Here is a 57,671-nt window from a genome sequence, read left to right as displayed (position 1 = left end):
CACTTGCAGATGGCCCGGCATGCCAAGAACAAAGTCACTCAAGGGTCTCTTTACGGAGGCGGCCGTCTTGAAGAACAGTGTGGAGGGCGATCTCTTTCCCGATACAGTGAAAGCTGATCTGCTCCGGGCTGTGACGGTCCTTAACTACAAGACTTATATGCTGCTAATAAACATTGATGATGAACAATGCCGGGCCGAGCTGTCCTTGCCGTCAGACTACGACGACCAAATGGTGACCGATTGGGCTGAACGCATTTTCATCCCCATACCTGGTGTGGACGGCGGCGTGCCGCAGAAGATAGATAACACGCCCGATATCGACGTGCCGGTGAAGCGCAAGGCCGCATAAAATGTTCAACAAATCGCGGCTGAAAGTAGCTCGTCAGCGCGCCGGGCTGACGATGCGAGAACTTGCGTCCAGAGTTGGTATCGAACCTCGTACTGTGACCGGTTATGAGGCTGGGGAATACCTGCCTAGCGATGACGTAGCTCGGAAATTCGCGCGGGTACTCGGCTTCGCTCTCGAATTCTTCATGGCTGACGACCTGGACATTCCACTGGTGGAAGGTGTGAGCTTTCGCTCTATGAGCAAGATGACGGCTCGGCAGCGAGATGGTGCGATCGCCGCTGGCGCTGTAGCCTTCCTTCTTTCGGACTGGCTGGACGGAGAGTTTGACCTGCCGGACGCTGACCTACCGGACATGCGAGAAGAGTTACCTCAGACTGCGGCAGCCGGGCTGCGAGACTATTGGGGCTTGGGCAACAGACCCATTAAGAACACGGTTCATTTGCTAGAGCTGAAAGGTGTTAGAGTCTTCTCCCTTGGGGAAGATGGCAAAGAGGTCGATGCGTACTCGCTGTGGCGGGGGGCGCGGCCTTATGTGTTTTTAAACACCCAAAAATCGGCAGAACGAAGCCGATTCGACGCGGCGCATGAGCTCGGGCACCTCGTGTTGCACAAGCATGCTTCGCCAAATGGCCTGGAGGCTGAGAAGCAGGCTAATGAGTTTGCCGCAGCCTTCTTGATGCCAGAGGCGCCGCTCCGGGCTGTGGGGCGAGTTTCCGGGCTTCCAAAAGTCGTGCAATTGAAGCAAGAGTGGTCGGTATCGGTTGCTGCTATGGCTTACCGACTGCACGAGATCGGCCTCCTTACCAAATGGAATTACCAGCAGATTTTCGTCGAGATCTCTAGGCGGGGCTGGCGGACTGCAGAGCCTTCGCCAATTCGACGCGAGCAATCCCAGATCTGGCAGAAGGTGCTAAGCGAGGTTCGCCGGGATGAACAGTTGGGATTAGTCGGGTTGTCCCAGCTTCTTTCGTTGCCTGAGGCGGAGCTGGCGAAACTGTTGTTTGGTCTCGTGACCGTTGGTGTGCCGTCGGCCCCGCGGAGAGAACCAATTACGCCTCCTCGTGGCCAGCTAAGGCTGGTGAAGTAATCCAAGGTGGACCACGATTATTTTGGTGCACCATCTACTGTGCGGAACGCAAATCGTACGCGCCCGGCGCGATGGAAGTTAACTTCCAGCCGCAGTTCGAACGGAAGCTTTGAGTATTGCGAAATTTGTCCCCAGACGTTCGACATTGAGGTCGGATGCTGAACGGTAGCTAGTCCCGAATAGACACTTCAAACCTGCCAGTCCGTTTCCGGCCAATACAAGTCATTCGCTGGTCACCTTCGCGATGACATTTCTTGGCGAACCCAACCGTCCAAGCCTGCAACGTTCGCTGGATCGCACGGGCGCGTATATTGGGTATCTTCGATACTCTGAAACGTCACGCCATGCTGCTTCCGTTTAACAATACCTCGGAGGCTGCGCCCATGACACCGACGAAGCTCCTTGTCGGTCAGATCGTAGTTGTATTCGCCATCGTCATCCTCGGCGTATGGACAGCGACTCAATGGTGCGCCCACATGCTGGATAATCAGCTGCAGCTTGGCGCGCCATGGTTTGTCGCGGCGGCCTGGCCGATCTACAAGCCGTGGAAACTGTTCGAATGGTGGTTTCAATTCGACGCCTACGCCCCTGAGGTCTTCGACAAGGCCGGCATGCTTGCCGGAGCCAGCGGATTCCTGGGGTGTGCGGCCGCAATAGCTGGCTCCCTCTGGCGCGCGCGGCAGAGGGGGTTGGTCACCACCTACGGTTCCTCACGATGGGCCGCGGCTCGGGAAATCGAGAAGGCAGGCCTGTTTGAGCCGGCCGGCGTTTTCCTTGGCAAACTGAAGGATCACTATCTGCGCCATGACGGGCCGGAACACGTCATGGCCTTTGCGCCGACACGTTCGGGCAAGGGCGTCGGATTGGTCGTTCCAACGCTTCTTTCCTGGACCGGCTCGGCCGTCATTCACGACATCAAAGGCGAGAACTGGCAGCTGACCTCCGGCTGGCGGTCGAAGTTCTCGTACTCCCTTTTGTTCAACCCGACCGATCCAAGGTCGGCGCGGTACAACCCGCTGCTGGAAGTGCGCAGGGGCTCAGATGAGGTCCGCGACGTTCAGAACATCGCCGACATTCTCGTCGATCCGGAAGGCGCGCTGGAGCGGCGGAATCATTGGGAGAAGACTAGTCATTCACTCTTGGTCGGGGCCATCTTGCACGTGCTCTACGCCGAAGAAGAAAAGACGCTCGCCCGCGTCGCCAGTTTCCTGTCGGATCCGCAACGCTCGTTTGCCACGACACTGCTGCGGATGATGACCACCAACCACCTCGGCACGGCGGACAAACCTCGGGTCCATCCCGTCGTGGCCTCGGCGGCTCGCGAGGTGCTTAACAAATCAGAGAACGAGCGCTCAGGCGTTCTCTCGACCGCCATGTCGTTTCTCGGTCTCTATCGTGACCCGACCGTGGCCGCGGCAACATCGGCCTGCGACTGGCGCATTGCCGACCTCATGGATGCGGAACGACCGATGTCGCTCTATCTCGTGGTGCCGCCATCGGATATCTCGCGCACCAAGCCACTGGTGCGACTGGTGCTCAATCAGATCGGCAGGCGACTGACGGAGCGGCTGGAAGGTGACCCGAAGAAGAGCCGCAAGTACCAACTGCTCATGATGCTGGACGAATTTCCGGCTCTTGGCCGCCTCGACTTCTTCGAGACCGCGCTCGCCTTCATGGCGGGTTACGGCATCCGCGCCTATCTGATCGCGCAATCCTTGAACCAGATCTCCAAAGCCTATGGCGAGAACAACGCCATTCTCGACAATTGCCATGTGCGCATTGCCTTTTCCTCCAACGACGAGCGCACGGCCAAACGCATCTCGGATGCGCTCGGTACGGCGACGGAACTCAGGTCCATGCGCAACTACGCCGGCCACCGGCTGGCGCCCTGGCTCTCGCACGTCATGGTCAGTCGCCAGGAGACCGCTCGCCCGCTGCTGACGCCTGGCGAGGTGATGCAGTTGCCGCAAGCTGACGAATTAATCCTTGTTTCGGGGTTGCCGCCGATCCGCGCCCAGAAGTTGCGCTACTACCAGGATCCCAATTTCACCGAACGGGTGCTGCCGGCGCCGGTGTTGCGGGAGGGTGTGTACGCGGACTGTCCTGCGTCGCGCCCCGACGATTGGAGCGGACAAGTCCGCAATGTTGACCGCCGTCTCGCTGCCGATGACGAAAACGCCGGCGCGGCAATCGAAGAAGAGGGCGGCGTGCAACAGCAGCGTCATCCCGGCCTGCCTGAAGAACACGTCGTCGTCTCTCAGGAGCCTGATCAAGACGACCTCTTCAATCTGGCGGACGATGACGCCGAGGCACTCGCAGACAAGCGTGTCATGGACCGGGTTTCTACCGCGGCGAGCGCCTACGGTATCAACGAGGGAAGGGGCGACGACAAGGACATCATCCCCGGCTTCTAAGTGCTTCCGCGGCTCAGGCGTATCTCGGCGTAGATAACGCCCATAAGCGATTTTGCCGATCTCGACGATGTTCGTTCCCGCCGCCGGCGCATCAGCGCCGGCCAGTCGGAACGAGACATATGAAGTCCCACCGCATCCGCCACCAGTTTCTGCTCGAACCCGCGTTAAGCGAGAAGCTGGAAACCCTCAGCCGCAACCCGTCGACCACAAAATCGGCGATCGTCGCAAAAGCGGTCGAGGCCTTCATCGAGCGGCGTGGCCAGAACGAGCTCGACAATCGTTATGGCAGGCGGCTCGACCGTCTTTCCCGCGACCTCGACCATATCCGAGCCGATATCGAGGTGATCCTAGAGAGCCTGGCGCGCTTCATACGCTTTTCGATCACGCTTCATGCCCACACGCCAGTCCCGGATCGGGCAACACAGGCGATTGCCCAAGAGCGCTTTGACAAATTCATCGAGCAGGTCGGTCGCCAGATCGCCTCCGGGAAGCGCTCGCTTGGCAACGGCAATGGCAACGGAGGCGAAGGATGAGCTCTCATCCAGAGGCCGACCATCGCCGCCGCGCCATGCTGCGCACAGCCATGGGCTCCGCGATCACCGAGGCCCTTGCCGATCCGACCGTCATCGAGGTGATGGTTAATCCCGACGGCGCGCTGCGGCTCGACAGGTTGGGAGACGGCCGGGTCGACACAGGTGTGCATATGCACCCTTCCGAGGCGGAACGCATCATCCGCCTCGTTGCCTCCCACGTGCGCGCCGAGGCACATGCTGACAATCCGATTATCAGCGCTGAACTGCCATCGGGCGAGCGGTTTGAGGGGCTGCTACCGCCTGTCGTTCTGGCGCCGTGTTTCGCAATCCGCAAGCCGGCGGCAAAACTCTACACGCTGGCCAACTATGTCGCCGACGGCATCATGCTGCCGCTTCAGGCCGAGGCGCTGAAGAAGGCAGTCCGCGAGCGGAGCAACATCCTGGTCGTCGGCGGCACGTCGTCGGGCAAAACCACACTTGCCAATGCGCTGCTGGCGGAAGTCGCCGAAGGTGATGAGCGGGTGATCCTGATCGAGGACACGCGCGAACTGCAATGCGCAGCCAAAGACTGCGTTGCGTTGAGGACGAGGCGAGGCTCGGTCACGCTCGCCGATCTTGTGCGCTCGACCCTGCGGCTGAGGCCCGACCGCATCATCGTCGGCGAAGTCAGAGGCGCGGAAGCCCTCGACATGTTGAAGGCGTGGAACACAGGTCACCCCGGTGGCATCGCCACGGTACACGCCAATTCGGCGCGCTCGGGCCTCTACCGCATCGAGCAGCTCGCCCAGGAAGCTGTTGTCACCGTCCCCCGCCGACTCATCGCCGAGGCGATAGATCTGATTGTCTTCATCGCTGGCCGGGGATCCTCGCGCCGAATCGACGCGATTGCCGAGGTCACGGGCCTCGACGGCAGTGGCGATTACGCCGTTATCCAGCTCACCCTTCCGCAACTCCAGCAGCTTTGAAAGGTTCACCTCATGCGCAAAAAACTTCGATTTCTTTCGTCTGCCGCCTTGGCGTTTCTTCTCACCACCCCAGCTCACGCTGCCGGCTCCGGAATGCCGTGGGAACAGCCGCTACAGCAGATCCTGGAATCGGTGCAGGGGCCGGTCGCTAAGATCGTCGCGGTGATCATCATCATCACCACTGGCCTCACCCTTGCCTTCGGCGACACGGCGGGCGGTTTCCGCCGGCTGATCCAGATCGTCTTCGGTCTGTCGATCGCCTTCGCGGCGTCGAGTTTCTTCCTCTCCTTTTTCTCCTTTGGTGGCGGGGCACTCGTCGGATGACCACTGGAGAGCAGCATATCGAAGGGTTCGAGGTTCCCGTTCACCGGGCGTTGACCGAGCCCATTCTGCTGGGCGGTGCGCCACGGGCGGTAGCGATTCTCAACGGCACGGTGGCAGCGGCCATCGGGCTTGGCCTGCAGCAGTGGATCGCTGGTCTCGGGCTCTGGATCGCTGGACACACGCTCGCGGTTTTTGCCGCGAGGCGCGATCCGGACTTTGCCAGCGTGCTTGTCCGCCATCTTCGCCAGAAGGGCTGGCTCGCATGCTGAAGCTCTCGGAATATCGCGGCAAAGCCGACCGGCTTGCCGACCATCTGCCTTGGGCAGCACTCGTTGCGCCTGGCATCGTGCTCAACAAGGACGGCAGCTTCCAGCGGACGTTGCGGTTTCGTGGCCCCGACCTTGAAAGCGCGACCGAAGCTGAGCTCATCGGCGTTTGCGCGCGAGCGAACAATGCGCTGAGGAGGCTTGGCTCTGGCTGGGCATTGTTCTTCGAGGCCGAGCGCGTTGAGGCGCTGGGCTATCCGACCTCGCGTTTTCCCGATGCCGCGTCATGGTTGGTTGAAGAAGAACGCGGCGCTGCCTTCGAGGGCAAGGTCGCGCATTTCGAGAGTTCTCACCATCTGACCCTGCTGTTCATGCCGCCACCAGATGGTCAGGCGCGGGCTGAAAGCGCCCTCGTCGAGTCGCATCATTCAGGAGCCGCGAGAGACTGGCGCGAGGAACTGGCGTGGTTTGGCGATGAGACTGACCGGGTTGTGGATCTTCTGTCGGGCTTCATGCCTGAAGTACGTGCGCTGGATGACGCCGAGACGCTGACTTATCTGCACGGCACGATCTCGACCCGCCGTCATCCGGTCGCCGTGCCTGAAACGCCAATGTATCTCGACGGCGTCCTGGTTGACGCGCCCCTGACCGGCGGCCTAGAGCCGATGCTGGGCGACCAGCATCTGCGCACGCTCACCGTTCTCGGCTTTCCGAACGTCACCCGGCCAGGAATCCTTGATGCGCTCAATCACCAGGATTTCGCCTATCGGTGGGTGACGCGCTTCATTCCACTCGACAAGACGGAAGCCACGAAGACGCTGACGCGCTTGCGCCGGCAGTGGTTTGCTAAGCGCAAATCGATCGCGGCTATTCTGCGCGAGGTGGTGACCAACGAGCCGGTGCCTCTCGTCGACAGCGATGCCGACAACAAGGCGCTCGATGCCGACGCAGCACTGCAGTCGTTGGGCGGCGATCATGTCGGCTTCGGCTATCTCACCACAACGGTGACGGTGTGGGACCAGAACCGTGAAGCCGCCGCGGAAAAGCTTCGCGCCGTCGAGCGCATCGTCAACGGGCTCGGCTTCACCACCATTCGCGAAAGCATCAATGCCGTCGAAGCGTGGCTTGGTTCATTGCCGGGTCATGTCTACGCCAACGTTCGCCAGCCGCTCGTTCACACGCTTAACCTTGCCCATCTCATGCCGCTGTCGTCTGTGTGGGCAGGTCCGGCGGACAACGAGCATCTTGCCGAGGTCACCGGCGATCACGCTCCGCCGCTTCTTTTCGCTGAGACCAGCGGGTCGACGCCGTTTCGGCTTTCCACCCACATCGGCGATGTCGGCCACATGCTGATTGTCGGGCCGACCGGCGCGGGCAAGTCGGTTCTGCTTGCCCTGATCGCCTTGCAGTTCCGGCGCTACGCTGGCGCGCAAATCTATGTCTTCGACAAAGGCAATTCGGCCCGCGCCGCCACGCTTGCCATGGGCGGCGACCACCATCCGCTGGGTGCGGATGGTGCGCTTGCCTTTCAGCCGCTGCGCAACATCGACGACCAGGCAACCCGTGGCTGGGCAGCCGAATGGATCGCCGGCCTTATTGCTCACGAGAATGTCACCGTCACCCCGGAGGTGAAGGAGGCAATCTGGTCGGCGCTCACCAGCCTCGCCACCGCGCCAACGCAGGAACGCACGCTCACTGGCCTGTCGGTCCTGCTTCAGTCCAATGCGCTCAAATCGGCGTTGATGCCCTACACGCTCGACGGCCCCTTCGGCCGGCTGCTCGACGCCGATGATGATCGGCTGGCCATCTCGGATGTGCAGTGCTTCGAGACCGAGGAGCTGATGCACAGCCAAGGCGCTGTGCTGCCCGTGCTCACTTATCTGTTCCACCGCCTCGAGGAGAGGTTCGACGGGCGGCCGACGCTGCTGATGCTCGACGAGGCCTGGGTTTATCTCGACAATCCGCTGTTTGCCGCCCGCGTCCGGGAATGGCTGAAGGTGCTGCGAAAGAAGAATGTGTCGGTGATCTTCGCTACGCAGTCGCTTGCCGACATCGCCGGCTCTTCTATTGCACCCGCAATCATCGAGAGCTGCCCGCAGCGCATCTTTCTTCCCAATGATCGTGCCGTCGAACCGCAGGCGAGGACGGCTTACGAGCGCTTCGGTTTGAACGAGCGACAGGTCGAATTGGTCGCCCGCGCCACGCCGAAGCGCCACTACTATCTTCAGTCGCGCCGCGGCAACCGGCTTTTCGAGCTCGGACTCGGCCCGATCGCTCTTGCGCTTTGCGGCGCCTCCGACCCGGCCGCGCAGACCCTGATCGACAATGTTCTTTCCGAAGAAGGGCAGGGCAGCTTTGCCGCCCGTTTCTTCAATGCGCGCGGCCTTCAGTGGGCTGCCGAGCTTCTCCAGCAATTTCCTCAACCTAACAAGGAGCAATCGTCATGATCGGACGCCGCCTTTTTACTAGCCTGGTCACCGTTTCCCTGATCGCCAAACCGATGGCTGACTACGTCCAGCCGGCCTATGCGCTCATCGTGTTTGACCCGTCCAACTATACGCAAAATGTGCTGTCGGCAGCACGCGCATTGGAGCAGATCAACAACCAAATCCAGTCGCTTCAGAATCAGGCGACCATGCTGCAGAACATGGCGCGCAACCTTCAGCGCCTGGATTTCTCTTCCGTGGGCCAGCTTACCGGCTCGCTCCAACGGATTGACGGTCTGATGACCCAGGCGAGCGGCCTGAGCTTCGATCTCGACAAGCTGCAGGACCAGTGGCGCCAGCAATATCCGGAAAGCTACGACGCCACCATCAAGGTCAGCGATGTGGCGAGCGCCGCGCGCGATCGCTGGCAGAGCGCCATGCAGGCGTTCCGCCAGACCATGAGCGCGCAGTCGCAGATCGTCGAGAACGTGCAGGCCGATGGCGACCTGCTTACCGATCTCGTCAATCGCAGTCAGGGCGCTGCAGGTGCCCTCGAGGCAAGCCAGGCTACCAATCAGCTGATCGCGCTTTCGACCAAGCAGCAGATGCAGATCCAGACGCTGCTTGCGACCCAGTTCCGGGCCGAGGCCGAGGATGCGGCGCGCAAGGCGCAGTCTGAGGAAGCCGCTCGCGAGACGACGAAGCGTTTCCTGGGCACCGGCACGGCTTATCCCGGCAACTGATCGGCAGTTCTTTAAGACAACGAGGAAGGCGGCTACATGAACGACCTCGGAGTCATCGATCGCTTCATGGAGACCTTTACCCGCTATATCGATAGCGGGTTCGGTCTGCTTTCGGGCGACGTCGCCTTTCTCACCACAATTCTGATCGGCATTGACATCACGCTCGCGGGCTTGGTCTGGGCTTTCGGCGGCGAACCCAACGTTTTTGGCCGGCTTGTCCGCAAAGTGCTCTATGTCGGCGCCTTCGCCTTCATGCTCAACAACTTCAAGAACCTCGCCGACATCATCTACCGTTCCTTTGCCGGGCTCGGCATCAATGCGTCCGCCGGCAATCTGTCCGCCGAAAGTCTCCTGCGGCCAGGCCGGATTGCCGCAGCCGGCTTCGAGGGCGCCTGGCCGCTCCTCAATCAAGCGAGCCAGCTAGTAGGCTTCCCCGAGATTTTCGGTAACGCGCTCACCATCTTCGTGCTGCTTCTGGCCTGGTTCTTGGTCCTCATCGCCTTCTTCATTCTTTCCATCCAGCTCTTCATCACCATCCTCGAGTTCAAGCTCACCACGCTGGCCGGCTTCGTCCTGGTGCCCTTCGCGCTCTGGAACCGCTCGGCGTTCCTGGCCGAGCGCGTGCTCGGCAATGTGATTTCGTCGGGCATCAAGGTGATGGTGCTTGCCGTCATCGTCGGCATCGGCTCCACGCTCTTTGGCGAGTTCGCTTCCGCCCTGCAGGGCCAGGAGCCGGACCTGGCCGCGGCGATGTCGCAGGTGTTGGGTGCACTTGCGCTGCTTGGGCTCGGCATTTTCGGCCCCGGGATTGCGTCGGGTCTTGTTTCCGGCGCGCCGCAGCTCGGTGCTGGCGCAGCACTTGGAACAACGGGGGCCGCAGCCGGATCAACGCTCGTTGCCGGAGGCGCCGCGTTTGCCGGCACGCGCATGGCGGCCGGCGGTAGTCTTGGTGCAATCCGTGCCGGCACAGCTATGGGATCGGCTGCTTCCACGGCCTGGCATATGGGCCGTGCAACAGCGCCTGACTCCGTCCTCTCCGGGGTAGCTGCTGGGCTGCAGGGTGTTGCGAATGCCGCTGGCGGCGCCGCGATGCAGGGAATGCGATCTGCTTCAGAGCCTTTCCGACGCAGCGCCGACGCCGGCCGCGATGCCGGCTGGACAGCGACCGGTGGCACGCCGATCAGCTCGATGAGCGGAAGTTCGCCCGCTGCGGATCCAACCGCGGCGCCTCCATGGGCAAGGCGTCTGCGCTCCGAACAGGCCGCGCGCGCCCATCGCCATGCTGCCACGCAGGTGGTGCGCGATGGCGATCGGGGCGGAAGCGGCGCCAACCCCTCTCTCAACGACAAGGAAGATTAGATGCTCTTCAAGCGACCCGTTCAGCGTTACGGAAAGACGTCCGAGCCTGAAACACCTTATCAAAAGGCCGGTCAGCTCTGGGACGAACGCATCGGCACAGCGCGCGTGCAGGCGAGGAACTGGCGCCTGATGGCCTTTGGCTGCCTGGCCTTGGCCGCGGGGCTTTCTGGCGGGCTTCTATGGCAGTCGGCGCAGGGCCGCTTTGTGCCTTACGTCGTTGAGGTCGACCGTTTTGGTGAGGCGCGCGCCGTCGCGCCGGCAATTCAGGACTACCAGCCTGACGATGCCCAGATCGCCTGGCATCTCGGCCGCTTCATCCAGAATGTCCGCTCCATCTCCACCGATCCGGTGCTGGTGCGGCAGAACTGGCTGTCGGCCTACGATTTCGCCACCGACCGCGCGGCGCTTTTCCTCAACGAGCATGCCAAGGCGAACGACCCGTTCAGTCAGATCGGCACGCGCAGCGTGTCGGTGCAGGTGACCAGCGTCGTCAGGGCTTCCGACAGTTCATTCCAGGTCAAATGGACCGAGCAGATTTTTGAGCGTGGTAGCCTTGCGAGCACGACGCGCTGGACAGGTATCCTCACCATAGTGATCCGCTCGCCGACGAACACTGACCAGCTGCGCAAGAACCCGCTCGGCGTATTCATCAACGCCATCGACTGGTCGCGCGAGCTCGACAGCGCCGCGCCAACCCCCGTTTCCCCTAAGGAGCCCGCCAATGACAAATAGAGCCCCATCGTTTCGTGCTGCCTTCATGCTGTCGGCGTCTGCTGCGGTTCTTTCGGCCTGTGCCTCGAAGCCAGTGCCGCCGCCTCAGATTTCCTATGACCACGAGGACTTCAAACCAGCCGCGATCGAGAAGGCGCCGGAGAAGCCGGTCAAGGTCGTGGAAGTGCCGAAGCCGTTGCCGTTGCCTGGTCAGTTGATGCCCGCACCCGGCAAGCCCGCCTCAGATAAGCGCTCGCCGGAAGAACAGGTCGCCGATGCCAACAAGGCGGCGACGCAACAACCCACCAAGTTTGGCTATGTCAATGCGGTGCAGGTTTACCCCTTTGCCGACGGCGCGCTCTACCAGCTCTACGCCGCGCCGGAGCGCGTCACCGATATCTCATTGCAGCGGGGCGAGAAGCTGACCTCGGTCTCAGCCGGGGACACGGTCCGTTGGGTGATCGGTGACACCGTTAGTGGCTCAGGCGATGACCAGCGCACTCATGTGCTGGTGAAGCCATTCGCGCCGGGGCTTGCCACCAATCTGGTCATCACGACGGACAGGCGATCCTATCACCTGCAGCTTCAAAGCACTGAGAAAACTGCCATGGCGGCGCTCTCCTGGATTTACAGCGAAGACCAACTCGTGGCGCTTCGGCGGCGCAACGGTCAGGCCGAGGCTGAAATGCCCGCGGCCTCGAACGTAGCACTCGAAAACATCCGCTTCCGCTATTCGATCGCCGGCGACACGCCACCGTGGAGACCGACGCGCGCCTTTGATGATGGCAGCAGGGTCTATATCGAATTCCCGCGCCGTATCGACCAAGGTGAGGCGCCGCCGCTCTTCATCGTCGGAGCCGACGGGGACAACCAGCTCGTCAACTATCGCATGCGCGGCAACTACTACATCGTCGATCGCCTCTTTGCTGCGGCCGAGCTAAGGCTGGGCACCAAACAGCAGCAGGTGGTGCGCATTACGAGAACCGACGGTCGGCAACCGCCGCGGCGGGTTTCGCTGTTTTCGCGTTTTGGCAGGTAAGGGGAGGCTCATGACCGATACTTCCCATCCGAATGCTCTGCCGAAGCTCAATCCCGAACAGCTGCAGCTGCGAGCCTCGCCCCGCCGAGCGGTGCGGTTCAGGCGCGGCATAATCGTCGCGATCGCTGCTGTTGGTTCCGGCGCTGTTTTTGGCGTCACGATGATGGCGCTGCGGGGACCCGCATTGCGCCTGAAACAGCAGACCGAAGAGCTCTACAGCACGGACCGCAAGCCGACCGCCGAGGGACTTGAAACGCTGCCCAAGGACTATTCCGGGAGCAAGCCGAAGGCTCCGGTGCTTGGACCGCCGCTGCCTGGGGATCTCGGCCGTCCTATTGTCGAGCACCAGCGCCAGCTTGGCATCGCACCAGGGCAAGACGTTTCCGCCGAGGCCCAGCGGCTTGCACAACAAGCGATTGAGGCGCGCGAGTCGCAAGTCCTCTTCCGCATCGAAAACCGGCCCCAGCAGACGGAAGCTTTTAGCAATGGGCAGGGCGGACGTTCACCTTTCGAGACGGCGTCTCCGCAGCCAGACACCGAAGGCCAGCGAGCTTCCGTCGCGCCGGCCGAGGGCGACCAGAACAATCAACAGCGCAAGCTCGATTTCATCGGTCAACGGAACACCGGCGGGATCTACAACCCGCATGCATTGCAGACGCCGGCTTCGCCCTATCAGATCATGGCCGGCAGCGTGATCGCTGCAAGCCTGATCACCGGCATCAATTCCGATCTGCCCGGCCTTGTCGTCGCCCAGATCACCGAGAATGTGCACGACAGCGTCACCGGCAGCATCCTGCTCATCCCGCAGGGCTCACGGCTGATCGGCACCTACGACAGCGTTGTAGCCTTTGGGCAAAGGCGCGCTCTGTTGGTGTGGCAACGCATCGTGATGCCGGATGGCTCATCTACCGAAATCGACAATCTGCCCGTGACCGACGCGTCCGGCTATGCCGGGCTCGAGGACAAGGTGGATTTCCATACTTGGCAGTTGATCAAGGGCGTCGCGGTGGCCACATTGCTGGGGGTTGGTACCGAGTTGAGGTTTGGGGAAAATGAAAGCGACTTGGTCAAGGCAATTCGTGAATCCACCCAGCAGAACGTCAGTCAAGCGGGCCAACGGATCACTGAAAAGAACCTGAACGTCCAACCCACGATCACCGTCCGCCCTGGTTGGCCGTTGCGCGTCATCGTGCACAAGGACCTCGTGTTGCGGCCATACACGGGGTGAACAGGAGGACTTCATGGCTAACCTGAAACTCGGAAAACTTCCGGACCGGACACCTTCGAAGATCACCATCACCGTTGGCGCCGACTTGAGCCAAGCACTCAACGACTATGCCGCACTTTACCGTCAGATCTATGGCGAGTCCGAAACCGTGGCTGAACTGATCCCCTTTATGCTGGTCGGGTTCCTGGAAGGCGACCGGGCGTTTGCCAAGGCCAGAAAGGAAGGTCTGCCGGCCGTCGACATGCCAGAGAAAAAGCGGTAGCACCCAGGTTCACAATCCAAGTAAAGCACACCGATTGTTCAAGTTCGGTTGCTCTGCCGACACGGCACTCAGGAGGCAATCTCAAGTTCTGCGTGAGTTGACATTTTAGCGCTGCCACAGACACGGCTTGCAAGCGGGATCCGCTCTGCAGGATCTCGGTGACGAGCAACCGTTGCCATGTCTGGTTGAGGAATGGTCAATCTGCACCCAACACATCATTCATTTTGCTTAGTAGCTGGCGAGCGCGTTGCGCACTAGCGACTACCACGCCTATGTGCAATTAAGGATTCGGTTCAGGAAAGCTCACATGCGAACGGTCGTTTTGAGCATTCAGCCCAAATGGGCTGCACTAATTCGCTCTGGCGAAAAAACGATCGAGCTAAGGCGGCGCTTCCCTCGCTACCTTGCCGGTTCTGACGCGTACCTCTACGAATCCTCGCCGAATTGCAGGCTTACCGCAATCCTACAAATGGGCGCGATTCATGAACTTCCGGTCGAGGAACTTTGGCGCGTGCATGGCAAGGCATCATGCGTTGATGAGCGCCACTTCGCAACATACTTCCAAGACCGAGACGCCGGTTTTGGTATCGAAATTCTTCGACACCTGCCTCTAGTCAAAGATTGGCGCCTGGACCGTTTACGCCACGACTTCAGCTTCACGGCCCCCCAGTCTTGGGGCTATGCATCACCTCGATTGGTCAATGCGATTGGAACACGCCCATGAGAGTTTTCGTCGCGGGGCTTTCAAAATCGGGTAAGACGACCCGCTCTCTGCACGCTGCCGAGCATATCCCGGAGCTAGAGTATGCCAGCATCAGTCAGCTCTTGAGGGCGGGCAACGGCATCCTGCCAGTCGCTACACTCGCAGATGGGCTCACCAACCAACGCATGGCGGCAGAAGCTCTATCGGCGTATCCCCGATCAAAGAGGCATCAGATTGTTGATGGCCATGCATTGGTCGAGACGCTAGAGGGGCCACTGCTTGTTCCGGACTCGTTCTTCGACGAAATCGCGCCGGACCTTTTGATCCATATCCTGGATGGTCCAGAACAGATCTTAGCGCGGAGGGTGCCCGGCGCGAACTTTGCGACCACAGCCGAGATCGCTGCGCTTACCGCGATAGAGCAGGCTGCCTGCGAACGGCTTGCAATTCGGCTTGGCACCCCACTGGTAGCACTGGAGGCTCCGACGCTCGATGAGTTTAGGTGGACGCTCGAAAGCCGGTTGTCGTTCGATCATTGACAGAAATCCCGACAGGTCCGTTGAAGACATACTCGACTCGATTTGATCGATACAGGCTCGGATAAGTTCTGGGTGCCGAAAAACTCCACACGCGGAGCAGCCCGGCAAACTCTGCGATCCGCTCTTCGGGCACGGTGAAAAGCGGGCGGTCGGAATCGAGCCAGTCAAATGCATAGCGAGCCAACGATTTCGCAACTCCACGCTCGCGCAAGGCAGGCTCGACCCAAAGCGTGCAGAGCTTGTGCTCCGCCTCTGAGCGCTTGCAAATGGCTATGCCAGCAAGCGCGCCTTCAACATATGTGGTTACGATATGGCGCTCCCCGCTGTGGAGCCCTGGAATGACCCTGCCGAAAAACCACGGCCGAAAATTCGGGTAAAACCCGTGAACGCCAGCCCGCACCAGCCAATCATAAATCGTGCATGGATCGCTGGGCATGTTCGGCTGAGCAACGGGCCCAGAAAGGATGTTTGCGAAGCCTGGCTCGTTTATCATAGGCACGCTCCCCGCATGATTCGTGAACCCCCACCTTAACGGCGGGCGCTGAAAAATCCGATAACCCATTCGAGTGGATTTGACCACCGTCGGCCAAATCGGACGATAAAAAAGAGCAAAAAGACCAGGAAGAAAAAGATCGCAGCGTTGACGGCAGCAGCCTGCCACGGGTCCTTAATCTCCCACAGCATTCCAACCAGGGCCGCCAAGCCTGCTTGCGATGCACTTCCCATTGCACCCAGTGCAACAACAACCAGTCCGTAAATCCAGAGGCGGCCAGTGTAGTAAGCACGAAAAGTCGCGAGCGCGGTGAAGCTGTCGACCGTAGATTGAGGCGGGGCGAGCGAGCTCCAATGATAGATTATCATGTTCTGTGCGTTGAATTGCGGTTCATCTCGGAGATACCGTTCCCAGATTTCGGGTTCCAGCCGACGCATTTTTTTGAAGCCAGTATGGGATTGTGTCATTTCCACGGTCATATCCCTGATCAGAAAATAATGAACAGCAGACACATCGATCAGATCTGCCCCGCCGCTCAATCGTTCCAGGATTGCGGCCGAAAAATTGCGCCGCTCGTTTAGACGGAATTCGACGATTTCGCTGGTGGAGATCGTGCTCAGGAAAGCAGAGTCCTTGGCGTCGACTTCAGAAACGAATCCGTTCATGAGGTGGAAGGGGACTCTTATTCGGAGACGAATATACTGATCGCCGATTTTGGCCCGCATTCGGTCAAAAAATTGATCGCGGAGCATGATTACAGAGCCGGCGTCACCTCCTTTCCCGATTGTGGTCAGACTTCGGTCATCTCTTGAGCAGCGCGAAACATAGAATTGCACCTTCTTCGGTTCGTTGAGCGCCGCGAACGTTTTGCCGTTCTCTTGGACCTCTCCTGCCGACAGCGTTTCATTGAAGATTGCGGATAACGTCGATGAGTCGTGCATCACATCGAACAGGTCGAAAATATGGTCGGACTGAATCTCGAAAGGGAGGCTGATCGACAGCGTCCGGAGCGATCTCATTTCCTGGAAGCGAAAGCCGATATCCAAGAGATGAAAGCGCCTCTTGGCCGAGCGCCTCTCGCCCTTCCATATGTTAATGTGGACCTCGACGCGTGGCGCATAGCCGTTGGCGTCGTCTGCAAGCGTGTCATGCCAAATCGCGATACTGCCCCGCATTTCAGTCCCTATAGCCCGTTTTTGTTGTGTGACGCGCACCGCCAACTCTGCAAAACAAATCACAAGTTCACTAACTTTTCCGCCATGTACTTATCCATTTGCCTCGACCGCCAGCAAAAGGGACAAAGCGGCCATAAAACGTGACGCGGCGGTCTCCAATCAGCACGCGCGGACTGGCAACCACGGGTGGCCTACCGTTGGCGAACACGACGGCCCTGCCCGATGCCAAGGGCGTTTTGAAATCTATCATCATTACTTTTTAGGCCGTGCGGTTCGCGGCCCAAGTGAGAACGTCGAGAAACACGAACTGGCGAACCAACTGCCATCGTATAGCCTTCTAATAAGAAAAAATTGTCCCTCCCGTACAGTTCTGGCTTTTTTTCGAGCGTCAGAATGATTTTCGTCGGTTGGGGATTCGTATCGGCGTTTGATGAACGGTCGCTGTTGGGTTCAAAGTGGACGGTCGCGACGGTGTATAGACAGCAGGCTTGCCGCGTCTCCCGATTGAGATCACCCGCGGCGTTTTGCTCTCGAGTTCATCCAGATAATCGGCCCACCATTGCATCATCCTCACGCGCTCTTCCCAGTGCTCTGCTCGGGCGTATGCGCGCCGAACGTCGTTGTTCTCAATGTGGGCCAGCTGTCGCTCTATGGCGTCCGGATGCCACTTGCCGCATTCGTTCAGCAGAGTTGATGCCGTTGCTCGAAAACCATGCGCGGTTGCTTCTTCCTTGCCGTAACCCATACGGCGCAGCGCGGCGTTAAGCGTGTTATCGGAAATCGGACGCGAAGCCGATCGAACACTAGGAAACAGCAGCGATCCACCACCAGAGATTTCTCTCAGTGAAGTAAGGACGCTGATCGCCTGCTTTGATAGGGGTATGCGGTGCGGCCGTCGCATTTTCATGCGTGCTTCAGGGATGGTCCACACCGAGTTTTCAAAATCGAACTCTTCCCATTCACCGGCGCGAAGCTCGCCGGGGCGGGGAAACAGCAGCGCTATCAGCTTCAGACCGGCTCGGGTTGTAGGCTGTCCGTCAAATGCATTGATCGCCCTCAGCAAACCGCCCAAGGCTTTCGGATCGGTAATCGCGGCGCGAGACGTTACCGTCGGACTGATGAGTGCGCCTCTGAGGGCGAAGGTCGGATCTGTCTCGGCGCGTGCGGTCGCGATTGCGTATCGAAACACGCTGCCGATGGTGGAGCGCAGTCGCCTGGCCGACTCGTATCGACCGCGAACCTCCACGCGACGGAGGGCGGCAAGGATGGTGGCCGGATCGATCTCCCGAACGCACTTGTCGCCGATTATCGGATAGGCAAAGTCGAGCAGCCATTTGACCTTGCTGATCGTCCGGTCGGCACGTCCCTCCTTCTTTAGCTTGTCAACATATTCGCCCGCGATTGAGCGAAAGGAGTCCTTTGCCGAATCAGCCTTTTGCAAGCTGCGTTCCTTTCCAGGGTCGACGCCAGCTAGCAGGAGCCTTTTAGCATCATCGCGCGCCTCCCGTGCCTCGGCGAGAGAGATAAGGGGATAGCTGCCCAGCGCGAGCAGTTTCTGCTTGCCGTCAAAGCGGTAGGCGAGCCGCCAGAGGCGAGAGCCCGTGGGCTGTACCCATAGCTGCAGCCCGCCCCCGTCAGATAATTTCACGAGCTTGGAAGCAGGGCGGGCGTTTCGACATTTCACGTCGGAGAGGGGCATTCGTCAGGTCTCCCTTGGCTGTTTCGATACCATCAGGATGTCGAATACCAACGGAAATACCATCCCCTCGCCTCGTTGGACCAAATGCGCCCGAAGCGCTCCCTGTCCCGCTTAGTTGCGCAATGCGGCTGCAAAAGACCAACAATTCCAGCCAGTTGCAGAAACTGCAGCGTAGAAGGTTCGGCGAAAGGGAGTGTCGGGAAAAGCGGGGATGGTGCCCAGAGGCGGATTCCAAAAGAAACAAATTTAACTTTGTTTCCAAGTGTTTGGCCCCCTGGAATCGTCACTGCGTGCCAACAGAAGTACCAACTAAATATTTCTGTGGATTATTTGATGAATGAGGAAGTGACGCCCTCCCGCCAGCCGGGTACGGCGCATGGCCACAACGAACATATGTTCCCAAGCGAACGCGGGCGAAAAGGTTGCTGATCGTGTAGACATAGTGCGGGCGGCAAAGCGGTTGAAGCTCAAGGCCAAGATCGCCAGGCCGTCGCCCAAAGGCTGGACCGGCTGCCGCTGCCGGCGATCATCGAAAAGACCGACACCAGCCTCGCTGTGCTGGCGGCACTGTCGCCAGGCAAAGTCCTGCTCCAGGATCCGCACGCCGGGGCGCCGCAGGAGCTTGCGCGGACCGACTTCGAGGCGCTGTGGAGTGGTTTCGTCGTCCTCGTCAGCAGCCGCGCCTTTGTGCAAGGTTTTTCGCGGCGTTTCGACTTCTCCAGGTTCATTCCCGAGATCATCCGCTACCGCTAGATCTTCGCTGAGGTGCTGCTCGCCTCGTTCTTCGTGCAGCTGCTCGGCCTGATCTCACCTATTCTTCTTCCAGCTTGTGATCGACCAAGGTGCTGGTCCACAACGGCCTGACCACGCTTGAAGTGCTGGTCATCGGCCTGTCGGCGGTGTCGATGTTCGGAGTGCTGCTCACCGGGCTTTGCACCTACACCATCCATGCAGCAATCGCTACTCAACGACAACCAGTCGCCGATCGCCGTCGACCGCGCTCGGATCGCAGCCCGAATGACTGCTCGTGACGGATATGAGAATCCTGTTGGCAACGCTCGAGGGCGCTGGTGCGGCCGGGATATGGACGCGCGCGAAAGCGCTGGAAGAGAGGCGCGTCATCTCGCCGGTCGTTTGGAGGGACCGGAGGTGTCATCAGGTTGACAATCAGCGGGCCGAGATCATCATCACTTTCAAAAGCTTGACGTTCTTTTCATTTGAGGCCGAGATCGGCGCGAGACCGATTCGGGCCAGAAAATGAACTTATGCAGGCGTTGTACAAAAGATACTGCGAGTATCCTGATCTTAGTTACCAAGGAAGCCGTGTTCATAATGGAAACCAAGACGCCCAATTCGGTGGCCACTTCCAACATATTCGAACTGGCAGCGGATCTCCTATCTGGAACACACGACCAGATTGAGTCAGAACGGGTGAAGGACATTTGGAGGTTCTTGGACCTGCTTGGGCTGAGTGATTCGGACGAGCCTTTGACCGCCGATGTGGCAAACAGCGACAACAGAATATCGCTCTTGCGTGCCGCAGCGAAAATAGGCGGAATTTTCCGACTACACTCCAGACACGCGCCGGGGTTGACGTTCTTCGGTGGTGCTGCCCGTCCGCCGTTGGTTCCAACTTCGGATAGTACATCTGTGTCCGTCAGTCTGAACGGAGCTGGAGAAACGCCTCGGGAGGCTTTCGGGGCCTGTATTGGGGAAGGTGTCGAATACCTGTCGCAGTTCCGCCACGCGGACGATGCTATCAAAGAGGGACCTTTCGCAGACATCGCGATCTGGAAGGATATGAATCTTGCCGAGCGCCTGACCGATTGGGTGGGCCTCCCCGCCACAGGACCAGATCCGGTCGAATGGTTCGCCGCGACGAGGCTTCACGACGGCGAAGCTGGCTGCCTGCCTGCCTGTCTTATCTTGCGGCCTCCGGCAGGTGACAATTGTGATCTGGGACGTCTTGCCCTCGGCAGCGGCTGTGCGGCCGGGCCGACTTGGAGCGCGGCTGTGACCGCAGCCTTGTGCGAGGTGCTAGAACGCGACGCGGTTGCAATGTGGTGGAGGGGTGGCCGAGCCGGCAGACCGATTGCATTGGAGACCTTGGCCAAAGCTGGCGCGATCGACCTTATCGGCAGGATCAGGAAGGAGACGCAGGGTCGTGTGACAACACTCATCGACATATCGAGCGAATTCGAAATTCCCTGCATTGCAGCGATATCATTCGATCGGGACGGCAGCGGCTTTGCCGCCGGCTTCGCCTGTCGTCTGAATGCCAGACAGGCCTGCAGGGCAGCTATCGTCGAAATGTGCCAGATGGAGCTCGGCCATGACGTCGTCTCCGCCAAGCGCTCGAACTTGGGTGCCGACAGCCTGAACGAGGCAGACATCAGGCAGGAACAGCGCAAGAAAGAACGTCTGGCAAGCCTGGCTCACCTCGTCGATGGCTTGATGGGCGCCATATCACTGAACAGCACGGAACCAGAGAGCCTTTCAGAAGCCCTCTCTAGGCTGGCGTCCGCCGGTTTCCATGCCTACGCTGCCGATCTGACCCGCGCCGAATTCGCCATCCCGGTCGCACGCGTCATCGTCCCCGGGCTGCAACCATACCCTTCAACGTTCGTCAGCTCGCGGCTCGCGGAGGCTGCGTCGCATAAATCTCCCTATGCTAATGGTATTGATTTATTCTAATATTAGGTTTGATCGATATTCTCTGGCGGAGTGATCGACAAAACTCAAGATGCGATCAGCAGAACAGCCGCAGGTACCAGACGGAATGGACGGAAATATCCGGCTGACGATCTTTGGAAAGGCGGCTCTTGCCTACGAGGGCCGCGAGGTTCCAATCGTCAATCGCAAATCAATAGCATTGCTGGCTTACCTGGCAAATACGTTGCATGGTTCGGAGAGCCGCGAGCGCCTGGCAGGACTGCTGTGGAGCGAGTCAAGCGAGGAGAGGGCACGCGCTTCGCTGCGGCAGACTGTCGGTGATCTCAAGGATTGCTTGGCCGTCTGCGAAACAATGCCCTTCACCGCGGACAGGCTGAACGTGTATTTTCGATTGCCGCTCGTCCGCGTCGATCTGCACGAGATGCGTGAATCGCTGGCTCGCGGCACCATCGATCCGGTGCTGCTGGAAAGAAAGCGGCTCTGTGACAGCTTGCTTTCAGGCTTCGAGGATCTGGATCCGGGTTTCCGCACCTGGCTGATGGTGCAGCGTCAGTGTCTGCACGATGAATTCGTGCGGTATCTCGAAGATATTGTTGCTGCACCCCCTGACATCGCCATGCTCAAGCGTGCGGGTTTGGCGCTACTCAATCTCGACCCGACGCACGAGCTGGGCTGCAGGGCGGCGATGGAAGCATCGGCGCGGTTGGGCGATCTTGCCGGTGCGCTCCGCCTCTACAAGTCGCTTTGGGACGTCCTCGGCGAGGACTTCGACTCGGAGCCGTCCGAGAAGACGCAAGATCTCGTTCTCGACATCAAGATGGGTCGCGTGGAACCGCCGCGCGGCGCTGAACCAGTGGGTTCAAGTGGTGGAGAGCCGACAGCGCGCAACGCCGTAACGTTCTTCGGCTCGCAGTCGCCTCAGCCTCAAATCAACCAGAGTCTGTTTCTCTTCGTCGGTCCGTTCGAAGCCAGCGAGATCGCCACGATCGCCACGGCTTCGATCCGTATCTTCCGTCATGAGCTGGTTGCCTCGCTGGTCCGGTTTCGCGACTGGGGCGTGCTCGACCTGGAAGGAAGATCGCCTGTCGATGTTGGCCGGCCAGCCTTCTTGATTGAAGCCACAGCCTTCGACGGCAATGGCTCGCTGCGCGTTGTCTTGACGCTGAAGGAGATCGCTACGGGGCGCTTCATCTGGAGCGAACAGTTTTCGATCGAGGCCACCGATTGGTACCAGACCCAGCAGCGGATGATCCGGCGCATCGCGGTCGCGCTGGACGTCAGCATGTCGTCCGAACGCCTGACCCAAGTATCGAGCATCCCGGATCTGTCACTCGACCAGTTCGACAAATGGCTGAGGGCGCAGGAACTGATTTTCCGGTGGCGCCCGCAAGATGAAGCCAAGGCCGAAGCGCTCTTCCGTTCGATCATCAGCGAGGCGCCACGGTTCGCTCCCGCCTACTCCGGTATTGCGGGCATCCTGAACTCCCGTCACCTGATCTTTCCGGGCATCCTGCGCGCCAAGGACCAGCATGCCGAAGCCCTCAGCCTTGCCAAGACCGCGGTGCAGATCGATCCGATCGATTCCAGGACCCAGCTTCACCTCGCCTGGTCCTATGCAATGAACGGCATGCCTGACAGGGCCGGCCTGAACTTCCTGTTGGCCTGCGAACTCAATTCAAACGATCCCTGGACGTTGGTGTCGGCGTCACTCGGGCTCGCATATTGCGACGATCTCGACAACGCGGAGCGGCTTTCGAAGCTGGCGCTCGATATTGGTCTGGGCCTGTCCAAACTGCATTGGAGCTATCAGGCCAGCATCAGGTTCATCCTCGAGGATTTCGCCGGATGCATCAATGCGGCAAATCAGGCGGAAGACATCGTCTTCTACATCGGTGCCTGGAAGGCGGCGGCGTGCGCCATCGTCGGCGATCTCGATGCCGCGCACCTGGAATTCCAAAAGTTTGTTTCTCTCATTCGCGCGAACTGGTTTTCTGCCCAGCCACCGAGCAACGAAGAGGTCGTTCGGTGGCTGCTGCAGTGTTTCCCGATTGCCAGCCCCAAGGTCCTGGCAAATCTTCAGCGGGGACTCGAACTCGCGGGTTTGGCCGCGCCGAGGCAAGACCACACGCTGCTGCCGGCTGGCCTTCTAGCGGCAGCCCCGGATCGTGTAGTCGGCGATGCGTGAATAGAAGAGCGTCTCGCGCTTGACATCATCGAATTTGGCAGTGCCTTTGATGAAATCGAAATAAAAATCGGGTATGCCATATTCTTTTAGGCCACCCTTCTCTGTGTCCAACTTCTTTTTCGACTGCGTGACCTGATTGTTGGGCGGCAGGCGCATAAAGAATACGTGATCGTAACCTTGAACGATCTGTATTTCCTTGTAGCGGGCAGGAACGTCGACCATGCCACCAAGCTGTTTCTTGAATTCCGCCATGTCACGCGGCCTTGACTTGGGATTCTGCGCCCACTCCACCACCTTTCTGCCGACGCCTGGAAAATCCAGGATATCGATTGGATCTGGAAACACGTCGGGGTTGTCGACGGGGTCTGGCATGATGTTCCTCCTATGTTGGTGTTAGTTGGAAGCAAACGACGGATCTGCATTTTCCAGGCCAAGGGTTCTGGCCGTGAAACGAATTAGGTCCGCCATGTCGGAAGGCAGTCCGGTCGGGAAGAGCAATTGCAGCAAATTCCCCTCGATCCTGCGATCCAATTCGATTTCGCCTGCAGTGGCGGCAAGTCTGGCGAGGAAAACGTCGCCGACGATGATCGAGCCGAGTGTCCCGAGACTGCAGCCGTCGGCCTCGTAGGCCGCCTCGAAGAGCAGCCAAAAGATCAGCGGCGGGTTGGTTGACAACTCGACCAATTCGGGCTCGGAAAAGTTGATGCGCGATGCTGTCAGCCAGTCTCGCAATACCTGCGCGCGCCTCGCATCATCGGCAAGCAAAGGAGAGCTGCCTCGAACGTCCGTTGGGAGGATTTTCAAGATTCTGTCCAAGGTGAGCAAGCCACCGACTGTTCCGCGGATCAGATCGCTGAACAGGAGTCCCGAGCAAAAGTTGTTGGGGAACTTGGTTTCGTCATCGTCATCGCCATCAAGAACTTCCCCGCCAGGCCCAGTTCCTACTGGAGAATTCGGGAACAGATCGGCGGTCAGGAGTTTTTCATTGAAGCATGGGCCGATCCGGCGGCTGAACTGAAGGCGGTTGGTGCCGGCGATTTTAAAGAACTTCGACCAGTCAGCGATCCACCTGAGATCCAAAGGAAATTTGTGTGGGCGTTCGGCGGAGCTGGTTTTGAGAATATCTCCGATGCCTTGCGGCTGATGGTCAGGATGTTCAGGTTCGTCATCGTTGAATGTGTAGTTTGTGCGCACCATGGCATGGCCGAGGCGATACGCTGCATGCGAGAACTCCAGAGGAATGCCGTCGGAGTTGGGTGCATCGGCCAGCGGCTTGTAGCCGTTGGCGACATATTGATCCCAGACCGCGCCTATCACCAGCTTGTTCAGCAGATCGTCCCTGATGATCCTGCGGTACAGGAAGGAGGTTACCCAGCGGGCATTGGTAAACAGCTGACGCCCCCTGGGGGCGGGGTCGCCGTAAGTCGGCATGTCAGGCAACGCCCGTAAAGCAGTCACAACCGCGTTGTGGAGATGATGAAACAGGGCGGTGACCTGGGCAACAATGGCGTTGTCGTCATTCCTCTGTTCCGGAATGAGAATGTCGGGTCGCCCGGAGTCCACCGGCGTGTTTTCGCTCAGGTCGGATTGCTGAAATCGCGGAATGTCGCGATAGGCAAAAGGACACTTTCCGGCAGCCCCAAGGGCCGGTTCGGGCGAAGCGGGTGGGGTGGAAATCGAGCCCGTGCGCAACATGGTTCGGAAAAATTCACCAGGGTGCGATAGCTGGTATAAGGAACCGCTGAAGGCCGGACCATCGCCATAGAGAGCGTCGAGTAACAAGGAGTTCTCGCGCATGTTCTTGCGGTTCGTCTCCGCCGCAGCTAGGTCCGTCAGCAAGGCGGAATTGCGGATAATGTCATGCGCCGCGAATTGCCCCAGATAGGTGTAGCCTGCGGGGATATTCTTGTTGACGTTCGCATCGCTGTGGGATGTAACGCCGTCCTTGAACGTATAGACCTCGTTCATCCGCCGCATCAGCTTGGCAAACATCACCTGAGTATCCCAGGCTTTTCCAAGACCGACATAAACATCCTTGATGTCGGGTGCATCACCAATGGTCATTCCGAAATTTCTGAAATGCGTGGGCGAAGCGCTCACGAAGATCGTCGTCAAAGCCGTATCGCCAGGCACGGTTACCTGGATGTCCATGGACACCAACAGATTATTGTCCGCCGCGCGGCGCCGATCCAAGCTGGCTAAGCTTGCGACCCCAAGTCCCCCATGTCCGCTCACGTTTTCCCCCAAACAGATTGCCATCATTGTTCTAGACAGAAGATGGCTGTGTTCCCCCCGAACCAGTTATAAATTGACCTATCCGACAAGCAAGGTGGAGCAGCGGAAATCCGCTATTCAGCTGTATTATTCTTCATCACCTCCACAGAGGCGCGTCTTTTTACGTCCTTCGAGTAGTTCCTACCAGACTCTACTTTGGCGCAGCTCAGGACCTCCCGTCGCTGCGGCCGCCCCGGTCAAGCTGGCTGATCGGATAATAGAACCAATAAAATCACTTGCGTGAAATCACCGTGAAACGCGGTTGCTGGCGGCAGCCGATCTGAAATCACGGTGAATTCACGCGGCCTGGCGACACTCGGCTTCAAACCAATCCGGGGGGATCAGGTCATGACCCAACTGTCGCCGACGGGAAATGCCACCAGCGACTGGGGGCAACGGCTGTGGGCAAGCAAGGAACGGCTCCGCCAGTTGTTGAGACGCATCTTGGATCCCGTCGCTCGCCTCTATGCGGCGAAGACCAGGAATACGAAGTGGATTTCGGAAGCTGGGCTCGCGGTCAATCCGGTCGTAGACATCATCCGCCTGACCCGCGTGGCAAGCTTCAGTGTGCTGGCCGGACTAATTGTTCTACTTATGACCGGTCAGGGGCGGGAACTCACGCTGGCGCTCGCCGAACCCATAGCCGATGTGTCCTGGGCTCGCTGGCTCGGATGGACTGGCTGGCTCGCTGTGGTTCAGCTGACGTTCGTCTGGTGGGCACTTTCCTGCACTCTTATGGCTCGCCTCAATCTGGACAACGCGAAAGGGGTCCGCAGGCAGCAGACGAAAGACGCCCGCGAAAAGCAGGCAGGAAAGAATCGCAAGGACCAGGCAGATAACTCGAACGAGGCAGAGGTGACCTATCCCTGGGCTGATGGCTTTATGGATCGGACATGGCCACAACAACTGCTTTTCGCCTGCTTCCTTGTCTACGCCATGAGCATCGTCACGGCGGCGATCAAGCTCAACATCGTGACCTGGCCGCTGCGTGTCCTGCTTCTGGTGAATATGACTCTGGTGGCGGTTGGCGCGAGACTGTTGTGGAGAGGGGCGGCCGACGAATTTCAGCCGGACATTTCGGCTGGCGGGACAAAGGCGACCAGCGAGCGGGCAGCCGACGAATCCAAAAAGCCCATATCGTCCGGGATGAGAAAGGCGATGAGCGGGCAGGCACCCGATTGGGAAGGGTTCACCGTCCTGTTTGCACTCGCCATGTTTGTGGTGCTGCTGTGCGTGTTCTGCTTCCTTCCGGCCTGGGGACAGTGGCTGGGAGCGCCAGTCGTCCTATTCGCCTTTCTGGCCATCGCGACTTCGATCCTCGGCGCTCTCAGCAGGATTTGTCATAGCAGCCGCTTTCCGATCCTGACGACCATGCTGGCCTTGCCGTTCGCGATGAGTCTCTTTGCGGGGAATGACAACCATGAGGTCCGATCGCTGACAGGGCCGTTGCTGGCCAGGCCGAGCATCGAAACCGCGCTGCTGAACTGGAGAAGCGGCCTGGGCCCGAACGACTGTCGGTCCGAAACAGATTTGAAAAAGCGCCGGCTCATTTTGGTGGCCACCGCCGGCGGTGGGTTACGCGCCGCCTACTGGACGGCGGCCATTCTGGGATCGCTTCAGGACAATGCGCCACAATTCCGTAAATGCGTGTTCGCCATCAGCGGCGTATCGGGCGGGAGTCTTGGCGCCGTCCTTTTCGCTACCGCGCTGAGCGAGCCCCTGGCGAACGACAAGCTGGTCTGCCCGGATAGCAGACGCAAAGGATTTGCCTGCAGGATGGATCAGGCTCTGTCCCGGGATTTCCTGGGGCCGACGATGGGTGCCACCCTGTTTCCGGACCTGGCGCAGCGCTTCCTGCCGTTCCGCCTCTTTCCAGATCGCGCCGAGGCGCTCGAAAGCGCTTGGGAAGCAGCCTTCTATAAGGAGGGCGGAGCCAAGCTGGAGGGAGGCTTCCTGACACTGTGGTCGGGCCAACGCGCGCACCCTCCGCATCTGCTTTTGAACGGCACCGATGCCGAAACCGGCGCTAGGATCGTCACCAGCGATCTCGATCTCACGGGGCGGTTTCCTGAAACGCTGGACTATTTCGACATCGCGCACGCGCCGATCAGGCTGAGCACGGCAGCCATGAACAGCGCACGGTTCACCTATGTCAGCCCGGCCGGAACCATACTTTACCCGCCGTCAATGCCCAATGCCGGCCTGGTCCAGGCGCGGATCATCGATGGCGGCTATTTCGAAAACTTCGGTGCGCAGACCGCTCTTGATCTATTGCGTGCCATAAAGTCGCCGCCGAAAGCGGAACCCACAACGTCAGATGACATCGAATTGTCGGTCATCCAGATCAGCAGCGATCCGGACCTCACCGACAGTTCGGAGCCCGATTTCAAACTGTGTGGCAAGGCGATGGGGCTCACCGCGCCCCGAGGCGAACTCGGCCCCTGGTACGAAAGGGCGTGGGGCCGTTTCGCCAGCGATAGCTTGGCGCCGATCGACGGCCTGCTCATGGTCCGAGAGTCACGGGGTCTGCTGGCGGCCAAGCAACTCGCCTGTGCTGTCGATGATGCCGGCCACTACGTTCATTTCCGCATGAAGCCGAGGCTCTGGTCCAATGGTGGCTGGGTCTTCGGGAAGGGCGACGAGCGCTCACCACTGGGCTGGCTGCTGACCGGGCGTGCCCGCGACCAGATGACCGACCAGATCCACTGCGACGACGGAACGCTGGGCCAGCTCAACAAGGCACTTGCCTGGTTCGAGGCAACCCCGCGTCCGAGGCGTAATCATGAATGCCGGGATGGCAATGAAAAAAGTTAGCAAAATCAAGTGGCAAGGGGAAAAAGTGACATGAATAATTATTGCAGGATGGCGGCGATCGCCGCGGCAACACTGCTCGTGGGATGCGGCGGCAGTACGATCCACACGAGGTCGTCATTGGGCAGCGTCCAGACGCTCAGCATCGATGCGAAACAGCGGCTTGTGATGCAGGGCCGGCGTCAGGTGCCCGGCGGGGGGATCACCACATGTGCCGAACCCAGCCCCGACGCGCTGGTGGCGCAGGCCGCGGTCTTTTCAGCAAGCGGTAAGGGGCCGTCCGGCGCCTCGACCGTAAGTGGGAACGCCGCGGTTGGCTTTCAGGAATCGGCCGGGTCGCTGGCACACCGCACCCAGACAATCCAGATCTTGCGCGACGGGTATTACCGGCTGTGCGAAGCCTACATGAACGGTGCGATAACCGAGAACAACTATGTCACGGTCTTGTCGAACATAGACGTGACCATTGCGGTGATTGCGGCCATCGACGGCCTCGGCAACGCGCCATCGACACCTGCGGTTGCGATCGGCACCGGCAGCGTCACCGTCAATGGCGGCAGCGCCGATACCGGCGGCAGCGCCGCAATCGGCGCGGCGCCCGGAGGCGTTTTCAGCCAGCCCGGCACGGCCGGAGGGACCCCCGATACCTCGAAGAACGCCGCTGCCATCCAGGCCATCGTGCTTGAATACATTGCCTATGTCGAACGCCGTAATCGGCGGTTTGGAATGTAGCAATCCAGCGCGAAGTATTCCTCCCATTTGCATCGCGCTGCAGCGGAGCCGTCCGACCGACAGGGGGTGTCGGACGGCTCCGTCCGGGGAGTTCGATTGCTGAACAGCGTCGGTTAACGGCGGATCGATCGCACTCCACCGCCGCGGCCCCCCTGGTCAATTTGGCCCGGCCGCGGGTGCGAATTCACCGTGAGACATGGCGGCCCGCGATGACCGTTCGAACTCACGATGGTTTCACGCAGGACGGTCGACACTTGACCGACAAGAGAAGGAACCGTCATGCCAAAGAAGTTTCGTTCCATCACATTGCTGCTGCCGCCGGGCCTGACGCCTGGCCGCTACCATGCACTCGCCGAGGGGCTGGTCGGCAAACTTGTGAACGATCCTGGCATCGCGAATGCGCAGGAACAGATGGGAACGGCGCGGTCCTACCAGGTTCTTTCGGAACTCGACCACGCGCCGCTCGAACACGTTCCCGTCCTCAACGATTCGACATGGACCCTGACGCTTCCAGTCCCGGCCGACGCCGATCTCAAAGACGTTTCATCGACCGCCAAGTCACTGACCGACGGCGAGGGTGTCGAGGTCGAGACTGCAGCCGCCTACCGGACAACCAAGAGGGACTCATGAGCTTTGACCCGTCGGCAACGGCGAATCTGAACTGCAAACCAGGAGGAAATCGACATGGCTAGATCAGGACTTTCCCGTGCACAGGACCAGATCCACATTCTGCTGAAGTTCCCGCTGGAACAACAGCTTGGCGCCGAGACGGTCGCCGCTCTCGAAAGTACGGAACGCAAAGTGCGCCGTGAGGCATTTCGGCGAATCGAGGCGCATGAACCGGATTTTCGCCCGCACGCTGAAGACGTCGTCAGGCGCATCTGCGCCAGGGTCAGCGCTAAGGCTCCGACCATGGCAGTCGCCAGCGAGGAATCGGGCCTGCATTTTCTGTCCATCGACGATTTCGACCCCAATGTCGGCCCTCCGGAAGGTGTGCCGGTCTACAATCCATACACGGGCGTGCTTTCGGTCTATCCGGAGCAAAACCTCGAGCCGGACGAAGCGGTGGCGGGCATCCGCGAGGCGGTGAAATCAGACGATGCTGTGGAAGGCGTCGAACGGGTCGTCATCTACCGGGCAATATCGGCGTTCGACACGACATTGCAGACCGAGCCGGAAAGTGATGGTTACGGCTATGACTATTCCGAAATGGCGGGCCTGGATGCCCGTCGGCATCAGGCGGCGCTGCAAACCGCTTTGGCTGGCGAATCCGTGCCATGGGGCATCGACCAGATCGGCGCCCGGGCGGCCTGGCGCAGGGGCTACGCCGGCCAAGGCGTTGTCGTGGCTGTCGTCGACACCGGCATTTCTCCCCATGTCGATCTCGCTTTGCCGGTGCGGGGCGCCACATTCGTGCCCGGCAGCATTTCCTACACCGACGATCACGGTCACGGCACTCATGTTGCCGGAACAATCGCCGCCAGGCGCAGCAACGGTCTTGGCGTCGTGGGCGTGGCGCCCCAGGCGCGTCTGATGGCGGTCAAGGTTCTGGCGCGGGATGGCTATTCCCGCGGCGATTCAGTGGCGCTTGGCATCACCTGGGCCGCGAACAACGGCGCACAAGTGATCAATCTTAGCCTTGGAAGCGGGCAAGCGTCGGATTCGCTGCGTCGCGCTGTCATCTATGCGCGATCGCGCCAGGTGATTGTCTGTGCCGCGGCCGGCAATGATTATGGCGGGGCGGTGTCATATCCGGCTGCTTTCGACGATGCCTGCATCGCGGTCGCAGCGACCGACCAGTCGAATCGCAGAGCCAATTTCAGCAATCGCGGTTCGCAACTCGATCTCTCCGCGCCAGGCGTCGGGATCGAATCGACGTATCTGGCCAACACCTATCGTGAGCTGAACGGCACGAGCATGGCGACGCCCCATGTTGCCGGCGTGGCAGCAATCCTGCTTTCCCGCTATCCGGGCCTCAGCCCGCTCATGGCGCAGCGCCATCTCGAGGCCACCGCCATGCCGCTCGGCGCGCCCGATCTGTACGGACGCGGGCTCGTTCATGCCGAGCGGGCAGTCGCCACCCAGCCGCAACCTGTTGTCAGTCCGGCGGTCGCGGTCGTCGTGGCGCCTGCCGCTGAAAGCGATCACGAAGTCGCAACGCCGGCGGCCGCAGCCGGCCGGTCAGCCGCATCCAAGCGCGGCCATAACAGCAGCCGATAGGAGGGGAAGATGGCCAACTACCGACTTTTCATCGAAAAGGCGCCGTCGATAATGGATGCCTTGAAACGCGACTTCCACTTCACCACCGTGCAGACGGCGGCGGTGCTGGGCAATACCGGCCATGAGTGCAATGGCTTCCACACGATGCAGGAAGTGCATCCGATTGCGGGGCGCGGCGGCTACGGCTGGGAGCAATGGACGGGTCCTCGACGGCGTGCCTTCGAGGCATGGTGCAGCCGGCAACATCTCGACATCGATTCCGACCAGGCCAATTACGGCTTCCTGAAACACGAACTGTCGACGACGCACGACTACGCCAGTCGCGCCTTGCTGCGGGAAACGGATCTGGTCAGGGCGGTCCGGGTTTTCGAACGCAAATATCTGGTGGCGGGTGTGCCAAACTACCCGAGCCGCGAACGCTATGCCCAGGTCGCTCTCGACGCCTACCGTGCCCATGCTGGAGCAACGGAAGGTCTTGCCATGGAGAGTGTGGCCGATCCGGCGGCAGCGGCATGGCTCGACGACGGGTTGGACACCCTGAGGGAGTTAGCAACAACGAGCCAGCTCGGTGCGGACAGCTACATCGGGCAGGTCTATGGCGCAAAGCCCGATTGCGGATGCCACGGCACGACGCAGCTGATGGAATCAGCCGGGCTCGAATTGGCGCCCGCATCCATGCTGGAACTGGCAGCGGCGCCGGTGATCCATGATACCGCGTCCTGGGGGGCACATCCGCCCAAGAGCGCGATAACGGTTCTGAACAGGCGGCCCAAAGGCATTGTCATTCACCACACGGCCAGCGCCAATGTCGCTGATACATCCCTGGTGCATGCCAAGCAGCTGGCTCGAAATATCCAGAGCTTTCACATGGGGCCACAGCGAAACTGGAAGGATACCGGCCAGCACTTCACCGTCAGCCGCGGCGGGCACATGCTGGAAGGTCGGCACCGCAGCCTTGAAATAGCCCGCGCCGGCCAGAAGCACGTGCTGGGAGCGCATGCCGGCGATGCCTGCAACAGCGACTACGTCGGCATCGAAAACGAGGGCACCTACATGGTCGGCCTGCCCCCGGCCGCGCAGTGGACGGCGCTGGTCCAGCTCTGTGCCTGGCTATGCAACCAATATGGCATGAGCACCGCCGACATCATCGGCCATCGTCAGTGCAAGAGCACGGACTGTCCAGGCGATCGCTTCTTCGGGCAGCTTTCAAAACTGCGCAATGACGTCGATGCCGCTCGATGAGCGCTGCCGGCGGCATCGTATCGCCGCCGGCTCCCATCCGCCTGCCAGTCGTCGTCGCTGGCTTTCGATCATGACTGTTCGCGGCTTTCGTCCGCATTGCTGAAGGAGATTCCTCCATGAAGGGCCTGGGCGTTCTCATCTTCGCCATCGCCGTCGCGCTTTTCGTCAACATCGCGTTGGGCGGCAATTCCAGCTATGACTTCGGCCGGGTCTGGGCGTGGGCGATAACGGCAGTCACATTTGCGGCACTGCTTGCCTATGTCGGCAATGCGTTCAAGCAGCGGCTGGACGGCATCTTCATCGACGATCGCAACCGTATCAGCCTTGCACGCTTCCAGCTCGTTTTGTGGACGGTGTTGCTTGTCTCCGCATTGATGACAGCCGGCCTGTCGAACGCCGCGCTCGGCGACGTCACGCCGCTCGCCATCAAGGTGCCACCGGAGGTTTGGGCTTTGCTGGGCATCGGTGCGTTCAGCTTCGTCACCGCGCCGGTGTTGGTGGAGAGCCGAAAGAAGGACAAGAAGCCGACGGCCGCGCTGGTCGAGCGCGTCGAGGCCACGGTGAAGGCGGAAGATGCGCTGACGAAGACCGTCAAGCTCGACAATAATGTGCCGTCCAAGGAGGAGGCGCCGGAAGCGCGCTGGATGGACATCGTCCGCGGCGATACCACCGCCGGATACGCGCAGATCGACGTCAGCAAGGTACAGCAGTTGGCGTTCACGATCCTGCTGGTTTCGATCTATGCAGGGGCACTCTCCGACAAGATGATCGTCGACAGCAAGTTGCCGTTTATCAAGGACTTCCCAACGATTGACCAAGGCTTCGTAGCGCTGCTTGGGCTGAGCCACGCGGCTTATCTTGCGTACAAGAAGACCGCGAACTGAGGAACAGGCGCCGAAGCCTTAGGCAGACAAGGCCTCCGCCGGCCGAAACATGATCGGAAGTGGGGGTCGTGCCCAAGACGCTGCCTGGAGACTTTGCCGCGAGGGGTGGGGCTAAGAACAATGGCACTGAATGTCTGGAATAATCCTGACTTCCTGAAGCTGAAAGGCGAGATCATCGCCGAGGCCAAAAAGCCGGACGATAAGCACCCGTCCAAATCCAAAATGGATGAGTTCTTTTGGCTGAAGGCGGCAGCCATGAACGATACCGGGGAGCTGCGGCTGTTTCGCGACGTCAAACCGGACGGAAGCGGCGAGCCATATCGCATTGCCAACATCGTCCTGCAGGGCGGTGGTGTTCTCGGCCTTGCGCATGCCGGATTCGTCACCGGCCTTGAATTGGCCGGCGTCCGCTTTGCCGGTATCGCCGGAGCTTCGGCCGGCGCCATCATGGCGATGGGCTTGGCAGCCGTGCGCGGCAAAAACCTGCTCGACCCCACCCATGAAAAGGTGGTGGAAATCGTCGGCGGCATGCCGATGAGCGCGTTCATCGACGGGCCGTTTCGCACGCGCAGGCTCATCAAGCAATTTCTGCTCAAGCGAATCTCCCTGCTTCCTTCGGCTTGGCCGGCCTGGCTTGGAGCGCTGCGCCAGATACTGCGCAAGCGTGGGCTCAACCCCGGGAATGCCTTCGAAGATTGGCTGCGCGGCGTCCTGGCTGAGAACGGACTTCGAACCGTCGACGAATTGTTCAACACGCTGAGAGATGTCGGCAAGCAATTGCGCGACGCAACCACCGCCAGTCCAGAACAGGCCTTGTTTGCATCGTGGCAGCTTGGCGACGACAAGCAAACTGGCGACAAACAACTTGGAGAGGACCTGCTTCAGATCATGGCGGCCTGCACGCCCGTCGGCGTGAAGTTTCAATTCCCCCGCGACGTCAGATATCTGTCGGTGGAAACGAATTCCAACTCGCCCGCCGCCCTGGTGCGAGCCTCGATGTCGATCCCACTGTTCTTCGAGCCGGCCCTTTTCGACGTCAACAAGAAGACGTGGGAGAGTTTTATCTCGGTCAGACTTGCAGAGCTCGTCGACAAAGACAAACACGACGAGTTTGCCGGCATCGATCAGGTTGCGTTTCTTGACGGCGGTATTTTTTCAAACCTCCCGGTCGATGCTTTCAGGCTGACAATGCCGGACGTGCCGACGGTCGCCGTGCCGCTGATGAGCACGACGTTGGCGAAACCCTATCAGCGCCGCGCACGCTTGAGCAGCCTTGTCACGGATGTCGGCACGGTCGCGTTCATGATTCGCAACCAGCGTGATCGCGATGCGATCGACCAGCTGAGGGAGGCCAGCAAGCGCTTCGAAGCTCGACGAGAACAAGAGAAGGACGACGACAAAAAGTGGGCCATGCCGCCGTCTTATCCGTTCCGGCTGGCGACCCTCAATGTCGGCAGTACCAACTGGCTCAACTTCGTCATGGATGAGATCGAGATGATGGACCTGTTCTTGATCGGCATGAACCGGGCAAAGGGCTTCATCCAGAATGAAATGAAAGGGGAAAAGTAGAAATGGCTAAGCACCCGAATGGACCTCCAGCTGAAACGCTGATCGACAGCGCGACCAGGCTGATGAAGGAACTCGCCGATTGCGATGGCAAGATTGCGATTGCGATTGCGATTGCGAAGCAGGTCGCGAATGTTTCCGCCGATGACAAGGCAAAAAAAATTGCCGATGCCAAGGCAAAAGAAATTGCTGATCTGACGAGTGACCGCGCCACTCTATTGACGAAGCTCGTCGAAAACGTCGGCCAGCTGCTCGACGCGCGCGATGCGTGTAATAACGAGATCGATGAGTTGGCTCGCGCCGGTCACTCGACCATTACCCTGGAGAGGCGTCGGGACGCCGTAAAGCACGCCTTGCCAGCGCCTCTTGCCGAGCTTCAAAGAACGGTCGAGAAATTCGGCGATGATGCTATCTCCGCCGCCTACAAGCTGGCTGACGATGAAAAGAAGCCCGCCCGGTTCTATTCCGGAATCAATCCTTCGGTGTTCAAACCAGAAGCGGAAAAGGTCACGGCCGAAAAGGGCCGGGATCTCGACGCGATTACCCAAGTCACCATTTCCAAGGCCGATGCCGCGAGAGAAGTGAACCGCCTGCTCGATCTCACGAGCGCCACGCGCATCGCGGAGGAGATGGACATCGTCACCTATCACGCCGAGGCCACCAGGCTGTTCGAGCGGGTGCGAGCCGAATTCAACGATATATCGGAAGATTTCAGCACGGCGTTTCAAAATGAAATTCTGGATGAACAAAATAAAATCTCCAATTTCCGGAAAGAGATCGCGCCATTCGACGCGATCGCCAAGCGCTTGACCGAGGAGAATAGCGAGCTGGGCGTTGCGCTGTCGGGGTTCCACAAGCGGGCCATCGAAGCGAACAGATTTCTTGGTCGCTATCGGCAGTTCGTGGGATACGAAAAGAAATGCGCCGATCTGATGAAGGACGACTTTGCCTCGGAGTCCTCGGTCAAGGCTTACAAGGATGCTACCCGCAGCCATGCTGAGCGCATCGAAAAACAGGGCGTCTTTTCAAGCTTCTGGACGATCCTCGCCGGGCTGGCAGCCGCTGTTTTGATCGCCTTTGTCCTGATCTTCCTGGACAATAATCTTCTGCTGAAAAACTGGACGATAGCGGCGATGCTCGGGGCAGCCGCGCTGATGTATGGTTTTTCGGTCAAATTCGGCAGAGACGCGCGCAACGATCATATGCACGACCTGCGCGAGACCCTCTATGCGCGCGCCTGTGAAATACGCGAAGTGGCGAAGTCAGGTGCAAACCTCGCCCCGGGATTGGTAGAGATCAGCGCAAGGACAGAAGCGGCCGCGATCGAGATGAAGACCAACCCTCATTTCGAGTTTCCAAAGATCAAATGGGGCGACTTTGAGGAAAAGGCGAACGATCAGTCCAAGCCAACCAATGTCGCAGAAATCCCAGCCGGCATCGACACACATCAGACCGTCAAAGACGAGCGCTCGATCCTGGCAAGCGAGCTTGGTGAGGACACATGGTCTTCGCACGAGAAGATCATGTGGGACCGCAACCTTCGCTCGTTAACGCTGATCGTCGCCGTTCCGTTGGTCTTGTCCTTGGGGCTTGGAACCTGGGGGCCGACCAAAACCTTCTCCTTCGTGTCGCAAACCCCCGATCTGGGCGCATGCGTCCTCGAACGCGGGCGTGTCCTTCTGGCGACAGGCGGCAGCTATTTCGTAAGGACCGTTGAGGGCAGCCACGTCACCGAGATCGCAAAATCTGCGGTACTGCTCATCGAACCGGGCGAACCAAAGCCTCCGCTTCCCAACTGCGCTGAACGGCGCGCGGAACCTGGGCCGACACACATCAGCTTCGACGCCGCCCTCGAGGTGAAGCCTGACCAGGCCACATTGGACGCGGCCGGGAAAATCGCCGCGAACGCACATGCTTGGCTTGATGCGATTGCCGACAAAATCGGTGCTGACACTCTCTGCACCAAAAGCTGCCCGCCGGTGACCACCGTAACGTCCCCCGCTCCATTTCCGGTCATTGTTCCGGTCGTCGTCGAGACGCAACCACCGACAGCTGCTCCGGAAGTCCGCGTCGGAGGGCCGACCTTTACTACACTGGTCCAAGGTGTTGACGGAAAGACCCGTGAATATAACGAGCAGCGCCTTGTCGTTCTCCCGTTCTTTCCGGGGCCCGTCAGCGGCAAGACACGGCCGGAAATCTATGGCGAAGATGGTATCAATACAACAGCAGAGGCCTTTTATTTCGGCCTGCATCAGCTGTCGGATCCGCCCCTGTCCAATCCGCCAGAGACGCTCATCCAGCGCATCGGAAACGCGTTCAAGACGTGCATGGACCAGACCCAGGCCGCCTACAAGTCGAAAGGCAAGGCGGCTACACGCAAATTGATCCTTCGGGTTGAAGGCTATGCAAGCCAGACCTGGCTCAACATCAAGGGCGTGGACGGAAGGCTTTTGGATAAAAAAGCGAAAGAACGTCTCAATTGGTATCTTGCCGAGGGCCGGAGGGCGGCAGTGATCCGCCAGCTCAGTGTCGCCGGCCGTGAGTTGATAGAAATCAAACCGACGCCTGCCGAGGCTAAATTTGACGATCTGGGCGATATCGACCCCGAGAAAGTAAAGAGCAATTTCCAGTTCGATGGATACGATAAAATGACGGAGTCGTTGGATGACTGGCTAAAGCAGCCAGCCAGCGATGATCGTCAACCAGATGAGGAGCGGGAGATCTTAGCGCGATCGGTGGTCATACTTATCGACAACGATGAGCTCGCCCGTTGCGGTGAAGCCGACTAGGACGATTATCCACTCTTACGTGCCTGCGACGGCCGGTGTGATCGCGCTGCATCTTGCGGTGTTGGCACGTATGAGGAACAGCCAAGCCAAAGGCATTGTGGCTGGCGATTCCGAATCCGCAGAGGTGACGCGGGACTTGATCGAGACCGTTGCCGTTTCGAGATACATCAAGGATCGGCGGAATCGAAGTCGACATCGCTGGGCGTCTGACTGCGCTCCTGGGCGGTAATGCCTTCTCCGGCGGCGTCAAAAGAGTGTGGGGAAAGGTGATAACGGGGGCGCTACCGCCTTTCCCCACACTCGGAGAGGCCCCGAGCTGACATCCAGTTTTCGTTGGTTGCGACGGCCGGGCGGCTCCTTTGTCGATTCAAGGACTTCGCAGGCCAGAATGCAGCGCGAGACCTTGGTCGGTGACCGTCAAGGGTAACAGTAGCGGCCATTGCCGAGCTTGAACTTGCCCTTGAAGTTGGCGCATCACGGATCATTAGGCCCCGTCGCCTTGTAACAGTTGCGTGCCCCCGGCCTTGTTCACCCGATTCCTCTTGCGGGCCTGGCTCACAAGCCGTGGCGATCGAGTACGGCATGAACGGTGCTCGCGAAGCGACATTTGTTGATGTCGTGAGTGGGCCGACTGCTAGTCTTGCTCACTGCGGCAAATCGCGAAATGGCGTAACAAGGTTGTTGGCATCGACACGATGCCGAGCCAAGCGGATCACGGCCGCCGGTGCGTGGTCGAGCGTGCGGCAGCTTAGTCGCCGATATCGGGCATTTCGTCGCTGGTCAGTCAGAGATATGACTGATGTGGCGATACCAACGGGGTGCTAGACACCAACAAAAATACCAACAACTTGGCTCCCTGCATTGGATTAGGCACAGCGGCGAAAGAAGATGCTCAAAGCGCGCCTGGGTCGGGGTTCGAGAGAATTCAGCGCATTGTGACGGGCGAAGCTTTGCAACTCGCGTTTTGAAGAAAGTGTTGGGAAGACGAAATAGGAATCGAACTGACATTACAAGTATCTGAAAAGTATGGATAAATACTGCCAAGATATGAGATGGTGCCCAGAGGCGGAATTCAAGTGAAGAAAATCCCGTTTCGCTTTCAGATACTTAGGGGAATGTTAGCCGCATCTGCTACCAACATAAATACCAACAAAATATTCCTGTGGATTGGTTCGGTTCCTGCTATTTCTCTCAATTCCTTGCACCTGCACCTTGTCTATTCCTGTTTAGTCTACATCCTTCTTGGTCATACCTCATCATGCGGGGTCGAGTGAAGACCACGGCTGGCCAAGACGACTTAATCAGAACGGATGGCCATTGCGCCCAATATCGGGATCGCTTTAGGCGGTTTCTGGAAGCCGACATCGTGCGAAGAACAGGTGGCTATTTACGGGTCCTGAGACCTTGGCCCATACCACCGCTTTGTAGGGTGGACGCGGCGCAGCGAAAAGCGCCGCCAGCCGTTCCTCATGTTGCTCCAGGCTGTATGTGATCCGCGAACACAGACTTTTTTGGATTTGCCGCAGGCACAAGCTCTTTCGCAGCCGGTGCGATTTGGCTGCTCAAACCTGACAATGAAGCGGTTTTTCGCTACTCCGCATTTCTGACTCGATATATCTCTTGCGCCTCGTGCAAGCTCTGTCGGGCCTGCTGAAGTAATCGATGCAAGTTCGCCAGCAATTCGTCGGCGTCGGCCCTCGGACTGCCTTCGTGATCCAGTAAGCCGACGATAATATCCTGCTTGGAAACGATGCTCTCGTTGTGAACGAGTTGGCCCATAAAATACATGAGCCGGCTCTGTGCCGGTGTGGGCATGGGCCTTCTCCCTGGTCGGGCGAAAGCCTGATGATCGCTCCCAAGCGCCTCGTGCCTGTTTGTTTTTGATTTTTCGAGGCGACGCAGCAGTGTGCGCTCGTTAGCAGGCAATGGCAACCGGCCAGGCAATTGCAGCATCCACGCTGCGCAGCCGCCCTGACCGCGCGTGCCGGTCCCCTGGCGTCGCTCGGCCGCTACTTCAGTGTTTCTGGTTGACAATCGTGGCCGGCGCACCGCATTTTCGCGTTGAGGGACAAACTTGGGGATCCTGCATGAAGAAGACTTATCAGTAGCCTGAATTAAAGAAGCGTGAGAAGCTCTCGGCCGTAACGGCTGTGTGCACGCCATCAACCTGCACCGATGAGTGAGAACCTTTAGGCCCCAAGGCGCTTTGCCGAAATTCGCTAGAGAGGGACTGCAGTGAAGAAAGAATACAGCAAGCCAGTACTGACCAAACGTGGGCGTCTCAGCGCAGTGACGGCGCAATTGGCACCCAGTGTTGAACCAAGAGGAGCCTAGGCAAACCCCTGCAACAAAGCCCGCTGGCTTCGGCGGCGGGCTTTCCGTATCTAGGCGCCGAAACCTATCTTCGTATGCCTGTCACAACGAGCCATGCGGTTTCCGTGCTCGGTCTCCGCACTTCAGGGTCGCTGAACCCTGCATCTCGCAAGGCAGCAATGACCTCATCCGGCTCGCGAGGTGTAAAAATGTCGGCCGGCATGTTCATCCTGTCCATATGCGCCTTCGGGAGGAAGCCAAGCACGACGCGACCGCCTGGTTTGAGGACGCGAGCGAGCTCTGCGGATCCAGCTCTAAGGCTTTGCCAGAAGTACACTGTGTGGACGCTGAGAGCCTTGTCGAATGTGCTATCCGGCAAGGGCAAGTCCTCGACTAGCCCGGTTCGGAACTCGGCTCGTCCGACGCGCACTGCATCGGCGAACCGGTGGGAGGCAGCGTTCACGACATCCTGCGAGCGATCAACACCGCAACGAATGCTGCCTCACGGAGAAGTTGCGGCACTAAAACTGCGCCGCCGAAACCGACCTCCACGGCGCGATCTTCCGGGACCAGTTGCAATTCATTGAGAGCGTAGCCGTTGAGCCGGGCATTGCCCCGGTTCATGCCGGCCCGGACCAGCCAGCCGCCGGTTCGGTCGGCCAGGACAGTTGTTTCGCTATAAATCGTGGCGCCATCCGATCCCACCCGTATTGGCATAAGGCGCTCGTTGGTGGGCAACTCGCCCCCGTCGGATCAGCCGCCTCTATTGGACCTCATTATCCGATGAGAATCCCAAGAGTATCAAGTCATGCGTGGAGTGGTGCCACGTTTTTGCCCGATGACGCCATCATCTTCGGCCCCCGGAAGATGGAAGACAGCAACAGTCGGGCCCGTGCTTTCCTTCCTGGGGTGGCGCGGGCCGCCGTCACCTAGCCTTTGCACGAGCCGGTGATGACGGACGCGAATTTGTTGCTGCTGCGAGCCAGACCTACCATTTGGCGGAGCTCTTCGCATATCTCTCTCGCGTCTTGGCGCGAAATCTCGGAGAGATAGCGCAGGATTATAGCCTCTTCAGTCAAGGCCTCCTGAATGTGATTCAATTCCGACAGCTTCCGATCGATAGAGCTCATCTAGGCAACATGCGCCTAGAAGCGGTGGCGCGCAAACGCTAGTTCGATACTGAAAAATGAAGGCTGCCCAGTTTTTCCTGCCTCACTGATCCAGTTCGAGCGGCTCATGGTCCGGTTGCTCGTGCCCCATGACCTGGCGGAAGTCACGCCGGTCGACCCGCTGGCCGCAGATGGGGCGCATAGAATTCCCAGTCAGGGTCATGTGCCTTGCCGGGCATGGGCGGTCCGAGGTCGGCTATTCTGGTTATGCCCGGCCTAACCCGTCGCAGCGGCAAAAGTTCCGGAAAGGCGTGCCCGTTGTCCGATCGCCCGCTCGCATTTTTGTACAACATATTCCTGACTTCCATTAGCATCCCCTCATGGCAACTCTGCGGTACGGCGTAAGGCGGGAACCGGATGGGACGTGGACGGTGTTCGACGTGTTCACCGGGCTGCCGGCTATTGTAGCGGGCCACCCATCTGTCGACCTTCCCGACATGGAGTATGCCGAAGAGCTGGCCGCCATCCTGAATGCCAACGACCTGAAGCAGAGGCTATCTCAAGGGGGGTTCCCCGGAGGGTTCGCCTGACTGAAGTCGGAACAAAGTCAGTGAACAACCGCCCTTGTCAGCGGCCGCTTTAGAGATCGGGTTGCAGAGTGTACCCGGGCTTTTCCCCTTATGATTTTTTCTCCCAGCGGCGCCACTGTGTTATCGGCGGCGAGGCCGCTATCACCTGCTGAGCGGGCTAGCGATGGAGTGCCTTCGACGGTGAAGACGATTCCGGCATCCTCAAACGGCTTGCGGATGGCGGCGAGGTTGTGGGGACGCGGTTTCCTGAATGCGTTCTCAAGATCGCTGATCACCATTTCGCTAAGATTGGCCTTTGCGGCAAGTCGCACACGCGACCAGTTCAGTAGGGCTCGTGCTGCTTTAGATTGATCTGCGGAGGGTACGGTTCGGCTGTCCATAGACAGTCGAACATTCAGTATCGCTAAAATGTTCCTCTTGACCTTCTGCGATTTCTCTAACGGCGTTAGGCCGGCCTCTCGGGTAACGCGGCGGGGCTTTCTAATAACCTTGCGGAACGCTGATCGTCACGCCGCAACGTCTTCTTTTTCGGCTTGGTCTTCTCAACCAGATCTGGCCTTTTCGCTATCAGGTAGTCAGCCTTGTTCGTTCGATAATCTTGTTTGTGGATGGACATTTCTACAATCTCCATTGTGGAGATCAACGCGGCCGGAAGCCGACACGTTCCCAAAAATCGCTTGTTCAAGGCCGAGCCGAACGGCGCACGGATGCCAAAAACGCGAAAAGGGCGCGGTTCGTGACGCGCCCTTTATTTGAACAGGCTCAACTGTCGTATCCTACGAGTCTTGTCGGCCATACCAGTCGTCGACGTCTCGCCGCACGCGATCCTTCTCAATGCCGTAGCGCTCCTGGATCGTACCTTCGAGCTGATCGCGGTTGCCGGCTATGCGGTCGAGATCATCATCAGTGAGCTTGCCCCACTGCTCCTTGACCTTGCCTTTGAATTGCTTCCAATTTCCTTCGACGCGGTTCCAGTCCATGATGGCGATCTCCTTTCGTTTTCCTTTTGAATAACGGTCGTAGTGGCCATCAGGTTCCGCTGCAGGTAAGCGCCGACCAAAGCTGGGGCGAGATGACCAGGACCGGCCTGACTGGCCCCAAGAAGTGAGTCCAGCCAGTTGCATCACCGCAGCGTCCGCTCGATTTCAGTTATAAGCGCATCGATCGCGGCATGCACGGCTCCGTCATCCGCCTGCTCGATCAGCGATGTTTCCAGTGCCGATGCCTGCACGCTGACCTCCGCAAACCCGAAGGTTCCCGCGGCTCCAGCGAGCGAGTGCGCCGTCCCAATCAGCGAGTCGTTGGAGCCCTTCAAAAGGACTGTGTGACGCGCCGCCTTCAACTCCGCTAGTTGAGCGGCGCAGCGGGCCAGGAAACGTTGCCGTAGGGGGGCGAAGGGATCTTCCAAAATGGGAGGCGCTCCACGGCCAGGTTTCAGAGGTATTCAAGCAGAAAATTCGGTGGAGTGAAACGAGCTGCTTGGCACGTCAGAGCGGACTAGAGTGGGCCGTGCCCCAACAAACGGCAGCTTCGCGCCTCATGCACGAACCCGCTTCGCGGGAGGGGCGCCTCGGCCTGTGATGGCGCGACAGGCATTTGACTTGAGCGGGTAGAGGCGTCGACCTGACCATGGAGTTCCCTTCAACGAGAGGAACTCGCCATGGCTACCCTGTCGACCGATGCACCAATCTCTCCGCTTCGCCAGCGCATGCAGCACGACATGCTCATGCGTGGCCTGGGCTCCCATACCCAGCAGGACTACTACGTTCGTCACGTCCGGCGCTTCGCTGCGTTCCTTTGCCGCTCGCCCAACACTGCGACGGCTGCGGACATCCGTCGATTCCAGTTGCATCAGCATGAGAGCGGCGTCGGCCCTGCGACGATCAATGGCGCGGTCTCGGCATTGCGGTTCCTGTTCCTCGTGACGCTGAAGCGGCGGGATCTGGCGCGTGCGCTGGTGATCATGAGGCATCAGCGCAAGCTTCCCGACGTGCTGAGCGTGGAGGAAGCGGCGCGGCTGCTCGAAGCCGCACCAAGCATCAAGTATAAGGCCGCGCTCGGCGTCGCCTATGGCGCTGGTCTGCGCGTGTCCGAGGTCGCACACCTCAAGGTCGACGATGTCGATAGCACACGCATGCTGATCCGCGTCGAGCAGGGCAAGGGCCGTAGGGACCGTAATGCGATGCTCTCGCCGCAACTGCTTGAGCTGCTGCGGCTATGGTGGCGCGAAGGCAGGCGGCGCGGGGTGATGCTCCCGCATGGCTGGCTGTTCCCGGGGCGCAGCTGCACGGCGCCGATCTCGTCGCGGCAATTGCACCGCGCAGTCCAGGAGGCTGCCGAGGTCGCCGGCATCCGCAAACGCGTCAGCCCGCACACGCTACGCCACAGCTTCGCCACCCACCTGCTCGAACAGGATGTCGACATCCGCGTCATCCAGGTGCTGCTTGGTCACAGCAAACTCGATACGACCGCGCTCTACACCAAGGGCTCGACGCGGACGATCCATGCGGACGCAGGGCCGCTCGACCGGCTCATGGCGCTGATGGAAGGCAAGACGCCGCCCGGCTGAGCCTTGCGCACGTCTGTCGAGGTCGCCGACATCTTCCGTGCTGCCGGCCCCGCCTATCGGGCCGCCAATGCAGGTCATCTGAGCCTCATCCAGCTCAAAGTGATGTCGGCGATCGAGCATTGTCGCACCGCTGCATTGGGTGGTCATGTCGAAGCCTGTGCGGACTGCGGCCAATGGCGCATCGCCTACAACAGCTGCCGCAACCGGCACTGTCCCAAGTGCCAGGGCGCGGCCGCACGTACATGGCTCGCCGAGCGCGAAGCCGACCTGCTGCCAGTCGGCTACTTCAACGTCGTGTTCACGCTGCCCGCCGAGGTCGCCGACATCGCCTTCCATAACAAGGCGCTAGTCTATGATCTGCTGTTCAAGGCGGCATCGGAGACGATGCTGACGATCGCCGCCGATCCCAAGCACCTCGGCGCACGCATCGGCATCACGGCCGTGCTTCACACATGGGGATCGGCGATGACGCACCATCCTCATGTCCACATGATCGTGCCGGGCGGCGGCATCGCGCCGGACGGGTCACGCTGGATATCGTCGCGGCCGGCCTTCCTTCTCCCAGTCAGAGTACTGGGCAAGCTGTTCCGCCGTCTGTTCCTGACCCGGCTGGTCGCGCTGCACGACGCCGGTCGGTTCGCCTCTTCGGATCGATGGCGCACCTGACTGACCGTCGGGCCTTCCTGCGTCATCTGAAGCGTGTTCGCAGCAAGCGCTGGGCGGTCTATGCCAAGCCGCCCTTCGCCGGCCCCCAAGCGGTGCTCGCCTACCTGTCGCGCTACACTCACCGGGTCCCCATCTCGAACCGCCGCCTGATCGCCTTCGACAAGGCTGGAGTCACCTTCCGCTATAAGGACTGTCGCCGTGACGGTGTCGAGCGCCAGCGCGCCATGACGCTTGCCGCCGACGAGTTCATCCGCCGCTTCCTGCTCCATGTCCTGCCGCGTGGGTTCCACCGCATCCGTCACTATGGGCTGCTCGCCAGCTCCGCCCGCAAGACCAGCCTCGCACTCGCGCGCGAACTGCTGAACGTCGCTCCGCCGCCCGAAGACCACACTCCGGAAGAACCGGCTGACGTCCGCCCGCCTTGCCCTTGCTGCGGCGGACGCATGGTCGTCATCGAGAGGTTCGAACGGTGGTGCCAGCCTCGTGCACCGCCTGCCTCAAGAGCGCCGAACAGGGAGAACGCTCCATGACCCGGCATGGCCAAGTTGCTCTTATGACCGCGCCACGCCGGCACCGGTCAACGGGATGTTATGTGCACGTTGCCGTGGCGCTGGTCATCACGCACACCAATCCCGTCGGAATCAACGCTACCGGCTCTGCGACCTGGCCCGGAAGCCGCTTCTACGACATGCCCACCGCATCCTATGCGGAAGTTCGCGACAGGCGCTGGCCCACCTCGAGGCACAAATCCCCATAGGTAATCGTCTGCGGCCCGCGGGTTCCTGCATGAGAGACTTTCGTACGCCTGACGACACCCGAAACCCTTCAGCGTCTCGGTCGTTAGCGGTTCGCGATTCTATCCTGAAAGCAGTCGCTCACAGCAAGCGGAGAAATGGGGCGGCTTAAGCTCGAAACATCAGCATCTTCCAGTTGCTGGGGTGCTTATCCGATCAGGCTCTTAGAGGCCAGTCAGAGGGAATGAGCTTGATTCCGGATGCCTTCGTCCATCTGCCCTTTACGGCTGCAACATATTCCGGATCTTCCTCGATATAGGCGTGTTCGATGAGGATGATCTGCAGGCCCGCTTGGCGTGCCGTTTCGTCAAACAGAAAACGGACGATCTGCTGCATCGCGACCTGATCGTCATCCTTCTCCATTTCCTGGAGCCGCTTTTCGTCGCCACCTTTGGGGTAGTAGGGACGGCTAATCTGATCGATGACGAGAACGCCCGGGACGGGCGCTACGATGGTCTCGAAGAGCTTGTGCAGTGAGAAGGACAGGGCGAGATGGATAGCCAGGTAATTTTGGTCTGAACCTATCTCGGCCATTGTGAGAACCGCTCGACGAGATGGCTCGATCACCGAAATGTTTGGGGTTGAAGAGAACACTACTCGCGAGCCCGTAGCTGGCACCACAGTGGGAAGGTCATCAAGCATCTCGGTCGCAAAGCCGCTGACCATGTTCTCCGCGTCGCGAAGACGGTCCTTTCGGGCCTGCGGATCGACCTGATCCCTCAAGTCTTCGATCCGGGCCAAGAGCGATTCGGTATTCGTCGAAGTCGCCTGGAAGTCTTTCGCCGTTGTCTCGAGGAATTGGTCGATACGGCCCACGACACGAGCCCTCTCCTGTAGAAGAGACCCTGTCTTCACCGCCTCTTCCTCTACCCGGACGAGCCCGCTGATTTGCTCTTCGACTTCCCTCAGGCGGCCGGACTTAGAGCCGATCAAGTTTTCGATATGTCCTGAATGTGCGTCTAGACGAGGACGCATCCCGTCGACCGCGAGAACCTCGTTTGAAACGATCGTTAAAGAATTGCGTATTTGCTCCGCCATTACCTGGCCTGCGGCATTCTCAGCATCACATACGGGACACCGCCCGTCTTCGAGCTTTAGGTGCTCGACCAGACGCAACTTGTGAGACTGCCCAGACACTGCCGATTCGTAGCCGACCGCCTCGCGGATAGTCTGCCTGAGCATCTGACGCTTACCTCTCAGCGCCTGCAATTCGGAAACCAGTTCTCGCCGTTCTTCCTCAAGGACTGCCCGAGCCTCCGAATCTCTGGTGTCTGATGAATCGACCTCATTGCCCGCGACTTCAGCGAGCTGGTTAAGGAGGCTTTGGTCGGACGCATCTGTGGAAGGCAATTCGGCAAGCAAGCCGACACTTTGCGCCTGCGTCAAAAGCGCCATCGAGCGCTGCGTCAAGAGGCTTTGGCTCCGCTCCTGTGCTTTCGCCTCCCGTTCGATCCTCGCCAGCGCGGCTTCAAGTTGTCGAAGCGTCCGCGCGGCGAGCACACTCTCCTGATCGATAGCGCCGAGAAAGTAGGGAATAGTCGCCTTGATGTCCTTTGCTTTTTCCGGTCGGTTCAGGTCGTGCAGCAGTGTCGTCCTACTAATGATGACGTCTCCAGACAAAAAGATGTAGGGAGGTACGTCACGGATGGTCGCGCGCCCCTTTTCAGACTTGGCGGCGATGGCCGGGTCGTCGGTGCCTTGAATGCCGAACGCCTTTTCGATCAATTCGCGTGCAGTCTCTCGATTGGTCGGGCCCTCAAGCTCTTCGGATGTGTCCGGAAGAGTAAGGTTTCGACCTGACCGAACGTACATCAGGCTGGTGCCGCTTCCCGCTTTTGGAATCTTTCTACCAACGACAAGGTCCGTCTCACCCAGCGCCCAGTGAATAGCCACGGCTTCGGCGTGGTTGCGTACGAAGAATGGTAGATTGCAGTCCTTCGACCCAAGGCAGTAATCGATCGCGTCTATGATCGCGGACTTGCCTGTCCCCGATGCACCGGTGATTACATTGACCTTGCCGACATCAAATTCGAGTGTCCTGCGCCTTCCACCGACACCAAAGAATGCAATCTCACGAATGTTCCAACGAGTCACGGCGTCACTCCGAACGCGGAAAAGATTGTTCCAGCTGATCCCGCCTTGCCCATCCAGGTGCCGAGCCGCTCCGCGCGTTTTACGGCGCGCTTCGGTTTCTCTGGCAAGTCGGCAATCGGCGCTTTCGGCGCTTTCCGAGTGCCGAGGCAGATGGTCCCATCGGAATTGAACGATAAGGCCTTTGTACTAAGTCCGAACCGTACCGCCGCTGATACGATGTCCTTCGAGGCGTCTAACCGGGCACCCAAGCCTAGACGAACATCTGGATATCGGTTGAGCCAAGACAGGAGACCTGTTGTAGCGGCCGTCTCCTCGAAGGACGTTTCCAGGTCGTCGGAAAGAGCGAGCGGCAAGGCGAGGTACGCAAGCGCGAGCTCTGGCGATCTTTTCGAAACCGCATGGTACTTTTCGCAGAATCCAACGAGGCCGAATGTGCCGAAAGCAGGATTGCTTTCCGCGAAAAGATCGTAAGCCAATCTCATTTCTTAAACCCCAGAAGGGCAACATAGTCAGGATGCCAGCCGACTCGTCCGTCAATCGACAGCACGTGATATGTCCCTCTGACGTAACTTGGCGAAGTAACGGTCGGTGTGAGGTATTCGATTTTGTTGGGTGCTTCAAAGAAGCTCCAGTTCAGTAGCTCGCGTCCTCTGGTCTTTTTCTCGTCGTCGGATTTGCCGTCGCACTTTTCGCACATGTCAGCGTGCATGTATGACCACTCCTCGGTCAGCCGATCGTCATACTTGGAAATCTTCTCTTGCCAGGTCGGGTTATCGGTGGACCATCGCGACCGAGATGCACGAGCACGCCATTCATGGGTGATAGCCCTTTGAAGCCAGGATGCAGGTGATTCCACCAGCTTGATCTGGCTCTCGACCATCGGATGCGATCGGTAGGTATCTGGGGGAAGCTCCGTCGCATAATAGTCCACGAGGTTGTCGTGTTCGATATCGGCAACGATCTCCATATGTCGCTTCACGAGCTCGAAGCGGTGGATGGCCTTATCCCGCTTCCCACAGTGCGCATGGATGATCTGGCGATTCCACCACTCCACCATGCGTGACGCTACATCGGACTGATCTTTCGCGAGCACGGAGGTCAGTCTTTTCGCGAGTTCGTCCTCAATGTGTTTGATGTTCTGTTGGCCGGGCATCAATTTGACCCTGCAGAGGATCTCGGCCTGTTTCTCGTCGGAGAGGTTTAGAAATGCCTCGCAGCCCGGAGCGCGTTTCGCATGAGGAAGCGGCACCACCCCTTTCTCCACTGCGTCTGCCCTTTCCTGCACGACACGCTTCGCTTCCTCTCGGAGGGCGATCAGAAGCTCGGCACGGCTTTCTGCGTCGTCGAGAAGGACTTTAAGCGAAGAGGTTGGGGAGATATCTGCGACCGTGACGAGGTGAAGCGATGTCGTGGAAAGGTCAAGATCTGGAAGGACGTCGATCCACGCCTTCAATGTCTTCCAAAGGTTCACACTCGCCAAGCTGATCGCGTCCGGTTTTTTCGACAGCGAATGTTTGAGCTGCTCGAGGATCGTCTGTCCGTTAGTTTCGAGTACAACATCGTCGAGCGTCTCAAGATAGATCACGGCTTCGAGACTTGTCTCACTCCAAAGCCTCAAAAGCGCATATTGGGCCTGGTAAAGAAAACCTAAGGCTGAGGCATCGGCACTGTGGGCGTTCATTTTGATCATTTCGATTCGGAGAAGGCAAACTGAGCCAGCCGTCACTCTAAAAGCACCAATCGGTGTCCAACATCTATAGGAAGATTCATCCCTTGGGGAGGCTCTGGATGGAGTGTCTGATAGCGGCCAGGCAAAGAGCGGTTCGTCTCATTTCAGTATTGGCCGCTTTGATCATTCGATGACCGGTGACCTGCCAGTCCGCTAACCGCCCAAAACTAGACGTCGGGAAATTCGAGGGCAGGGGCAGTCCATGGCGCAGATTGAAGACAGCTTTGCCACCGCCTGAAAGCAGACATTGCCGACGACCACGCTCTTCGTTGATCATTGAGATATATTGGCGTTTCGTTTTGCGGCGCGGCTATTTGCGTTCCAGAAGGTTGGGGTCTTTCATTACCGCAAAAGTGGTTCCCGGCACGAACAGGTGCATCCTGATAGGATCGCTCACGAACACGCGCTTATCAAAAAACTTTGCCACCAACCTGGCCCAGTAGTATGCGCTTTTATCTGCCGCGAACATGAGTGCTGCTCGAAAGTGAGGCGATTTGTCGTCGATCCTCACGAAGGCATCGACCTTGTGAACGTACGGCACACGATCGGGGTCTAACTTTATGATTCGGCTTGTGGAGAACGGAATCTCCCCGGCGCCGCCCTCAATTGGATGAACCGGCAGGGTGGCGCAAAACAGGGAGATATGCTTGACACCACTGGCTTCGCTCTCGATCTGACCGTAGATCATGGCCCAGTTCCAGCCAGTTCCCCAAGGGTTCTCCTCCTCCCAACGGTTAAAGTCCGCTGGCTCCTGCACCGGTTGGGGTTGAACCTGACTTTCCTCGGTAGCGAATTCAGAAAGGGATTTGTAGTTCCGGTATTCGCGTTGAGCGAAGTCCGCCACGCGCTTTCTTAGTACCTCTGTAAGGTCCCACGTTGCAAAGCGGTCGAATGCATCAAAATCACGTCCGAGCTTCAAATTCGAGAAGTCTACACCCTCATATGAGTCAGTGTCGATCCTGGCGCATGCATCCCAATCAACCAACATGACTTTTCCCTCGTGCTCCACAAAGTTGAATCGAATTTTTGCGGACACCGTCGACTCACTGCTCTCATTGATCAACAGAAGCCTTGCAAACTCAGACGGCGAGAAAATCTGTACGTATGGGGTGCGGTCCATCTCCACCCGGGAAACTTCAATGTCGATGCTGGTGATGTCGACGGCTTTCCCAGACTCGGCGACGAGAAAGTCGAGAATGGGATACCCGACGCGCCACCCCATTCCCCCGGATTCGAGTGGGGAAAAGAACTGGTTCACCACCGCAACCTGATACGGCAAACCGTCCCGCGTGCCGCCTTCGCCTGGCCCACCCTTAACATCGACATTGAAATGCGTGGCGCCTTCCAGCCTCTCATTCGCCCCCGCGAATGGAGCAACGTGCGTCTCTAGCGAGATGTCGGGGAAGAGTTTTGCAATGTCCGGCGACGCGGCATCGGCAACACCTACTCCACCCGCGACATAAAACTCGCCCGGATCGCAAAAAGCGTACTTTATGCATGCCGAGTTTATTGCGCTTCCTATCGATCCTATATCGGCCACGAAGGCTGCCACGCCGGCAACAAAAGCGGCAATAGCGACGGCCAAAACTTTTAGGAAGCCACTTTTCGCCTTAGCGCCGACCGCTTCTGATGATCTCTCGTTCAATTGTTTCCTCCTGTACGACAATTAGAGAAGTTCATACCGTTATGGAAGAGCTAAGGTGAACTAATAGCTACGTCAGGCGGAATGTTATTATTGGGTGGAACTAAAGGCGTACGTCAAAGGTTCGGCTCATGCGCTCAATCACAAAGAGCCATGTCTCAAAACGCTAGAGCCAGCAGCTTTCACTGGCGGTGGGAATTGGCGCTACTTGCTCGTTCCCATTAACGAGACGAATTGCGATTTTCCGCACCCATTCTGGACGTTCCTAGACGGTGGTTTGAAGGGCAGCAGAGGGTCAGCTCACGACAATGCTCACGGCTGCCGCAATGTCCGGCCCTGAAGATTTCCCGCCTGAAGCAGCCGGTCCGCAAACGCTCCAAATTGAGACGGTCATGGCCTCGTTGGTGTGTGTCGGCAGTTGGCGCAAAGCGATCCGCAGTAAGCTGGGCATAAGGTCGGCTTTCTAGCCCAGTTATCCCGAAAGCGGACTGTCCACTCTCGTGAAGAGTTTCGGGCGCCGGCAGGCGTACGAAAGTCCCCGAGGAAGGAACCCGCGGGCCACAGGCGATGGTTATGGGGATTTCGATTTGCGGCTGGTGTCAGCGATGGCGCGACCGCCGTTGGGAAGCGGCGGGTTTGATGCGGCCGGACCGTTTCGCCTTTCAGCCACGTGGTATTGTCGGCTCGTCGCGCGGCCGGACGCGACCCGTTCGGCGTCGATGATCACCATGGACACGCGTGGGTCCGTTGCCGAAGGCTGAGTGCCTGCGGCTGAAGGCTGGAGCATGCCATGCCGGGTCATGGAGAGTTCTCCCGGTTCGTCGCCGTGGTGTCCGGCGGTCCGCGCGGCTGTCGCCACCGTTCGAACGTCTCGATGATGATCATGCTTCCGCCGCAGCACCGGCATGGCGGACGGAAGTCAGTCGGTTCTAACGAGTTGTCGTCCTCCGACGGCGCAGCGACGTTCAGCAGTTCGCGGGCGCGTGCGAGGCTGGTCTTGCGAGCGGAGCCGGCGAGCAGGCCGTAGTGACGGATGCGGTGGAAGCCACGTGGCAGGATGTGGAGCAGGAATCGGCGGATAAACTCGTCGGTGGCGAGTGTCATGACCTGCTGCCGATCGGTGCCGTCACGACGATAGTCCTTGTAGCGGAACGTGATCCCTGCCTCATCGAACCGGATGAGGCGGCGGTTCGAGATCGCAACCCGGTGAGTATAGCGGGACAGATAGGCGAGCACCGCCTCCGGCCCGGCGAATGGCGCCTTGGCGTACACCACCCAGCGCTTCTTGCGGACCAGCGACAGGTGCCGCACGAATGCCTGCCGCGCGGACAGGTGCGCCATCGATCCGAAAGAAGGCGAGCCGTCCTGCGTCGTGTAGCGCGACCAGCCGGGTGAGGAAGAGCCGTCGGAACAGCTTGCCGAGTACGCGCACCGGAAGCAGGAAGGCCGACCGAGAAGATATCCAGCGGCTTCCGTCCGGCGCGATGCCGCCGCCCGGCACGATCATGTGCAGGTGCGGATGGTGCGTCATCGCCGATCCCCAGGTGTGGAGCACCGCGGTGATGCCGATGCGCCCGCCGAGGTGTCTTGGGTCGGCGGCGATAGTCAGCATCGTCTCCGCTGCCGCCTTGAACAGCAGGTAGTAGACGAGCGCCTTGTTGTGGAACGCGATGTCAGCGACCTCGGCTGGCAGCGTGAACACGACGTGGAAGTAGCCGACCGGCAACAGGTCGGCCTCGCGCTCGGCCAGCCAAGTCCTCGCCGCCGCGCCCTGGCACTTCGGGCAGTGCCGGTTGCGGCAGGAGTTGTAGGCGATCCGCCATTGACCGCAGTCCTCGCAAGCCTCGACGTGACCGCCAAGGGCTGCGGTGCGGCAATACTCGATCGCCGACATGACCTTGAGCTGGGCGAGGCTCAGGTGACCTGCATGGGCGGCCCGGTAAGCGGATCCGGCAGCACGGGAGATGTCGGCGACCTCGATCGAGGCGCGCACGGCTCAGATGTCGGGCGAGACCTCTCCCGGCTTGAACAGCCCGAGCTTGTCGAGCGGGCTCGTCACGGCACGCACCGTCCGGGTCGCCACCTTCGCGTAAAGGGCGGTGTTGTTGAGCTTGCATGCCCGAGCAGGACCTGGATGATCCGGATGTCGGTGCCCTCCTCCAGCAGGTGGGTGGCGAACCTGTGGCGCAGCGTGTGCGGCCCGACCCGCTTGGCGATGTCGGCGGCCTGGGCCGCCTCGACGACGATGCGATAGAGCTGCCGCGTGCTGATCGGCTTAATCGCGTGCTGTCCGGGGAACAGCCAGCCGTCGCGGTGCATCACGCCCTGCTGACGTCCGACCTTCCACCACTCACGCAGAAGCGTGAGCAGGTCCTCCGAGAGCATGGCATTGCGATAGCGCCCGCCCTTGCCACGCTCGACGCGCAGCAGCATGCGCTCGCTGTCGACGTCGGCAACCTTCAGCATCGACACCTCGGCGACGCGCAGGCCCGCGCCATAGGCAACCGACAGTGCGGCCTGGTGCTTGAGACACGTGGTGGCGTTGAGCAGCCGGGCCACCTCGTCGCGGCTGAGCACCACGGGCAGGTTGCGCGGATGCGCCAGCCGGACAAGCCTGCGCGCCAGGTCCGGGCGGTCGAGCGTGTGGGTGAAGAAGAAGCGCAGCGCCGACACGATGCTGTTCATCGTTGGCACGGGAACGCCGTCCTCCTGCTGCTCGATCTGGAACCGGCGCAGGTCGTCGGCGGTAGCGGTGTCTGGTGAACGCCCGAGGAATGTCGCCAGGCGTCCGATGTCGCGGAGATAGTTGCGCTGCGTCTCGCGTGAGAAGCGCCGCATATTCATGTCGTCGATCAGCCGCTGGCGCAGCGGGCTGATGGGTGCATCGAGAACGGGGTGCTGCATGGTCAGGCTCCTTGTTGAAGAAGCCCGTCATGCTCTGCCCCCGCTGGACGACGCTCAATGCAGGCGCGACGCCCGGCCTGTGCCCTCTACCTCAATCGCAGGCGCCCTCCCGCGCAGCGGGTTCGTTCTTCGGCCCAAAACCTGCCTGGCAGGTTTGCGCCACCGCCTCTTCCCGGACGTTCGAGCGAACTTTGCCTTCGCTCAAAAGCGGACGTTACAGCAGAGGTTTGCAGACGACCGCCTAGCGCCCCCAATCTAGTATTCATGTGAGAGTTCTCTATGAGCTAAAGCGGACATATGTTCAAAGCACAAATCTGGTCGTTGCCCTCTGAACCAAACGGCCGGTGAGTTAGATTGCATCTGCTATGGACAAGCCCCCTGCACTGATCTCTTGCGACGAGGCCGGTTTTACCGGGCCAAAGCTGCTCGACGACAATCAGCCGATCTTTGCCTATGCCGCGATCGACCTTTCGGCGGAGGAAGCCGACGCCATCGTCAAGGCCATCAAGACAAAGTACCGCGTCCAAGCGCCTGAGCTGAAGTCGAAGCTGCTGCGCAAGCGCGACAACTGGCCGGCCATCGCCTTCGACATCGTGCAGAACATCTCGGGCCGGGCTATTGTGATTGCCGCTGACAAGCGGCTCAATCTCGGCGGCAAGGCGTTCGAATATCTGTTCGAGCCGGTGCTGCAGGCCAAGAATGGGCTGTTCTACCACTACGACCTGCACCGCTTTGTCATGAACGCGATGCACCGCATTCTGTTCGCCGCCGGGCAACCGGTGCCGGCTCTGGCGCACGAGTTGCAGGCGTTGATGAAATCGTTCGATCCGGCCGACGCTCCGACACTGTTTGCGGCGGCCGCCGACGCGAAAGAGAGCAGTAAGATTCTGGACTGCGTGCTGCGCTTTGCCCGCGGGTATGCCGACACCATTGCCGAGCAGACAAAACATCTCAGGGCTGATGAGAGCCAGACAGGGAAGTGGACGCTTGATCTCACCACCACAAGCCTGTTCAGCCTGATCCTGCTAGGCTGGGGTCATCGGCACGAGAAACTCGATATCCTGTGCGACGATTCCAAGCCGCTGCAGGAAATGTGTCTATGCTTTCAGCATCTTTACCACGCACATAGCCTGCGGACAACCAACAGAAATACCAACAATATATTCCCGTGGGTTATTTCATTCCTCCCGGAATGTCCGACTGATTTGGTCCGACAGCGGCTTCACGAAATAGGAAAGCGCCGTACGCTCGCCCGTCTGGACCATCGCTTCGGCCGGCATACCGGGCACGAGCGTCAGGCCCTTGAGCTTCGTCAGTTCCGCCTGCGGAACCGACAGGCGCACCAGGTAGTACGAAATGCCGTTTTTTTCGTCCGTCGCCAGATCGGCTGCGATCCGGCTGACATATCCGTTCAATATCGGCGTGGTTCTCAGATTGAAGGCTGACATCCGCAGCACGGCCTTGTGACCAAGCTGGATTTGGTCGATGTCCTTCGGGGTGATTCGTACTTCAAGTGCAAGATCGTCGCCTTCCGGCACGATTAGCATGATCGGATCGGCGGGCGTAATCACTCCGCCGACCGTATGAACTGCGAGTTGTTGAATGGTGCCTGACTGCGGCGCGACGACATCGATCCGCCGCAGTTCCTGTTCAACCGCCACCTTGCGCTCAACATACTCCCCGACCTGCGCCTGAACCTCTCTGAGCTCCTGGCCGACTTCCGTCTTGAAATCCTGATCGATCTGCGGGATCTGCAGGCGCGTTTCGGCTATGCGGGCTGCCGTCTGTGCCTGATCTGCGATCTTCTCACCGCGTTCGCCACCGAAAGTGGCAACCTGGATCTTCAGGCTGTTCAACCGTTGGACCGAGACAATGCCTTGCTCGCGCAGCCCACTTAGAACAGCAATTTCCTTTTGGAGAACCTCGATCATTTTTTCACAGGCAATTTCCTGCGCCTTGAGTCCTTCGATCTCGTGGTGATATTGAGTAATGCGTTCCGCCAATTGCGCCTGCTTCCCGTCGCGGGATTGCCTGCGGAATTCGAACAGCAACGTCTCGCTATCTATTGCCGAAGCTACGTCTGGAACATCTCTTCGGGCGAGTAGCCAGTCCGGGAAGGCGATTTCCGCGAGATCGTCACGCTCAGCATCGAGTCGTGCCAGGTAGGCGCCCAGCTCATCAAGCCGCTTGGTGACTATGGCGAGATTAGCGCGCGTCTGGGTGGCATCGAGCCGCATGAGGATGTCGCCGGCTTTTACTTTATCGCCTTCGCGCACCAGGATTTCTCCCACCACCCCGCCAGTCGGGTGCTGCACCTTCTTGACATACGAAACGACGACAAAGTGTCCGGACGCTACAACCGCACCGGAGAGATTCGTGAAGGTCGCCCAGGCTCCGGCTCCTGCCACAAAGATCACGCTCGCCAGAAGGCCCGCCACCAGGTGGCGGCGAATGGAGCTTGAAACGTCATTGTTCTGATCAATGCCGGACACCGGTATCCTCCATGTCAGCGCGCTCTGCCACGCGATCCTGTGTAGACTCGATGGCCTTCAGGACTTTGGAACGCGCACCGAATGCTCGCTGCCGTCCACCTTCCATCACCAACACCAAATCCACGGCGCGGATGACGCTCGGCTGATGGCAGACGACAACCGCAATGCCCTTGCGCTCGCGCACGGAGGCGATCGCATTAGCGACTGCAGCTTCGCCTTCCGCATCGAGATGGGTATTGGGTTCATCCAGCACAACAAGGAAAGGGTCTCGATAAAGGGCCCGGGCAAGACCGATAAGCTGGCGCTGCCCGGCGGAAAGTGCCGCTCCGGCCTCACCGACCGGAGTTTCGTATCCGTGCTCAAATCGGAGGATCAGTTCGTGCGTGCCCGCTGCCTTCGCCGCGGCGACAATAGCCTCAGGGTCAGGATCATGTTCAAAACGAGCAATGTTTTCGGCAATGGTGCCGTCGAACAGTTCAACACCTTGTGGCAGATAGCCGATATGACGGCCTAGTGCTTCCCGGTCCCATTGATCGAGGCTTGCGCTGTCAATGCGAACCTTCCCGGCGACCGGCGTCCATGCGCCGACGATGGCGCGCGAGAGTGTCGACTTGCCCGAGCCCGATGGACCGATGACCCCGAGTGCGCTTCCCGCCTGAATGGCAAACGCAAGGCCGGTCACCGTCAGCTTGCTTTCACCGGGCGGAACGATTGTCACGCTTTCGAGGCGCAGTTCGCGTTCAGGTGCAGGCATAGGCACAACAGGAGCGGTTTCAGGAACCTTTTCCAAGAGGTCCTCCAGCCGCGCCCAACCCTGGCGCGCCATGAGGAAGGGTTTCCAGCTTGAAATGGCCAGATCGACCGGAGCCAGCGCACGCCCCATCATTATCGAACTGACAATCATGACCCCGGCCGTAGTCTCCTGCCTGACGACAAGGTACGCACCGACCGTAAGAATGGCCGATTGCACCTGCAGGCGCAAGTCGGCATTGCAACGCGCTGCTTGCAGCAGACCATTGCGTGCCATGTTGTGGGCAACGGTATCGCTTATCGGCCCTTGCGAGAGAGTGTTGGCAAG

Annotated in this window: 48 protein-coding genes and 4 pseudogenes (1 of these 52 running past the window's edge); 32 read left to right on the top strand and 20 right to left on the bottom strand. The window is 59.5% G+C overall.

The genetic code is table 11. The annotated features are described in order from the left end of the window. The 16 genes from NKI15_RS22495 to NKI15_RS22420 all read left to right on the top strand — a co-directional run. Window positions 1-349 carry the 3' portion of a hypothetical protein gene (locus NKI15_RS22495; protein ID WP_352887042.1) on the top strand. It extends 305 nt beyond the left edge of the window, so only the last 349 of its 654 coding nucleotides appear in the window; its start codon lies beyond the left edge, outside the window; it ends in the stop codon at window positions 347-349. Window position 350: 1 nt separating this feature from the next. Then, window positions 351-1,436: an ImmA/IrrE family metallo-endopeptidase gene (locus NKI15_RS22490; protein WP_352887039.1), complete on the top strand. Its 1,086-nt coding sequence runs from the start codon at window positions 351-353 to the stop codon at window positions 1,434-1,436. Between the two features lie 383 nt (window positions 1,437-1,819). Beyond that, window positions 1,820-3,850 (top strand): conjugal transfer protein TraG, encoded by a 2,031-nt coding sequence (locus NKI15_RS22485; RefSeq protein ID WP_352887036.1) that lies wholly within the window; start codon window positions 1,820-1,822, stop codon window positions 3,848-3,850. 119 nt (window positions 3,851-3,969) lie between these two features. Then, a complete protein-coding gene (locus NKI15_RS22480; RefSeq protein ID WP_352887033.1) occupies window positions 3,970-4,383 on the top strand; it encodes a CopG family transcriptional regulator in 414 nt (137 codons plus the stop codon). Then, a complete protein-coding gene (trbB, locus tag NKI15_RS22475) occupies window positions 4,380-5,348 on the top strand; it encodes a P-type conjugative transfer ATPase TrbB (RefSeq protein WP_352658177.1) in 969 nt (322 codons plus the stop codon). Before NKI15_RS22480 ends, trbB begins: the two co-directional genes overlap by 4 nt. Window positions 5,349-5,360: 12 nt before the next feature. After that, a complete protein-coding gene (locus NKI15_RS22470; RefSeq protein WP_352561947.1) occupies window positions 5,361-5,672 on the top strand; it encodes a TrbC/VirB2 family type IV secretion system protein in 312 nt (103 codons plus the stop codon). Next, window positions 5,669-5,941 carry a VirB3 family type IV secretion system protein gene (locus tag NKI15_RS22465; RefSeq protein ID WP_023727918.1) on the top strand — a complete coding sequence of 91 codons (273 nt, stop codon included), beginning with the start codon at window positions 5,669-5,671 and terminating at the stop codon, window positions 5,939-5,941. Before NKI15_RS22470 ends, NKI15_RS22465 begins: the two co-directional genes overlap by 4 nt. After that, the gene (gene trbE, locus NKI15_RS22460; protein ID WP_352561948.1) at window positions 5,935-8,385 is read left to right on the top strand and encodes a conjugal transfer protein TrbE; all 2,451 of its coding nucleotides are present in this window, start codon (window positions 5,935-5,937) and stop codon (window positions 8,383-8,385) included. The genes NKI15_RS22465 and trbE overlap by 7 nt, the downstream gene beginning before the upstream one ends. Further along, the gene (gene trbJ, locus NKI15_RS22455; protein ID WP_352561949.1) at window positions 8,382-9,107 is read left to right on the top strand and encodes a P-type conjugative transfer protein TrbJ; all 726 of its coding nucleotides are present in this window, start codon (window positions 8,382-8,384) and stop codon (window positions 9,105-9,107) included. Before trbE ends, trbJ begins: the two co-directional genes overlap by 4 nt. Window positions 9,108-9,143: 36 nt before the next feature. Then, a complete protein-coding gene (trbL, locus tag NKI15_RS22450; protein ID WP_352887028.1) occupies window positions 9,144-10,466 on the top strand; it encodes a P-type conjugative transfer protein TrbL in 1,323 nt (440 codons plus the stop codon). Beyond that, the gene (gene trbF, locus NKI15_RS22445; protein ID WP_352887025.1) at window positions 10,467-11,198 is read left to right on the top strand and encodes a conjugal transfer protein TrbF; all 732 of its coding nucleotides are present in this window, start codon (window positions 10,467-10,469) and stop codon (window positions 11,196-11,198) included. Further along, window positions 11,188-12,216: a P-type conjugative transfer protein TrbG gene (trbG, locus tag NKI15_RS22440; protein WP_352887023.1), complete on the top strand. Its 1,029-nt coding sequence runs from the start codon at window positions 11,188-11,190 to the stop codon at window positions 12,214-12,216. The genes trbF and trbG overlap by 11 nt, the downstream gene beginning before the upstream one ends. 10 nt (window positions 12,217-12,226) lie before the next feature. Beyond that, window positions 12,227-13,444: a TraB/TrbI/VirB10 family type IV secretion system protein gene (locus NKI15_RS22435; RefSeq protein WP_352887021.1), complete on the top strand. Its 1,218-nt coding sequence runs from the start codon at window positions 12,227-12,229 to the stop codon at window positions 13,442-13,444. Window positions 13,445-13,457: 13 nt separating this feature from the next. After that, on the top strand, window positions 13,458-13,706 hold the full coding sequence (locus NKI15_RS22430; RefSeq protein WP_023807838.1) for a DUF2274 domain-containing protein: 249 nt from the start codon (window positions 13,458-13,460) through the stop codon (window positions 13,704-13,706). Window positions 13,707-14,013: 307 nt separating this feature from the next. Next, window positions 14,014-14,430 carry an ASCH domain-containing protein gene (locus tag NKI15_RS22425; RefSeq protein ID WP_155929864.1) on the top strand — a complete coding sequence of 139 codons (417 nt, stop codon included), beginning with the start codon at window positions 14,014-14,016 and terminating at the stop codon, window positions 14,428-14,430. Next, a complete protein-coding gene (locus NKI15_RS22420) occupies window positions 14,427-14,948 on the top strand; it encodes an AAA family ATPase (protein ID WP_352887017.1) in 522 nt (173 codons plus the stop codon). The genes NKI15_RS22425 and NKI15_RS22420 overlap by 4 nt, the downstream gene beginning before the upstream one ends. Here NKI15_RS22420 and NKI15_RS22415 read toward each other — a convergent pair. From NKI15_RS22415 to NKI15_RS22405, 3 genes are all read right to left on the bottom strand, one after another. Continuing rightward, window positions 14,908-15,384, bottom strand: a complete 477-nt coding sequence (locus NKI15_RS22415; RefSeq protein WP_352887139.1) for a GNAT family N-acetyltransferase — start codon at window positions 15,382-15,384, stop codon at window positions 14,908-14,910. The two genes, NKI15_RS22420 and NKI15_RS22415, sit on opposite strands and share 41 nt — an antisense overlap. 92 nt (window positions 15,385-15,476) lie before the next feature. Continuing rightward, a complete protein-coding gene (locus NKI15_RS22410; RefSeq protein WP_352658149.1) occupies window positions 15,477-16,661 on the bottom strand; it encodes a hypothetical protein in 1,185 nt (394 codons plus the stop codon). Between the two features lie 343 nt (window positions 16,662-17,004). Beyond that, complete coding sequence (locus NKI15_RS22405) at window positions 17,005-18,315, bottom strand: tyrosine-type recombinase/integrase (protein ID WP_352887015.1); 1,311 nt, start codon at window positions 18,313-18,315, stop codon at window positions 17,005-17,007. A 501-nt stretch (window positions 18,316-18,816) separates the two neighbouring features. Between NKI15_RS22405 and NKI15_RS22400 the strand changes: the two genes are divergently transcribed. The 5 genes from NKI15_RS22400 (at window position 18,817) to NKI15_RS22380 (ending at window position 23,173) form a co-directional block, all read left to right on the top strand. Next, a complete protein-coding gene (locus NKI15_RS22400) occupies window positions 18,817-19,068 on the top strand; it encodes a cysteine peptidase family C39 domain-containing protein (protein ID WP_352887137.1) in 252 nt (83 codons plus the stop codon). 89 nt (window positions 19,069-19,157) lie between these two features. Next, on the top strand, window positions 19,158-19,346 hold the full coding sequence (locus tag NKI15_RS22395) for a hypothetical protein (protein ID WP_352887013.1): 189 nt from the start codon (window positions 19,158-19,160) through the stop codon (window positions 19,344-19,346). Between the two features lie 17 nt (window positions 19,347-19,363). Then, entirely contained in the window at window positions 19,364-19,576 is a 213-nt protein-coding gene (locus NKI15_RS22390) for a hypothetical protein (RefSeq protein ID WP_352763762.1), read from the top strand. 71 nt (window positions 19,577-19,647) lie between these two features. Continuing rightward, window positions 19,648-21,009, top strand: coding sequence for a YcaO-like family protein (locus NKI15_RS22385; protein WP_352887009.1), 1,362 nt, complete (start codon window positions 19,648-19,650; stop codon window positions 21,007-21,009). Window positions 21,010-21,094: 85 nt separating this feature from the next. Beyond that, window positions 21,095-23,173, top strand: a complete 2,079-nt coding sequence (locus tag NKI15_RS22380; protein ID WP_352887006.1) for a BTAD domain-containing putative transcriptional regulator — start codon at window positions 21,095-21,097, stop codon at window positions 23,171-23,173. Here NKI15_RS22380 and NKI15_RS22375 read toward each other — a convergent pair. Together NKI15_RS22375 and NKI15_RS22370 are read right to left on the bottom strand one after the other, a co-directional pair. Continuing rightward, window positions 23,135-23,545 carry a hypothetical protein gene (locus tag NKI15_RS22375; RefSeq protein ID WP_352763755.1) on the bottom strand — a complete coding sequence of 137 codons (411 nt, stop codon included), beginning with the start codon at window positions 23,543-23,545 and terminating at the stop codon, window positions 23,135-23,137. The two genes, NKI15_RS22380 and NKI15_RS22375, sit on opposite strands and share 39 nt — an antisense overlap. A gap of 21 nt (window positions 23,546-23,566) precedes the next feature. Continuing rightward, window positions 23,567-25,324, bottom strand: a complete 1,758-nt coding sequence (locus NKI15_RS22370; RefSeq protein ID WP_352887004.1) for a peroxidase family protein — start codon at window positions 25,322-25,324, stop codon at window positions 23,567-23,569. Between the two features lie 471 nt (window positions 25,325-25,795). Here NKI15_RS22370 and NKI15_RS22365 point away from each other — a divergent pair, with 471 nt between their 5' ends. The 8 genes from NKI15_RS22365 to NKI15_RS22330 all read left to right on the top strand — a co-directional run bounded on the left by NKI15_RS22365 (window position 25,796) and on the right by NKI15_RS22330 (window position 37,691). Continuing rightward, window positions 25,796-28,261, top strand: coding sequence for a patatin-like phospholipase domain-containing protein (locus tag NKI15_RS22365; RefSeq protein WP_352887001.1), 2,466 nt, complete (start codon window positions 25,796-25,798; stop codon window positions 28,259-28,261). Window positions 28,262-28,309: 48 nt separating this feature from the next. Further along, complete coding sequence (locus NKI15_RS22360) at window positions 28,310-28,990, top strand: hypothetical protein (protein WP_352886998.1); 681 nt, start codon at window positions 28,310-28,312, stop codon at window positions 28,988-28,990. Between the two features lie 279 nt (window positions 28,991-29,269). After that, complete coding sequence (locus tag NKI15_RS22355) at window positions 29,270-29,620, top strand: hypothetical protein (protein ID WP_352886996.1); 351 nt, start codon at window positions 29,270-29,272, stop codon at window positions 29,618-29,620. Between the two features lie 54 nt (window positions 29,621-29,674). Then, entirely contained in the window at window positions 29,675-31,210 is a 1,536-nt protein-coding gene (locus NKI15_RS22350; protein ID WP_352886994.1) for a S8 family peptidase, read from the top strand. 9 nt (window positions 31,211-31,219) lie between these two features. Continuing rightward, the gene (locus NKI15_RS22345; RefSeq protein ID WP_352763741.1) at window positions 31,220-32,452 is read left to right on the top strand and encodes a phage tail tip lysozyme; all 1,233 of its coding nucleotides are present in this window, start codon (window positions 31,220-31,222) and stop codon (window positions 32,450-32,452) included. Between the two features lie 116 nt (window positions 32,453-32,568). Then, on the top strand, window positions 32,569-33,336 hold the full coding sequence (locus tag NKI15_RS22340; RefSeq protein ID WP_352886990.1) for a hypothetical protein: 768 nt from the start codon (window positions 32,569-32,571) through the stop codon (window positions 33,334-33,336). 120 nt (window positions 33,337-33,456) lie between these two features. After that, on the top strand, window positions 33,457-34,905 hold the full coding sequence (locus NKI15_RS22335; protein WP_352886987.1) for a patatin-like phospholipase family protein: 1,449 nt from the start codon (window positions 33,457-33,459) through the stop codon (window positions 34,903-34,905). Window positions 34,906-34,907: 2 nt separating this feature from the next. Further along, window positions 34,908-37,691 carry a hypothetical protein gene (locus tag NKI15_RS22330; RefSeq protein ID WP_352886984.1) on the top strand — a complete coding sequence of 928 codons (2,784 nt, stop codon included), beginning with the start codon at window positions 34,908-34,910 and terminating at the stop codon, window positions 37,689-37,691. A 354-nt stretch (window positions 37,692-38,045) separates the two neighbouring features. Here the strand turns inward: NKI15_RS22330 and NKI15_RS32000 are convergent. From NKI15_RS32000 to NKI15_RS22315, 4 genes and pseudogenes are all read right to left on the bottom strand, one after another. Then, window positions 38,046-38,285: pseudogene (locus tag NKI15_RS32000) on the bottom strand (IS481 family transposase); the annotation flags it as partial. A gap of 996 nt (window positions 38,286-39,281) precedes the next feature. Further along, entirely contained in the window at window positions 39,282-39,506 is a 225-nt protein-coding gene (locus NKI15_RS22325) for a hypothetical protein (protein WP_352886981.1), read from the bottom strand. 583 nt (window positions 39,507-40,089) lie between these two features. Then, window positions 40,090-40,434: a class I SAM-dependent methyltransferase gene (locus tag NKI15_RS22320; protein WP_352887135.1), complete on the bottom strand. Its 345-nt coding sequence runs from the start codon at window positions 40,432-40,434 to the stop codon at window positions 40,090-40,092. A 29-nt stretch (window positions 40,435-40,463) separates the two neighbouring features. Beyond that, window positions 40,464-40,742: a hypothetical protein gene (locus NKI15_RS22315; protein WP_352886978.1), complete on the bottom strand. Its 279-nt coding sequence runs from the start codon at window positions 40,740-40,742 to the stop codon at window positions 40,464-40,466. 802 nt (window positions 40,743-41,544) lie between these two features. On the opposite strand from NKI15_RS22315, the gene NKI15_RS22310 reads away from it, so the two are divergent. Then, window positions 41,545-41,703, top strand: a complete 159-nt coding sequence (locus NKI15_RS22310) for a hypothetical protein (protein ID WP_352886974.1) — start codon at window positions 41,545-41,547, stop codon at window positions 41,701-41,703. Window positions 41,704-41,720: 17 nt separating this feature from the next. Here NKI15_RS22310 and NKI15_RS22305 read toward each other — a convergent pair whose 3' ends face one another. The 3 genes from NKI15_RS22305 to NKI15_RS22295 form a co-directional block, all read right to left on the bottom strand. Next, on the bottom strand, window positions 41,721-42,083 hold the full coding sequence (locus tag NKI15_RS22305) for a helix-turn-helix domain-containing protein (protein ID WP_352886972.1): 363 nt from the start codon (window positions 42,081-42,083) through the stop codon (window positions 41,721-41,723). A gap of 396 nt (window positions 42,084-42,479) precedes the next feature. Beyond that, window positions 42,480-42,683 carry a CsbD family protein gene (locus NKI15_RS22300; RefSeq protein WP_023673385.1) on the bottom strand — a complete coding sequence of 68 codons (204 nt, stop codon included), beginning with the start codon at window positions 42,681-42,683 and terminating at the stop codon, window positions 42,480-42,482. Between the two features lie 143 nt (window positions 42,684-42,826). Further along, the gene (locus tag NKI15_RS22295; RefSeq protein WP_352841960.1) at window positions 42,827-43,111 is read right to left on the bottom strand and encodes an Hpt domain-containing protein; all 285 of its coding nucleotides are present in this window, start codon (window positions 43,109-43,111) and stop codon (window positions 42,827-42,829) included. Window positions 43,112-43,363: 252 nt separating this feature from the next. Here NKI15_RS22295 and NKI15_RS22290 point away from each other — a divergent pair, with 252 nt between their 5' ends. Together NKI15_RS22290 and NKI15_RS22285 are read left to right on the top strand one after the other, a co-directional pair. After that, on the top strand, window positions 43,364-44,272 hold the full coding sequence (locus tag NKI15_RS22290) for a tyrosine-type recombinase/integrase (RefSeq protein ID WP_352886969.1): 909 nt from the start codon (window positions 43,364-43,366) through the stop codon (window positions 44,270-44,272). Window positions 44,273-44,275: 3 nt separating this feature from the next. Next, window positions 44,276-45,468 (top strand): annotated as a pseudogene (locus tag NKI15_RS22285) (IS91 family transposase). Window positions 45,469-45,888: 420 nt separating this feature from the next. On the opposite strand, the gene NKI15_RS22280 reads toward NKI15_RS22285, so the two are convergent. The 8 genes and pseudogenes from NKI15_RS22280 to NKI15_RS22245 all read right to left on the bottom strand — a co-directional run. Continuing rightward, on the bottom strand, window positions 45,889-47,826 hold the full coding sequence (locus tag NKI15_RS22280) for a DUF3732 domain-containing protein (RefSeq protein WP_352841961.1): 1,938 nt from the start codon (window positions 47,824-47,826) through the stop codon (window positions 45,889-45,891). Then, window positions 47,823-48,302 (bottom strand): three component ABC system middle component, encoded by a 480-nt coding sequence (locus NKI15_RS22275; protein WP_352886965.1) that lies wholly within the window; start codon window positions 48,300-48,302, stop codon window positions 47,823-47,825. Before NKI15_RS22275 ends, NKI15_RS22280 begins: the two co-directional genes overlap by 4 nt. Window positions 48,303-48,304: 2 nt before the next feature. Then, on the bottom strand, window positions 48,305-49,516 hold the full coding sequence (locus tag NKI15_RS22270) for an ABC-three component system protein (protein ID WP_352886963.1): 1,212 nt from the start codon (window positions 49,514-49,516) through the stop codon (window positions 48,305-48,307). A 349-nt stretch (window positions 49,517-49,865) separates the two neighbouring features. Further along, the gene (locus NKI15_RS22265) at window positions 49,866-51,200 is read right to left on the bottom strand and encodes a hypothetical protein (RefSeq protein ID WP_352886961.1); all 1,335 of its coding nucleotides are present in this window, start codon (window positions 51,198-51,200) and stop codon (window positions 49,866-49,868) included. A gap of 795 nt (window positions 51,201-51,995) precedes the next feature. Beyond that, window positions 51,996-53,190 (bottom strand): annotated as a pseudogene (locus NKI15_RS22260) (IS91 family transposase). Window positions 53,191-53,193: 3 nt separating this feature from the next. Then, a pseudogene (locus NKI15_RS22255) lies at window positions 53,194-54,101 on the bottom strand (site-specific integrase). Window positions 54,102-55,279: 1,178 nt separating this feature from the next. Then, on the bottom strand, window positions 55,280-56,593 hold the full coding sequence (locus NKI15_RS22250; protein WP_352886958.1) for an HlyD family type I secretion periplasmic adaptor subunit: 1,314 nt from the start codon (window positions 56,591-56,593) through the stop codon (window positions 55,280-55,282). Beyond that, on the bottom strand, window positions 56,580-57,671 hold a 1,092-nt coding region (locus NKI15_RS22245), incomplete at its 5' end, for a type I secretion system permease/ATPase (RefSeq protein WP_352886955.1). The genes NKI15_RS22245 and NKI15_RS22250, both read right to left, overlap by 14 nt.

Source organism: Mesorhizobium sp. M0862, from assembly GCF_040319795.1.
Lineage (GTDB): Bacteria > Pseudomonadota > Alphaproteobacteria > Rhizobiales > Rhizobiaceae > Mesorhizobium.
Note: the sequence above shows the minus strand (reverse complement) of the source record. Positions and strands in the feature narration are given on the sequence as shown.

Bases quoted from the DNA above. Each gene is read 5' to 3' on its own strand.
- NKI15_RS22365 (WP_352887001.1), top strand. From the start codon at position 25,796: ATGACCCAACTGTCGCCGACGGGAAATGCCACCAGCGACTGGGGGCAA.
- NKI15_RS22425 (WP_155929864.1), top strand. From the start codon at position 14,014: ATGCGAACGGTCGTTTTGAGCATTCAGCCCAAATGGGCTGCACTAATT.
- NKI15_RS22340 (WP_352886990.1), top strand. From the start codon at position 32,569: ATGAAGGGCCTGGGCGTTCTCATCTTCGCCATCGCCGTCGCGCTTTTC.
- NKI15_RS22405 (WP_352887015.1), bottom strand. From the start codon at position 18,315: ATGCCCCTCTCCGACGTGAAATGTCGAAACGCCCGCCCTGCTTCCAAG.
- trbB (WP_352658177.1), top strand. From the start codon at position 4,380: ATGAGCTCTCATCCAGAGGCCGACCATCGCCGCCGCGCCATGCTGCGC.
- NKI15_RS22415 (WP_352887139.1), bottom strand. From the start codon at position 15,384: ATGCCCAGCGATCCATGCACGATTTATGATTGGCTGGTGCGGGCTGGC.
- NKI15_RS22480 (WP_352887033.1), top strand. From the start codon at position 3,970: ATGAAGTCCCACCGCATCCGCCACCAGTTTCTGCTCGAACCCGCGTTA.
- NKI15_RS22325 (WP_352886981.1), bottom strand. From the start codon at position 39,506: ATGCCCACACCGGCACAGAGCCGGCTCATGTATTTTATGGGCCAACTC.
- trbE (WP_352561948.1), top strand. From the start codon at position 5,935: ATGCTGAAGCTCTCGGAATATCGCGGCAAAGCCGACCGGCTTGCCGAC.
- NKI15_RS22305 (WP_352886972.1), bottom strand. From the start codon at position 42,083: ATGGACAGCCGAACCGTACCCTCCGCAGATCAATCTAAAGCAGCACGA.
- NKI15_RS22360 (WP_352886998.1), top strand. From the start codon at position 28,310: ATGGCGGCGATCGCCGCGGCAACACTGCTCGTGGGATGCGGCGGCAGT.
- NKI15_RS22355 (WP_352886996.1), top strand. From the start codon at position 29,270: ATGCCAAAGAAGTTTCGTTCCATCACATTGCTGCTGCCGCCGGGCCTG.
- NKI15_RS22485 (WP_352887036.1), top strand. From the start codon at position 1,820: ATGACACCGACGAAGCTCCTTGTCGGTCAGATCGTAGTTGTATTCGCC.
- NKI15_RS22350 (WP_352886994.1), top strand. From the start codon at position 29,675: ATGGCTAGATCAGGACTTTCCCGTGCACAGGACCAGATCCACATTCTG.
- NKI15_RS22270 (WP_352886963.1), bottom strand. From the start codon at position 49,516: ATGATCAAAATGAACGCCCACAGTGCCGATGCCTCAGCCTTAGGTTTT.
- NKI15_RS22465 (WP_023727918.1), top strand. From the start codon at position 5,669: ATGACCACTGGAGAGCAGCATATCGAAGGGTTCGAGGTTCCCGTTCAC.
- NKI15_RS22300 (WP_023673385.1), bottom strand. From the start codon at position 42,683: ATGGACTGGAACCGCGTCGAAGGAAATTGGAAGCAATTCAAAGGCAAG.
- NKI15_RS22370 (WP_352887004.1), bottom strand. From the start codon at position 25,324: ATGGACATCCAGGTAACCGTGCCTGGCGATACGGCTTTGACGACGATC.
- trbG (WP_352887023.1), top strand. From the start codon at position 11,188: ATGACAAATAGAGCCCCATCGTTTCGTGCTGCCTTCATGCTGTCGGCG.
- NKI15_RS22380 (WP_352887006.1), top strand. From the start codon at position 21,095: ATGGACGGAAATATCCGGCTGACGATCTTTGGAAAGGCGGCTCTTGCC.
- NKI15_RS22435 (WP_352887021.1), top strand. From the start codon at position 12,227: ATGACCGATACTTCCCATCCGAATGCTCTGCCGAAGCTCAATCCCGAA.
- NKI15_RS22330 (WP_352886984.1), top strand. From the start codon at position 34,908: ATGGCTAAGCACCCGAATGGACCTCCAGCTGAAACGCTGATCGACAGC.
- NKI15_RS22385 (WP_352887009.1), top strand. From the start codon at position 19,648: ATGGAAACCAAGACGCCCAATTCGGTGGCCACTTCCAACATATTCGAA.
- NKI15_RS22430 (WP_023807838.1), top strand. From the start codon at position 13,458: ATGGCTAACCTGAAACTCGGAAAACTTCCGGACCGGACACCTTCGAAG.
- NKI15_RS22345 (WP_352763741.1), top strand. From the start codon at position 31,220: ATGGCCAACTACCGACTTTTCATCGAAAAGGCGCCGTCGATAATGGAT.
- NKI15_RS22420 (WP_352887017.1), top strand. From the start codon at position 14,427: ATGAGAGTTTTCGTCGCGGGGCTTTCAAAATCGGGTAAGACGACCCGC.
- NKI15_RS22470 (WP_352561947.1), top strand. From the start codon at position 5,361: ATGCGCAAAAAACTTCGATTTCTTTCGTCTGCCGCCTTGGCGTTTCTT.
- NKI15_RS22290 (WP_352886969.1), top strand. From the start codon at position 43,364: ATGGCTACCCTGTCGACCGATGCACCAATCTCTCCGCTTCGCCAGCGC.
- NKI15_RS22335 (WP_352886987.1), top strand. From the start codon at position 33,457: ATGGCACTGAATGTCTGGAATAATCCTGACTTCCTGAAGCTGAAAGGC.
- NKI15_RS22490 (WP_352887039.1), top strand. From the start codon at position 351: ATGTTCAACAAATCGCGGCTGAAAGTAGCTCGTCAGCGCGCCGGGCTG.
- NKI15_RS22375 (WP_352763755.1), bottom strand. From the start codon at position 23,545: ATGCCAGACCCCGTCGACAACCCCGACGTGTTTCCAGATCCAATCGAT.
- trbF (WP_352887025.1), top strand. From the start codon at position 10,467: ATGCTCTTCAAGCGACCCGTTCAGCGTTACGGAAAGACGTCCGAGCCT.
- trbJ (WP_352561949.1), top strand. From the start codon at position 8,382: ATGATCGGACGCCGCCTTTTTACTAGCCTGGTCACCGTTTCCCTGATC.
- trbL (WP_352887028.1), top strand. From the start codon at position 9,144: ATGAACGACCTCGGAGTCATCGATCGCTTCATGGAGACCTTTACCCGC.